Source organism: Sphingomonas sp., assembly GCF_026460985.1.
Lineage (GTDB): Bacteria > Pseudomonadota > Alphaproteobacteria > Sphingomonadales > Sphingomonadaceae > Sphingomonas.
Window position 1 is genome coordinate 1 of record NZ_JAPKNM010000115.1, and the last position, 40,888, is coordinate 40,888.

At 67.8% G+C, this 40,888-nt stretch carries 24 protein-coding genes; 16 read left to right on the top strand and 8 right to left on the bottom strand.

Annotated elements, in window-relative coordinates; genetic code table 11:
• From MT490_RS18675 to MT490_RS18735, 13 genes are all read left to right on the top strand, one after another.
• Positions 1-973 (top strand): MFS transporter (locus tag MT490_RS18675; RefSeq protein WP_297391059.1); only part of this gene is annotated, 973 nt, incomplete at its 5' end.
• A gap of 12 nt (positions 974-985) precedes the next feature.
• Entirely contained in the window at positions 986-1,990 is a 1,005-nt protein-coding gene (locus MT490_RS18680) for a protocatechuate 3,4-dioxygenase (RefSeq protein ID WP_297391061.1), read from the top strand.
• Positions 1,983-2,840 (top strand): aldolase/citrate lyase family protein, encoded by an 858-nt coding sequence (locus MT490_RS18685; RefSeq protein ID WP_297391063.1) that lies wholly within the window; start codon positions 1,983-1,985, stop codon positions 2,838-2,840. Before MT490_RS18680 ends, MT490_RS18685 begins: the two co-directional genes overlap by 8 nt.
• Before the next feature lie 114 nt (positions 2,841-2,954).
• Positions 2,955-4,502, top strand: coding sequence for an acetolactate synthase large subunit (locus MT490_RS18690; RefSeq protein ID WP_297391066.1), 1,548 nt, complete (start codon positions 2,955-2,957; stop codon positions 4,500-4,502).
• Between the two features lie 15 nt (positions 4,503-4,517).
• On the top strand, positions 4,518-5,411 hold the full coding sequence (locus MT490_RS18695) for a phosphate ABC transporter substrate-binding protein (RefSeq protein ID WP_297391067.1): 894 nt from the start codon (positions 4,518-4,520) through the stop codon (positions 5,409-5,411).
• A 2-nt stretch (positions 5,412-5,413) separates the two neighbouring features.
• A complete protein-coding gene (locus MT490_RS18700) occupies positions 5,414-6,751 on the top strand; it encodes a hypothetical protein (RefSeq protein ID WP_297391069.1) in 1,338 nt (445 codons plus the stop codon).
• Positions 6,751-7,677, top strand: coding sequence for an amidohydrolase family protein (locus MT490_RS18705; protein WP_297391071.1), 927 nt, complete (start codon positions 6,751-6,753; stop codon positions 7,675-7,677). The genes MT490_RS18700 and MT490_RS18705 overlap by 1 nt, the downstream gene beginning before the upstream one ends.
• Positions 7,678-7,721: 44 nt before the next feature.
• Positions 7,722-8,888 (top strand): lactonase family protein, encoded by a 1,167-nt coding sequence (locus MT490_RS18710; RefSeq protein ID WP_297391073.1) that lies wholly within the window; start codon positions 7,722-7,724, stop codon positions 8,886-8,888.
• A 221-nt stretch (positions 8,889-9,109) separates the two neighbouring features.
• Positions 9,110-11,941, top strand: coding sequence for a TonB-dependent receptor (locus tag MT490_RS18715; protein WP_297391075.1), 2,832 nt, complete (start codon positions 9,110-9,112; stop codon positions 11,939-11,941).
• 12 nt (positions 11,942-11,953) lie between these two features.
• Positions 11,954-12,217 carry a hypothetical protein gene (locus MT490_RS18720; protein ID WP_297391077.1) on the top strand — a complete coding sequence of 88 codons (264 nt, stop codon included), beginning with the start codon at positions 11,954-11,956 and terminating at the stop codon, positions 12,215-12,217.
• Positions 12,217-13,056, top strand: a complete 840-nt coding sequence (locus tag MT490_RS18725; RefSeq protein ID WP_297391079.1) for a class III extradiol dioxygenase family protein — start codon at positions 12,217-12,219, stop codon at positions 13,054-13,056. The genes MT490_RS18720 and MT490_RS18725 overlap by 1 nt, the downstream gene beginning before the upstream one ends.
• Positions 13,053-14,531, top strand: a complete 1,479-nt coding sequence (locus MT490_RS18730; protein ID WP_297391081.1) for an MFS transporter — start codon at positions 13,053-13,055, stop codon at positions 14,529-14,531. The genes MT490_RS18725 and MT490_RS18730 overlap by 4 nt, the downstream gene beginning before the upstream one ends.
• An 89-nt stretch (positions 14,532-14,620) precedes the next feature.
• Complete coding sequence (locus tag MT490_RS18735) at positions 14,621-15,943, top strand: neutral/alkaline non-lysosomal ceramidase N-terminal domain-containing protein (RefSeq protein ID WP_297391082.1); 1,323 nt, start codon at positions 14,621-14,623, stop codon at positions 15,941-15,943.
• Positions 15,944-15,956: 13 nt separating this feature from the next.
• Here MT490_RS18735 and MT490_RS18740 read toward each other — a convergent pair whose 3' ends face one another.
• From MT490_RS18740 to MT490_RS18770, 7 genes are read right to left on the bottom strand one after another with little or no spacing between them, the layout of a single operon-like run.
• The gene (locus MT490_RS18740) at positions 15,957-28,856 is read right to left on the bottom strand and encodes a LysM domain-containing protein (protein ID WP_297391085.1); all 12,900 of its coding nucleotides are present in this window, start codon (positions 28,854-28,856) and stop codon (positions 15,957-15,959) included.
• Between the two features lie 3 nt (positions 28,857-28,859).
• Entirely contained in the window at positions 28,860-32,387 is a 3,528-nt protein-coding gene (locus MT490_RS18745; RefSeq protein WP_297391087.1) for a hypothetical protein, read from the bottom strand.
• A complete protein-coding gene (locus MT490_RS18750; RefSeq protein WP_297391089.1) occupies positions 32,384-33,097 on the bottom strand; it encodes a hypothetical protein in 714 nt (237 codons plus the stop codon). Before MT490_RS18750 ends, MT490_RS18745 begins: the two co-directional genes overlap by 4 nt.
• Positions 33,091-33,969: a hypothetical protein gene (locus MT490_RS18755; protein WP_297391091.1), complete on the bottom strand. Its 879-nt coding sequence runs from the start codon at positions 33,967-33,969 to the stop codon at positions 33,091-33,093. The genes MT490_RS18750 and MT490_RS18755 overlap by 7 nt, the downstream gene beginning before the upstream one ends.
• Positions 33,969-35,264, bottom strand: a complete 1,296-nt coding sequence (locus tag MT490_RS18760) for a hypothetical protein (RefSeq protein WP_297391093.1) — start codon at positions 35,262-35,264, stop codon at positions 33,969-33,971. The genes MT490_RS18755 and MT490_RS18760 overlap by 1 nt, the downstream gene beginning before the upstream one ends.
• A complete protein-coding gene (locus MT490_RS18765; RefSeq protein ID WP_297391095.1) occupies positions 35,261-35,689 on the bottom strand; it encodes a hypothetical protein in 429 nt (142 codons plus the stop codon). Before MT490_RS18765 ends, MT490_RS18760 begins: the two co-directional genes overlap by 4 nt.
• Before the next feature lie 55 nt (positions 35,690-35,744).
• Positions 35,745-36,140: a hypothetical protein gene (locus tag MT490_RS18770; RefSeq protein WP_297391096.1), complete on the bottom strand. Its 396-nt coding sequence runs from the start codon at positions 36,138-36,140 to the stop codon at positions 35,745-35,747.
• 515 nt (positions 36,141-36,655) lie between these two features.
• Between MT490_RS18770 and MT490_RS18775 the strand changes: the two genes are divergently transcribed.
• A complete protein-coding gene (locus tag MT490_RS18775; protein ID WP_297391099.1) occupies positions 36,656-38,236 on the top strand; it encodes a Na+/H+ antiporter in 1,581 nt (526 codons plus the stop codon).
• Between the two features lie 60 nt (positions 38,237-38,296).
• Here MT490_RS18775 and MT490_RS18780 read toward each other — a convergent pair whose 3' ends face one another.
• On the bottom strand, positions 38,297-40,126 hold the full coding sequence (locus MT490_RS18780) for an EAL domain-containing protein (protein WP_297391101.1): 1,830 nt from the start codon (positions 40,124-40,126) through the stop codon (positions 38,297-38,299).
• A gap of 210 nt (positions 40,127-40,336) precedes the next feature.
• Between MT490_RS18780 and MT490_RS18785 the strand changes: the two genes are divergently transcribed.
• Both MT490_RS18785 and MT490_RS18790 read left to right on the top strand, forming a co-directional pair.
• The gene (locus MT490_RS18785) at positions 40,337-40,693 is read left to right on the top strand and encodes a metalloregulator ArsR/SmtB family transcription factor (RefSeq protein ID WP_297391103.1); all 357 of its coding nucleotides are present in this window, start codon (positions 40,337-40,339) and stop codon (positions 40,691-40,693) included.
• On the top strand, positions 40,677-40,888 hold a 212-nt coding region (locus tag MT490_RS18790; protein ID WP_297391105.1), incomplete at its 3' end, for an SRPBCC domain-containing protein. The genes MT490_RS18785 and MT490_RS18790, both read left to right, overlap by 17 nt.

The window sequence follows — 40,888 nt, forward strand, 5'->3', positions numbered from 1 at the left end:
GGCGACGGGCCTGATGTCGGTGGTGGCCGGGCTGTTCGTCATGCGGTTGATCGTCGGGCTGACCGAGGCGATCGTGACGCCGGCCAGCTATCGCTGGATTCGCCTGAACATGCCGGAGACGCATGCCGGAACGGCGGTCGGCATCTTTGCGATGGGGAACAAGATCGGCGTCGCGATCGGCGCGCCCATCGCCGCCTGGCTGATCGTGGCGTTCGACTGGCGGCTGATGTTCGTCATCTCGGGCTTTGCCGGGCTGGTCTGGCTCATCCCCTGGATGTTCGGCGTGAAGGGCGACTTCATGCGCAAGGGCGAGATCGCGGCGGCGCGGCGCAAGACCGGTGCCGTCACCTTTCGCAGCATCATCTCGTCCCCGGTGATCTGGGGCGCGATGATCGTGAACTTCTGCTACGGCTATTTTTCCTTCTACTGCATGACCTGGATGCCCGCTTATCTGGTCGAGGCACAGGGGCTCTCGCTCGAACGGTCGGGCCTCTACACCTTCTTCAGCTTCGCCGGGATCGCCATCGTTGCGGTCGTCGCCGGCTGGGCCGCCGATCGGATTATCGCGCGCGGTTACGATCCCATCGTCACACGCAAGGTGTTCATCGTCGCCGGGTTCTTCGGCGCCAGTACGGTGCTGCTGGGAGCCTATGCGCACAGCCTGCAATGGGCGTTGTTCTGGAACGTCTTCTCGCTCTCCTGCCTGGGGCTCGCCACTGCGAACAACCTCGCATTGTGCAAGATCACGCTGATCCCGCCTCCCGCGATCGGCCTCTCGGTGGGGGTCCAGCAGGTTGCCGGCACGCTCTCGGGCGGTGTCGCGGCCGGCCTGTCCGGCTGGCTGCTGCACGTGACCGGCAGCTACGACGCGCCGATGATGGTGATCGTGGCGTTCCTGATGCTGGGGGCTGCCGCCTGCATCGTCCTGCTGCGTCCCAAATGGTCGCCCAAAGTCACCCAGATCGCCGATTGAGGACGGAAATTCATGGCAAAGATCGTTTTCGGAATGGCGGTGCCGCACAGCGGCATGCTCGGGCAGGCGCCCGAGGACTGGCTCAACAACGGCGCGCGCGACCGCAACAATCCGGAGCTCTGGTACCGCAACCGGACCTGGACCTATCCCGAGCTCGAGAAGGAGCGGGGGGCGGCGTTCGAGCCGTTCCTGACGCTCGAGGAGCGCACCGCGCGCGCGACGCGCTGCCGGGCCGCGCTCGACGAGATGGCCGCCGCCTATGCCCAGGCCAAGGTCGATGTCGCGATCGTGCTGGGCAAGGACCAGAAGGAGATCTGGCCCGACCAGTCGCCTTCGATCACCATCTACACCGGCGAGGATGTGCACAACGGCCCGCCCCAGCGCCCTGTCTACGCGCCCGACCGCCATGTCGTGCACAAGGCTTATCCCGAGCTGGCGACCTATCTGATCAAGGCCTTCCAGAAGGAGGGGTTCGACCTCAACGACCTCCAAGCCTGGCCGGAGAATGTGTGGATGGCGGAACGGCAAGGGATGAGGCCTGACTATCCGGTCGTGCCGCATGCCTACAGCTTCGTCTATCACCAGATCATGGGCGACGCGCCGCCGCCGCACGTGCCTGTGCTGTTCAACCTCTTCTATCCGCCGACCCAACCTTCGATGCAGCGCTGCATCGCGTTCGGGCGGGTGCTGCGCGAGGCTATCGAGGCATGGCCGGAGGATGTCCGCGTCGCCGTCATCGCCTCGGGTGGTCTCTCGCACTTCGTCAACGACGAGGAGTTCGACCGCGACGTCATGGGGAAGCTGGCGGCCTATGACTATGAGGGCCTCGCCGCGATCCCGGACGGCTATTACCAGTCCGGCACCTCCGAGGTGAAGATCTACAGCATCGTGATGATGGCGCTGCAGCATACCGGCGCCGAGATGACCTTGGTCGATTACGTGCCGTGCTGGCGGACTCCCGCCGGCACCGGCGAGGGGATGGGTTTCATGTATTGGGATGCGAAAACGAATGGCTGAGCAGCGCCTCAACGGCATCATCCGCGCCTGGGAGGCGGGCAAGCCCGCCTTCACCTGTTTCTCCAAGGTCGACAAGCTGATGGCGCAGGAACTCACCGACGCGCCCTATGACGGCGTGGTCTATGAGATGGAGCATAATCCGTACGACGTGTCCGCGCTTGGGGACGCGCTCCAGTACATGCTCAACCGCAGGAAGATCGCCGAGAGCGGGTCGGTCGCCCCGGCGGTGACGCCGCTCGCGCGCATCCCGGCGAACGGCGTGGAGATGAACCAGGCCTTCGCCAAGCAGGTGCTCGATCGCGGCGTCTATGGCGTGATCTGGCCGCATGTCGCGACCGTCGAACAGGCGTACAATGCCGTCGCGTCGTGCCGCTACGCGCGACCCAAGGATGCGCCTTTGTATGAGCCCAAGGGCGTGCGCGGCGATGGTCCGGCGACGGCGGCGCGCTATTGGGGGCTCAGCCAGGCCGACTACTATGCCAGGGCCGATGTGTGGCCGCTCGCGCCGCAGGGCGAGATCCTGGTCGGGCTGATGTGCGAGAGCACGCAGGCGATCGAGAATCTCGACGATATCCTCGCCAACGTGCCGGGGATCGGCTTCATCCTGATCGGCGAGGGTGATCTGAGCCAGGAGCTGGGATATGCCCGCCAGTACGAGCATCCCGTGGTGGTCGATGCGATGCGCCGGATCGTCGCGACCTGCCACAAGCACAAGGTGCCGGTCGGCAACCCGCACACCAACGCCAAGAATCTCGAGCAGCTGCTCGGCGAGGGGTACAGGTTCCTGATGTCCGCTCCGACGCGCAGCTATGGCGTGGTCGGCAAGGGGCGGGAACTGGCGGGGTATTGATTCCCCGGCATCGTAAGCCTCGACGCCGGCCGGATTTGTTATCGCCCCCCAAGTCATTCCAATTGCAGCGCCCGGGCTCGGAAGTGCCACTCCCGACATATGACAGGAGTGACAATGAACGGCGCCCAAGCCCTAGTGAACACGCTGGCCGATCAGGGCGTCGAGATCTGTTTCGCTAATCCCGGTACGTCCGAGATGCACTTCCTCGCCGCGCTCGAAAATCCGCGGATGAAGAGCGTCTTGTGCCTGTTCGAGGGCGTGTGCACCGGCGCCGCCGACGGCTGGTACCGGATGAAGGACAAGCCGGCCTCGACCTTGCTGCATCTGGGCCCGGGGCTCGCCAACGGGCTCGCCAACATCCACAACGCCAAGCGCGCCAGCGTCGGCATGGTCAACATCGTCGGCGAGCATTCGGCGAGCCACCTCAAATATGATCCGCCGCTGACCTCGGACATCGAGGGGCTGGGGCGGCCGCTCAGCCACTGGGTGCGCCGCGCGGAATCGGCGCAGTCGATCGCCTGGGACGCTGCGACCGCGGTCGCCAAGGCCAGCGAGCATCCCGGGCAGATCGCCACCCTGATCCTCCCTGGCGACACCGCCTGGCAGGATGCCGGGGAGCGGGTGCTTCCCGCCGCCAGGCCGGCCACGCGCAAGGCGCCCGATCAGGTGCGGATCGACCAGATCGCGCAGGTGCTCCGCTCGGGCGAGCCGGCGCTGATCATCCTCGCCAACAAGGCTACCCGCGGCCATGCACTGGCGCTTGCGGGGCAGGTGGCCGCCGGCACGGGCTGCCGGCTCGGCTCGCAATTCTTCACAGCCCGGATCGAGCGCGGCGCGGGACGCGTGCCGCTCGAGCGCATCCCCTATGCGGTCGCCCAGGGGACGGCGTTCCTCCAGGGCTTCAAGCATCTGATCACGGTCGAGACCAGGGAGCCGGTGGCGTTCTTCAGCTATCCGGACAAGCCCAGCCTGCTCAAGGCGCCGGGCACGATCGTCCATCCGCTGGTCGAGGCGGACGAGGACAGCGAGGCGGCGTTCGAGATGCTGATCGACGCGCTCGGCCTGAAGGGCGTCGCGCCGAAGCTGCAGGCACGCATCGACACTCCGCCGCCCAGCGGCGCGCTCAATCCGCAGAGCATCGCCTATGCGCTCGCCGCGGCGCTGCCCGAGCATGCGATCCTCGTCGATGAATCGCTCACCACCGGGCGCGAGACGATGGGCTACACCATGGGCGCTCGTCCGCACGACCTGATCAACAACATGGGCGGCTCGATCGGCTACGGCACCCCGGTCGCGACCGGCGCGGCGCTCGCCTGTCCGGACCGGCGGACCTTCTGCATGGTCGGCGACGGCAGCGCGATGTACACGATCCAGTCGCTGTGGACGCAGGCGCGCGAAGGGCTGCCCGTCACCACGATCATCTTCGCCAACAACAGCTACGCCATCCTCAAGGCCGAATACGCCAATATGGGCGCCGGCACCCCGGGGCCGCAGGCGCTGGCGATGATCGACATCGACCGGCCGACGATCGACTGGGTCGCGATGGCGAAGAGCATGGGCGTGCCCGGCGTCAGCGTCGCCACTGCCGAGGATTTCCACGCCGCGATGGTCCGCTCGGTCGATGCCGAGGGGCCGGTGCTCATCGAAGTGAAGCTTTACTGAAAAGGGGAGGGGCAGATGGCGACCGCTGCCGTGACGACGCTCAAGACCAACCTGGCCGAATATCCGGTCACCAGGGCGATCCGCGACGGGCGCGTGACGTCCGGCCTGGTGAAGCTCGACATTTGCGGCCCCGAACAGGCACATAACGGCTTCAAGGCGATGCTGCGCGAGAACGCCTATGATTGCGGCGAGCTCGCGATCGTGACCTGCCTCCAGGCCAGGGCGTACGGCAAGCCGTTCGTTCTGCTGCCGGTGCCGGTGTCCGGCCGGTTCCAGCATCATTGCGCCGGGTTCAACCGCGAGCTGGGCCATCTCGACCCCAAGGACATCGAGGGCAAGCAGGTCGGCGTGCGCACCTATGCGCAGACCACCGGCCTGTGGGTGCGCGGTGTGCTCCAGCACGAATATGGCGTCGATCTCGACAAGGTAACCTGGATGACCGTGGGCGAGGGGCATCTGCTCGAATATAGCGACCCGCCCAATTGCGTGCGGCTGCCCAAGGGCTCGGACATCGCCCGGATGATGCTCGACGGCGAACTGGCCGCGACGCTCCAGGGCGTCGACCTGCCCAAGGACCCGCGCGTCGAGCGGCTGGTGCCCGATCCGATGAACGCCGCGCGCAAATGGTTCGCGCGCGAGGGCGTCGTTCCGATCAACCACATGTTCGTGGTGCACCAGGACCTCTCACGCGACCGGCCCGAGCTGGTGCGCGAGATCTACCGCATGCTGATCGAGAGCCGCGAGCTCACCGAGGGCGGCCTGCCCGATCCCTTCCCCCCGGTCGGGCTCGAGGCGAACCGCAAGGGCATCCAGATGGCGATCGACTGGGCGTTCGAGCAGAAGATCATCCCGCACAAGATGGTGGTCGACGATCTGTTCGACGACACCACCGCCAGCCTCGGCGCATGAGCGTGCGGCGGCGCCTCGCGCTTGCGCTCACGTTGCTGGTGGCCGGAGCGGGGACGGCGCTCCCGGCGCAGCAGGCCGCGCCGATCCAGCGCGTGCCCGCGGACCTCTCCGCCACCTATCTCGCCTTCGGCGCGCGCGAGGGCGACGGATTGCTGTACGAGGCCGCCGGCGGCGCCGCGAAGCCGCGCATCGCCTTGGTGTTCGCGCATCCCAGCAACAACAATCTCAACGATCCCGTCGCGCGCGAGATGGCCCGGCGCGGCTATCGCGTCCTGACGCTCAACCGCTCCGGCGGCGACGAGCGCCTCGACGCGATCGCGCCGCTGATCGCCCGCGGTGTGACGTGGCTGCGCACCTTGCCCGGCGTCGAGCGGGTGGTGCTGGTCGGGCATAGCGGCGGCGGGCCGCTGATGGCCTTCTACCAGAATGTCGCCGAGCAGGGTCCGGGGGCGTGCAGCGGACCCGAGAAGATCCTGCCGTGCCGTACCGAGGGGCTGAAGGACCTGGCCAGGGCGGACGGCATCGTCCTGCTCGATCCTACCCTGGGCGCATTCCACCAGATGACTTCGATCGATCCGGCGGTGACCGCCGATGGGCGCGATCCGTCGGTCGACATGTTCGATCCCGCCAACGGCTATGACGCCGCGACCGGCAAGGCCGCTTACGCGCCCGATTTTCGCCGGCGCTATCTGGCGGCGCAGGCGGCGCGCGGCGCTGTGCTGACGCGCTCCGCGCTCGACCGGCTTCGCGCGGTGGAAGCGGGGCAGGGGCAATTCAGCGACGACGAACCCATGATGGTGCGCGGTATCGGCGTCCATGCTTTCGGCGCCCGGCTCTACCAGCCCGACACGCGCCTGCTCGCGCGCACCCATCGCCCGCATCTGCTGCTCCGCGCCGACGGGAGCACGAGCGAGGGCGTGGTCCAATCGTTGCGCGCGCCGGGCGGGCAGGATGTGCGGGCGGCGCTCTCCACGCTGCGGCTGATGGGCAGCAACACCACCGTCCGTACCTTCCTCGCGCAGGCCGCGATCCGCACCGGGCCTGACTATGCAATCGACGCGGACTCGATCACCGGCGTCGACTGGCGCTCGGCCTTCTCGTCGGCGCCCGCGAACGCGCAGGGGATCACCGTGCCCGCGCTCGTGATGACAATGAGCTGCCATTATCTGCTGGTGTCCGGCGAGATCATCTTCGACAGCCTGGCGTCGCGCGACAAGTCGTTCGCGGCGGTCGAGGGCGCGACGCACGTCTTCACGCCGTGTCGTCCCGGCTATGGCGACACGGTCAAGCGCACCTTCGACCATGTCGACGCCTGGCTGTTGAAGCCGGGCCGCTTCTGATGCGCGCCGCTGCGCCGGTCCTCACCGCACTCGCACTCGCGGGATGCGCGCATTCCGGGGCGTCGCCTGCCGTCCGCTATGTCGACGCGCATTCGCATATCCTCGCCGAGATGCACGCCGAGGACGAGATCGCGATGATGCGCCGCGCGGGGCTGGCAGGCGTCGTGATCATGTCGCCCGATCCCGAGGCGCTCGCGCGGATCGTCGCTGTCGATCCCGGCTTCGTCACGCCCTTCGTCAGCATCGCGCGCACCCGCGACATGAAGGGGATACGCCTCGACGACGACAGCGCCGCGCGCTTCGCCGCGCTGCACGCCGCCGGTGCGATCTGCGGGTTCGGGGAGATCCCGACGCGGCTCGAACCCAATCCCGAGCCGAGCGATGCGGCCGCGATCGCCAACGCGTTCCGCACGCGCATCTATGCCGAGGCCGATCGGCTCCGCGTCCCGGTGAATGTCCATGTCAGCCTCGAGAACCCTGAAGTCGTCGCGGCGGTCGAGCGGGCGGTCGCGGCGTATCCGGGCATGAAGCTGATCCTCGCACATTCCGGCTGGTCGGCGGAGGCGGGGTTGATCGGCAGGCTGCTTGCGGCGCATCCGAACCTCTATGCCGATCTCTCGGTGCGGCTGGGTCCAGCGGAAGGCTGGCCCGCACCGGGCACCAGCGGTCCCGCGCTGCCCAACAGGATCTCGATCCTCGGGGCCGATGGCGCGCTGCTGCCCGAATGGCGGGCGCTGATCGAGCACTTCCCCGATCGGTTCCTGTTCGGGCTCGATATAACCTCGACCGGATCGGGACGCGCACACCATATCGACGAGCTGATGGCGGCGTCGCGGCACGCATTGGGGCAGTTGCCACGCGGCGTGGAGCATGCGGTAAGCCACGGCAATATCGAGCGGCTGCTCAAGGGCTGCCGTAGGGATTGAAGCGATCGTGCCCGAACGGCGCGGCGAAGCGGAGGAGGATCATCATGGCGGTCGATCGCAGGACTCTGCTGTGCCACGCCACGTTGCTCGCGGCGACGACGCTGGCGGCATGCGCGCCTCGGGCCGGTGTCGAGCAGTCGCGGAACGTCGGCGACCTGTTCTTCATCGGCACGCACGGCACCCAGGTCCACGCGACGCGGTTGGATCCGCGCTCGGGCGAGATGACGACGATCGGCCCGGTCGCCGACGTCCCGAACCCGACCTGGGCGGTGCGACACCCGGATCTGCCCGTCCTCTACGTCGCAAGCCAATTGGGGGGCGACGGCAAGTCCGAAGGCAGCGTAGTCGCGTTCCGTATCGATCCCGAGACGGGCGCGCTGGCACGGACGGGCGAAGCGAAGGCCGGCGGTGGCGGCACCACCCATCTCTGGTTCGACACGGCGTCGCGTACCCTGCTCGCCGCCAATTATGCGAGCGGTTCGGTTGCCAGCATCGCGGTCCATGCCGACGGCTCGCTCGGCGAGCGCGTGTCGCTGGTGCAGGCGACGGGGACGGGGCCGCATCGGCGGCAGGCGAGCCCGCACGCGCATGGAGTCGCCGTCGATCCGTCGGGCCGCTTCGCGTTGGTGGCCGACCTGGGCGCGGACAGGATTTTCGTCTATCCGCTCGCCCGGCGCACGCATGCGCTCGCGGACGGATCGGGCCCGGCGCGGCATCTCGCTCTTCCGCCGGGGACGGGGCCGCGCCACTTCGCCTTCCACCCCAATGGCCGCTTCGTCTATCTGCTGGGCGAACTCACCGCGGAGATCTTCACGCTGCGCTGGGACGCAGCCTCCGGCACGCTGAGCCAGGTGCAGGCGCTGTCGACCGACGCGCCGGGGTTCGCCGGCAATCGCAGCGTCGCGGAGGTCGCAGTGAGCCGGGACGGGCGCTTCGTCTATGCCTCCAACCGCGGGGATTCGGCGATCGTGGTGCACGCGATCGATCCGCGCACCGGGACGCTGCGCCAGATCCAGCGGATCCCGTCCGGCGGGGCGACTCCGTGGAGCTTCGCGATCCACCCCGGCGGGCGATGGATGATCGTCGCCAACGAGAAGAGCGACAGGCTCAACCTGTTCCGCATCGATCCGAGCACGGGGACGCTCAGTGACACCGGCAAGACGCTGCCCATCCCGAAGCCGGTCAGCGTCACCTTCGCCGGGACGCGCTGAATCCGGGGCGAAAGCGCCTTGCGGACGACAAAGCTATCGCGCGGCGCATCAAACCAATGCGAATGAGCGCACCCCTTCCTTGCATATAGAATTCACGCCCGAGGCAGCGATGCCGCTGGCGGCTGCGCGATAATCTAAGAAAAAATCAAGTTCCGTGCAGTTGAATTCCCATTGATAAATGGTCGATTCGGGGGAGGGTCATGAAAAAATCAAAACAAGTGATGATTTTTCTTGCGGGTGCTTCGATGCTTTCGCTCGGCAATCTCGCGCATGCGCAAGAAGTAGCGGATCCGGCGCAGGCCGATGCGGTGCCCGAGGAGGAGCGGACCATCGTGGTCACCGGCTCGCGCGTCATTCGCAACGGCGACAACAGCCCCTCTCCGGTGACGGTCGTGCAGACCGAGGACCTGCTCACCACGCAGCCGGGCGCCAACCTCGCCGACGCGCTCAACGCGCTACCGGTCTTCTCGGGCTCGCGTGGCGCAGGCAGCAACCCGTCGACCGGCGGCAGCGCCTCGGGCGGCAACGGCTCGGCGAACCAGCTCAACCTGCGCAACCTCGGCATCACCCGCACGCTCGTGCTGATGGACGGGCTGCGCATTCCGCCGACCTTGTTCAACGGCGCGGTCGACGTCGACCTGATCCCGCAGATGCTGGTCCAGCGCGTCGACGTCGTCACCGGCGGCGTCTCGGCGGTCTATGGCTCGGACGCGGTCTCGGGCGTCGTCAACTATGTCCTCGATCGCAACTTCAACGGCCTGAAGGCCGAGGCGAGCATGGGCGTCTCCGAATATGGCGATGCGCGCCAATTCGATGCCGGCGTGGCCTGGGGCACCAAGCTCGGCGAGAACGGGCATTTCGAGGCCAGCTACCAATATCATGACGGCACCGGCATCCTGCGCCGTTCCGACCGGCCGTGGATGGACCTGGTCGGCGTCGCCGGCGCAGGCACCGCCGCCAATCCCTTCACGCTCTATTCGAACCTTCGCCAGCGCGACTATCCCGCGGGCGGGGTGATCACCACGGGCCCGCTCGCCAATCAGGTCTTCCAAAGCAACGGCACTCTCGGCGCTTTCGTCAACGGCCAGGCCACCGGGACGGCGGCGCTGCAGGTCGGCGGCGGCGGCGGCGATTGGGATTCGTCGCTGCTCCAGCCGCTCGAATCGCACCAGCTTTTCGCCCGGGGCGATTACGACTTCTCGGATTCGGTGCGCGCCTATGTGCAGTTCTCGGGCACGTTCAAGCAGAACGAGAGCTATGCTGAGTATTTCCGTCTCAACAACGTCCAGCTCACCAGCACCAATCCCTTCCTGACCGCGGCGCAACGGACCGCGCTGCTGGCGGGAGGTGCGACCTTCCGCCTGCGCAAGACGATGAGCGAAGGCGAAGACCGCCGGCAGCACGCGACTTCCGATTCCGATCAGTGGATGATCAATGCCGGCCTGGCCGGCAAGCTGGGCGGGGGGCTCGACTGGCAGCTCGACTATATCCACGGCCGCGCGACGCTGGCGACTGAGGTCGCGAACAACATGAACCAGCAGCGGCTGGCCGCCGCGCTCGACGCGGTGGTCAACCCGGCCACGGGTCAGATCGTCTGCCAGGCGTCGATCGCCAATCCGGCCGCCTATGGCGATTGCGTGCCGCTCAATCCGTTCGGTCCTGCCTCGGAAAGCGCCGCCGCGCTCAACTATGTCTACGGCACGACCCATTATCGCGCCGTGACGGTGATGGACGACATCTCGGGCAGCGTCTCGGGATCGCCGCTCGACACCTGGGCTGGGCCGCTCAGCCTGGCGCTTTCGGCGGAGTGGCGGAAGGTCGCGTTCGAAGCGAGTTCGGATGCGACGTCCGAGGACCTCGTGAACTGCACCGGCATTCGGTACAATTGCGCCGCGACCCAGACCGAATATTTCCTTACGCTCCCCGCCAATCCGCCGGTCAGCCAGACGGTGTGGGAAGTCGCGGGCGAGATCGATATTCCGCTGCTCAAGGATTCAGCGATCGCCAGATCGCTCAACGTCAACGGCGCGGCCCGCTTCACCCGCTACAACACCAGCGGCGACTATTGGACGTGGAAGATCGGCGCCGACTGGCACGTGACCGACACGTTGCGCTTCCGCGGCAGCTGGTCGCGCGACATCCGCGCGCCGACATTGTACGAACTGTTCGCGGAGCGCTTCGTGGTCAACGTGGTCGGCACCGACCTGCTCACCGGCCAGAGCCCGACCATCCCGTCGATCAACGGCGGCAACCCGGACCTCAAGGCGGAGATCGGCAAGACGCTGACCGGCGGCGTGGTGTGGAAGCCGGCCCAGGGTCTGAGCATCGCGCTCGACGGCTATCAGATCCAGGTGACCGACGCGATCCTGGCGGTGAACGGCGGCGAGCCTTCGTTCCAGACCGCCTGCTACACCAGCGGCGGCACCTCGCCTTATTGCGACCTCCAGCGTCGGCCGGGCAGTTTCAGCGACACCTCGGCGGCGAATGCCTGGACGGCGGTGTACAACGGCCTGTTCAACATCTCCGAGATCAAGACCTGGGGTGCGGACCTCGAGATCAACTATGGCGGCCACCTGTTTGGACGCCCGCTCGCGGTGCGCCTGCTCGGCGCCTATCAGCCGCATCTCTGGTTCCGCCAGCCCAACGTCGCGAGCCGCGACCAAGCGGGGGCCGCGTTCGGCCCCGTCGGCTTCGCGGCGACGCCGACGGTGCGCCTGACCGGCTTCGTCCATTTCGAGCCGGTCGAGCATTTCTCGATCGACATCCTGCAGCGCTGGCGCAACGCGCTGAAGCTGCAGAACGAGGGGATCTTCGCCAAGGGCAGCAACCATATGGATGCGTTCGGGACGACGGGCATCAACCTGGCGTGGGACGCGCCGACGAAGTTCGGCGAGATGCAGTTCTACCTGAACGTCCAGAACGTCTTCGACGCCGATCCGCCGGTCGGCGCGTTCACCGGCAACGGCACGCGCGCGGGCCTGCGCGATGGCTATGCGGCCGGCGACGACGTGCGCGGGCGTTACTGGACCGCCGGTCTGAAGCTGAAGATGTAGTCGAGTGGGATGATGGACAGGGTCGAACCGGGAAAGTTCAATCTGGGCGCGGCGCTCAAGGGCTATGCGCTCAACAAGATGTGCCACACGCTGAACCGCGCGGAGAACCGCGCGGCCTTCGCGGCGGACGAGGCGGGCTATTGCGCTCGCTTCGGACTGAGCCAGGAGGAGGTGGAGGCCGTGGTCGCGCGCGACAAGCCGCGGCTCTTCGCGCTCGGCGGCAACATGTATTTCCTGGCGAAGCTCGACCGGGTGAAGAAGGCGGGGGCGAACTGATGGCGCGGATCGTCGGGGGCCTCGGCACGTCGCACGTGCCGATGATCGGGCGGACGATCGCCGCCAATCGTCAGCAGGAAGTGTCGTTCAGGCCCTTCTTCGATGCCTATGGCCCGGTCCATGACTGGCTGGAGCGGGTGAAGCCCGATGTCGCGATCGTCTTCTACAACGATCACGGCCTCAACTTCGCGCTCGACAACATGCCCACCTTCGCGATCGGCGCGGCGCACGAATATCGCAACGCCGACGAGGGCTGGGGCGAGCCCGAACCGCGCATTTTCCGCGGCGCGCCCGAACTTTCGTGGCACATGATCCAGTCGCTGATCACCGACGAGTTCGATGTCAGCACGTGCCGCGAGATGCTGTTCGACCATGCCGGCATCACTGCGCTCGACCTGCTCTTCCCCGGTCACGATGTGCCTGTCGCGACGATCCCGATCGTGATCAACGCCGTCCAGCCGCCATTGCCGACGCCTGCCCGGTGCTACAAGCTGGGCCAGGCGATCGGGCGGGCGATCGCTTCCTATGACGGCGACCGCAAGGTGCTCGTAGTCGGCAGCGGCGGCCTCTCGCACGAACTCGGCGAGTTCGGGAAGATCAACGAACCGTTCGACCGGATGACGATGGAGAAAATCGTCGCCGCGCCCGAGGATCTCACGCGCTACACCAATGACGAGATCGTCGACCTGGCCGGCGCGCAGGGGCTCGAGCTGATGACCTGGATCGCGATGCGCGGAGCGGTGGCGGGCGCGGTCGACGTGATCTCGAGCGTATACCACGCCCCCATCTCGCATACCGGCGGGGCGATGATGCTGATCGAGCCTGCCGCGTACGGATGACCGACGATCCGGCCAAGGTGATCGCCGGAGACATGGTCGACGAAGAGGCGGCGCAGGCGGCCAGCGATCTGGACGACCGGCGCGGCCGGCTGGTTCGTGGCTGGATCGTCCCGTCGATCGTCGGCACCGCTTTGCTCATGTCGAGCCTCAACTCGAGTTCGGTCACCACCGCGCTTCCGGCGATGGCCCGGGATCTGGCGGTCGAGCCGTTGCGGCTCAACATCGTCATCACCGCCTATCTGCTCGCTTTGGTCGTGTTCCTGCCGGTGTCGGGCTGGCTCGCCGACCGGTTCGGCGCCAAGCAGATCCTGATGACGGCGATCCTGCTGTTCGCCGTCGCCTCCGCCGCGTGCGGCCTGGCGCAGACGCTGCCGCAGCTCATCGCGGCGCGGCTGGTGCAGGGATGCGCGGGGGCGATGATCGCCCCGGTCGGACGGCTCATCCTGTTGCGCAGCACCCCGCGGCACGAACTGGTCGGTGCGCTCTCGGCGCTGACTATGCCCTCGCAATTCGGTCCCCTCGCCGGACCGTTGCTCGGCGGGGCGGTGGTGAGCTTCCTCAGCTGGCATTGGATCTTCTACCTCAACCTGCCGGTGGCGCTCGCCGCGATCCTGCTGGTGCGCGCCTTCGTGCCCGACGTGCCGGCGCGGGCGGTGACGCCGATCGACTGGCGCGGCATCCTGCTGACCGGCGGCGGCATGGGCGCGCTGATCTACGCGCTCGACAATCTGATGCGCGACGACGTTCCGGCGGGGCTTCTCACCGCCTGCCTCGTAGCGGCCACGATGTGCCTCGCGCTCTACTGGCGGCATGCGTGCGGGCGGAGCGACGCGGTGGTCGATCTCACATTGTTCCGTGTCCGGAGCTTTCGCGCGGCGGTGGTGGGTGGGGCCTTCTTTCGACTGATTCCGGGAGCGACGCCGTTCCTGCTCGCGATGCTGCTGCAGGTCGCGTTCGGCATGTCGGCGTTCCAGGCCGGACTCATGACCTTCATGACCGCGGTCGGATCGCTGATGATGAAGGCCGTCGCCCCGCCGATCCTGCGCCGCCTCGGGTTCCGCCGGGTGCTGCTGGTCAACGGCGCGGTGACCGCGGCGATCTTCATGGCCTATGCGCTGTTCACCCCGGCCACGCCGCACGGCCTGATCATGCTGGCGCTGGCGGTCGGCGGCTTCTTCCGCGCGCTGCAGTTCACCAGCACCTCCGGGCTCGCCTTTGCCGACATGACCGATGCCCAGATGGGGCGGGCGACCACCAGCTCGGCGATGGTCCAGCAACTCGTCCAGTCGGTGAGTACCGCGCTGGCCGCCGCCGTCCTCTATGTACTGATGACCGCGCGGGGCGTGGACGCGCTCGACGCCGCCACCGTCGCGCCGTCCTTCGCGATCGTCGGCGCGCTCTCGCTGGTGTCGCTGTTGTGGTTCGTGCGCCTGCCGGACGATGCGGGATCGAGCATGACCGGCGGCACCCGCTGACCCGGAAGTTATCGGCCGGGCCGCCCTTTCAATTCCGGCGGTTGGAACGTGCGACCTATCCCGAGGCGAACCGATCGAGGGGTAGGGCGATGAAGCGACGTTTCGGCCGAACCATATTGTCGCTGGTCGCGTTCGCGCTCACCGCGTCGGCTGTGCCGCCGCCCGCGTCCGGCCTCAGGGTCGGTGCCGCACGCATCGACATCACCCCGCCGCTCGACGAACTGCTCGCGCCGTTCACGTCGGTTGCGGATCGCGTCTATCTGCGCGCTGTGGTGATCGAAAGCGGCGGTAAGCGCGCGGTGCTGGTCATCGCCGATGTGCCGACGATCAGCGCGCCCGTCTCCGCGGACATCGTCGCCCGCATCGCCGCCGAGGCGAAGGTGCCGCGTACGCAGATCGTGCTGGGCACCACCCACACCCACAATGTGATGCGCGTCGATCCCAACACGGTGGGGATCATCCTCCCGGGTTCGCCGAAGTTCGTGGAGCAGGTGACCGAGGCCGCAGTGAAGGCGGTGCGGCAGGCGACCGCGCAGCTCCAGCCCGCGCGCGCAGGTACCGGCAGGGGCAGGACCCATCTGGTCGGCAATCGCAACATCTGGTCGCCGGCGCACGGCCGCTACATTTCGGGTGTCGATCGCACCGGCACGGAGCCGATCGACGAGCGGTTGGGCGTGGTGAAGTTCGAGGCGATGGACGGCAAGCCGATCGCCTATCTGCTCAACTACGCGATCGAACCCGTGATCGCGATGGCGATGAAGTCCGAGGTCAGCGGCGACGTTCCGGGCGCAGCTTCGCGCATCATCGAGGAACGCAGCGATGGTGCCGTCGCGCTGTTCACGATCGGCGCCGCGGGCGTGCCGCTCTATCGTGCCGAGGATACGCCCGAGCCGAGGCGCCGCGGCCATGCCGTCGAACTGATGCAGACCTATGGCAGCGTGCTGGCGGAAGAGGCGCTGGCGGTCGCCGGGGAGATGGAGACCAGCCCCGACGGCGTCTCGATCGGCGGCGCGGCCAGACCGCTGATTTGCCCGGGCAAGGCGACGACGCCGTTCAACTTGCCCGATCGCTGTGCCTATGCGCCCGACTCCAAATTGCCCATGTGCGATTTCAAGGAACGCGATGCCGATCCGGTGACGCTGAACATGGGCGTCGTGCGGATCGGCGATCTCGCCATCGTCCAGGCCGACGCCAACGTCGCCCCAGCGGTCGGCGCCAAGCTGCAACGGATGACGCCGGTGTCGAATACCTGGATCGTCGCGCTCACCTTCGGCCCGATGCGCTTCGTGGTCGACGATGCCGCCTATGCCCACAACACCTATGAGGCGACCGCCACCACTGCGAAGAAGGGTTGCGCGGAAGCGGGCTTTCTGAGGCGCACGCTGGAGCTGCTGTCCGCGACGGGAGCTTGAGCAGACGAGCCGATCATCCCCCTCCGGCGGCAACTGGGAAATAATGATTCGCGATGAACAATAGAGGCTGCTGGTCGTCGGCGCCGTCGCCGTAGATCAGCACGTCGATCACCCATTGGTCGCCCGGCGCGGCGACGATCCCGAGCGACGTCGCATTCTGCTGCATCGCCGTCGCGAGGTTCGTGCAGAAGCTGCCGGAGCCAGGCTGCCAATCGGTGGCGACGTCGAAGGCGTAGATCGGCACCAGCGCCAGCGGGTTGCGGTAGCTCAGCGGATCGGTGACCGGATCGCCTCCACTCGGCGAGCGCCAATAGCCCGCCTGGACGCGGATGTTGCGCGTGGTCGAACCGGCTATCGTCGGAAGCGGCACGCGCAGCGCCCGACCCTGGCTCTCGGCGGAGGTGAGCGCCGCCTGACCCGCGAACAGCTTCTCGAACAGCGTGCACAGCGCGGCTTCCAGCGAACTTCCCGTCAGCGCCACCGGGTCCGGGCGCTGGATATAGGGCGTGATCCGCGTGGGGAAGCGCGTGAGGGGCGTCTCGTAGACCAGGCCCTGGTTGACGTCGTCGACCAGGTTGGCGTTGCGCGAGATCCAGAAGCCGCCCCAGGCGTTCGACAGCGTCATCGCGTCGAGCCGGTAGAAGCAGAATTGCAGGTCGAGCGGCGCGCCCTCGGCGATTTCCTGCGCGGCGGTGAGCGAATAGGTCAGCCGCGTGCCCGCCTGGGCGCAGGGCAGCGCGACGGGGCCGGTGTTGGTCCCCAGCGACAATGCGGGCCAAAGCAGTTGCCGCCAGACCTGCAGCGTCGTCGTGGTGCCGTCGGCGAGCAGCAGCCGATAGGTCTGCGGCGCGATCGAAAGCTGGGGATCGCCATTGTCGACGATCATCCAGTCGCTGGTTGGCGTCGGCGAGAGCGTGACGGCCGCATTGCCGCTCAGCGTGAAGCCATGGGCCGCGAAGTCGGACGTCAGGCCCGCGGGGATCTGCTTCTGGGCGAGTTCGCTCGCATAGCTCGTATCGGTGAGGAACAGGAAGTCGTCCGGATCCTTGGAGAAATCGGTCGCCTGGTCGACACGGTCGAGCACCAGCGCGTCGACCTTGCCGTCGGCTGCGGTGCGCGTCGAGAGATCGTACTGGAATGCCGTCGGCAGCGATGGCGGGGGCGCGAAGAGGAGTTGGGCGTTCCATGCCAGCTGGACCTGACCCGCGACCCAGGCGAGCGCGGCGAGCGCGTTGCGCGCAGCGGTCTGCTCGTCGGGCGTGAACGAACCGAGCAGCAGCGGCACCGCCGCAAGGTCCTTCGATACCGCGGGCCAGATCGCGCTGAATCCGGCCAGCGCCGCGATCACCTGCGAGCGGTCCGTGCTGCCGCGCGGCGCGGGGGATATGGTGGTGGCTTCGTTGAAGGTGATCTCGAGCGTCATCTCGTCCTGCGCCGCGAAGGGGCGCTGGGCGTCGAACTGGTAGTTCCACTGGGTGAGCGTGCTGTCGGGCGCGCCGCCGGCACCGGGCGGCAGCGCCTGCTGCCCCGAGATCACGGCCGGCACCGGATAACCCCGCAGTGCGATCGGTACCGCGACCTGGCCGATATGGTTGGGTGCGGGATCGAGTGGCCGCACGAACGACAGCCAGGACGAGCCTTCATACCCGGCGACACCCGCGATCCCGTAGATGTCGAACTCGAGCTGGTTGGGCATGAAATCCAGGTCGAGGACGAGCTTGCTCTGCTCCGCGGGCCGATTGACCGTGAGCATCGTCGTGAGCGTCGAGCCCTGGCTCAGCGACGCCTTGCTGCTCTGCAGGCTGATCTGGGGCAGCGCCTGGAGCGCGCGCGGTGGCGCGGCGGAATTGAGTGTGTAGCTCCCCACGGTGCTTCCCGCATCGACCTCGGCCATGCCCTGCGCGAGCGCGGCCATCCCGCCGAACTTCGCCGCCACGTCGGTCAGCCTGTCCTGCGGTTGCGGCGTGTAGGAGATGTTGCCGATCGTCACCGCGCTCTGGGGCGCGAAGAAATCGGTACGGTCGGCATTGGCGTCGAGCAGGTCGATGACCGTGGTGCCGAGCCAGTCGGCGCCCGCGGTGATCCTGGTCAGGCTGGCGGGCACGGTCACCGCGGAGACGTTTACCGGCGTGACGGCGCGGAAGAGCGCGGGGCCGTCGCTTGCGATCGTGAGGCCCGTCGCGAGCAGCTCGGGCGCGACGGCGTAATATTGCGCGATCGTGGTGAGCGTGTCGCCCGCCAGCGTGGTCCGGGGATTGCCGCCCGCGTAATTGGTGACGACGCCCGCCTGGACGATGTCGGCTACATCCGCGATCGCCGCGGCGAGATATCCCGGCGCGACTGCGGCGATAGCGGCGAGCGCGGCGAAAGGATGGTCCGGGTCGACGGGCGCGTCGGCGCCCGGGGTGGTCACCACATTGGCCTTGAGCTTGCCCGCGAGCCGCGGCGGCGTTCCGGGCAGGTTCGCGCCGCTCCCGCCGACGTCCACGCCGAACTGGACGAGCGCCTGGGTCGAATAAAGGCTTCCCAACTCGACGAGCAGCCGCTGGGTCATCGTATCGATGGCGTCCTGCAGCCCTTCGGTCTGGTCGGCGACGACCGAGGCGACGAGCTTCGCCATTCCCTTGGCGATGTCTCCCTTGGCGGCGATGAGCGTGGCGAGGCTCGCGGCCGCCTGGACGTCGGTCTGCGCCGCTGCCGCATAAGCGGGGGACAGCACGAGATCGACCGCCTGGAGGAAGGCGAGGTTCCATTCCTCGGGATCGGCCCCGCGGAAGTTCATCGTCGTGGAGGCGCCCAGGCCCGAGCCGGTCGAATAGGTCGGGACGCTCACATTGTCGGCCGAGAAGGCATAGGTCGACAGCGGCTCGACCGCGAAGAAGCGCGCCTGCGCAGGATCGATCCGGTAGGTGATCCCCGTCGCGGACAGGTTGACCACCCAGAGCGCGCGCACGGATCCGCTTGAGGTCGCCCCCGAGCCGCCGCCTGCGGCTGCGCGCAGCGAGGGCTTTGAGAGCACCGGCGAGAAATGGGTGTGCTGCGGCCCGGTCGCGAGCTTGTGCCCTGGGAAGGCAGCCTCGAAATCGGCGGCGAACTGGTCGAGCGACTGGGGCTGGCCTTCAGTGGCGGCGAAAGGAGCCGCCGCGATCGGCGCGTTCGCCGAGACGACTCGCGCCGCGCCGGCGAAGGCGGGCGCGACGAGCGACGGATCGCGCGAGATCGCCAGGTCCACCGCGAGGCTGAGGATAGGCTGCGCGTCCGCCGGTGTGACCTCGGCGGCGATCGTCGCGGGCGCGGGGACGCCGAGGAGCGTCCGTGCGAGCAGCGGGACCGATGCGGCCGCGGTGCCGATCGCGCCGACGCTGACCGGCGGTAGCTTGGCGGCGGTCCGTGCGGCGTTCACGCGCGCGGCGATCAGCGCGAAGCTGTCGTTCGCATAGATGGTCACCGACGCGCCATCGAGCGGGAAGCTCGCGCCGGGCGTGAGCAGTCCCGGCAGCGTGGCGTTGGCAGCAGCCAACGACGCCGGATCGGTGCCGTAGCGCTGCGCCAGCACGCCGAGCGTCTCGCTCGCCAGCGACGCCCATGCCGGCGTGACGAACACGGCGCCCTGGCGGACGATGTTCGGAACCGTTCCCACCTGATTGGCGAAGTCGCCCGGCGAGAGGCTGAACGCGGCGGCGAGCGAGGCGAAGGTGTCGCCGAGCCCGGGCGTGACGGTGTGCGTGCCGATCGTGATCGGCGTGGCCGCGAACAGCCCGGGCCAGTTGAGGTTGCCATCGGCGAGCTGGGTGAGGCTCCACCCGGCGAACTGCTCGACGATGTCGGCGAGCAATGCGCCCGCGGGCGCCGCGTAGGTGCCGGCCGTGATGCCGGTCGCGTCGGCCGACCAGGGGATGACCAGTGCGGCGGAAGTCGCGAGCGGTGCCGGAGCGTTGTTCGACAGGATCAGCCCCGGCGCGGCGTTTGCGGTGCTCGCGATCGAAGCGATCGTGTCGCCCGCCACGATCGCATATTGGCTGTTCTCGACGAACAGCGCAGTCGATCCGGGCCAGATCCCCGGCACCTGCAGGTTCGCCTGGAGGAGCTCGGCCGGCGTGGGCGGGCCGAAGCTGGTGGCGAAGCTCGCGAGCGTGTCGCCGGCGACGGCCAGCGCGCTGGCGATGCTGAGCGAGGCGCCGCTTGCGAAGAGCGGCGCGACATAGGCGTTTGCCGCCGCCACGTCGGCCGGAGTGAGGGTGGTGCCGGCAAGCGTGCCCAGCGCCGTGGCGGCACTCTCTAGCGTGTCGGACGTGCCGGTCGTGTAGCTGTAGTTGCCGATCGTGAGTGTCGTCTGCTGGGCGAGCAGTGCCTTGGCGTTGGCGGTCGCGAGCCCCGGTACGCTGCCCGGGCCGTCGACGATCGAACAGACCAGCGCGTCGGCCATCGCCGCGAGCGACAGGACCGCATCGTCGGCGGAAATCGTGCGCGAGCTGGTGTTTAGGATCGCGCCCGGCATCAGCGCCACCTCGGCGTTCGCCGCGGCAAAGGCGTCGGTATCGGACACGCCGACGCGTGCGATATAGGCGGCTGGAGTCTCGCCCGCGAGCGTGGTCTTGAAGACCGGCACCTGGATCTCGACGTCGTCGCCGAAGATCAACGCGGCTTCGGCATTGGCGTTCACGGCTGCCAGGTCGTCGAACGAGGCGGGATAGCCAGCGCCCGTGGTCGTGGTCGAAGCCGTGGTCAGTGCCGTCAGGTTCGCGAAGCCCTGCGCCGGGCCGGCCGTGGTGAGCGCCAGCGCCTGCGCGTTGCCCATATAGACATAGGCCGATGCCGCGACGCCCCGCAAGGTGGCGAGGGTCGTGTCGGAGAGGCCGGTGGGGTCGGCGACGGGACCGAGCGTCGTGCTGAGCGCGCATTCTATGTCGGGCTGGAGGAGCTGGTAGTGGATCTGGGCATAGCGCGCCCGTGCCTGCCCCGCGCGGGTGGCGGCGGCGCTGTGCGCCGGGTCCGGCGCGCCCGCGATCATCGGCGCGGGCGTGGCGTCGGGCTGGAACTTCGTCGGCGAGACGCCCAGCGCCACGACGAGGTTCGGGTCCGCGGGCATGAAGCGATAGGAGGTCACCAGCGACGGCCAGGCCGCGAGCGATACGAGCTCGTCGGTATAGCCGACGGGGCCGGTGAGCGTCGGACCGCCAGTGCCCGAGAGCACCGAGCCCGAAGTGCGGTTGCCGAGCACGTCCTGGAAGGCGAGTTGGAGCGAGAGCGCGGCTCCCGCGGCGATGCCGGCATAGGGATCGTCGCTTGCCGCGGGTAGCGCCGCGGGCATCGCGACCGGCTGCGTCTGCGCGAAGGGATAGACGGCGAGCACCTGGCGGTAGCGCCACAAGGTGTCGTCGGTGTCGCCGTCCTGGTCGGCGGGTGTTGCGGGCAGGCCTTCGCCGCTGTCGTCGAAGCCGCCGCCCGCGACGATCTCGAAGCCGAGCATGTGGTAGAGCTGGCCGAGCGCCTGCTGCGGATCGTTCGCAGGGTTGACCGGTGGTGCGGCGGGGGCTTCCGCGGGTTCGGGGTTGGTACGCGTCAGCGCGAAGCCCGAGCGGCCCGGCGGCAGCGTCGCCACCGTGCGCAGCGTGTCGGCGGCGACGACGATCCCGGCGCCCGTCGCCAGGATCGGCGCGTCGGCGTTGGCCTCGCCCAGCACGGTCACCGGCAGGCCGGCGCTCGTCGCGATGCTTCCGAAAGTGTCGCCCTGCTGGATCGTGCGGTCCGCCTGGCCCGGCACGCTGATCGGCTGGCCGAAGGCCAGCAGGTTCTGCGTCGCGGCGTTGAGCGCGGCGAGCGACGCGGGGTCGAGATAGCTGTGGTCCTGGCAGATCGAGACCAACGTGTCGCCCTCGGCGATCGTCTGGATCGGCTCGCCGAGCAGCTGGAGCAGTGCGCCCGCACGCAGGCAGGTCACATCCTTGATCTGCGTCGCCAGCGCGGCGACGGTGATCTGCGCGCGTTCGGCGAGCGAGAGAAGGCTGTCGTCGGGCGTGGCGGTCTGCCCGGCGATCGACATGCCCGCGATCAGCGTGCCCGGGATGAGCTGGTTGACCGCCGCCAGCGCGCTCCAGTCGAACCCGCTCGGCAGCCCCGGATAGGCCTTCGCGATGTTGTCGGCGGCGGTCGATAGCGTGTCGCCGCCGGCCACCGTGTAGCAGACGGCCTCGAAGAAGAGCTTCTGGTGCGCCGGATCCTCGTTGTCGCCGACGATCAGCGCGTTGTTGAAGGCCATTGCGATCGGCACGTTTGCCGGCTGGTCGGCGGAGGCGACGACGAGCTTGATCTGCGCCGACTTGCCGTCCTTGAACAGGGTTCCCGGCAACCCCGGCTTGCCTGCCGTGCTGACGTAGCGGAGGTAGAAGCCGCCCGAGCGGACGGCGCTGCATTCCCACAGGAACTGGAGGAAGTTGCGACTGTCGGCCTCCGAGAAGCTTGCCACGCTCGCCTCGGCGACCGCGGTGTTGAGCGGCGCGACTGCCTCCGCGCCGAGCATCGCGGGCGGCGCGTTGGTCTCGGTCGAGAGGTTGGTCTTGAGGAGGAAGCTGTTGGCGCGGTCGAGCGCGTCGGAGACGAGTGTCCCGGACGGCGCGTTGGCGTCCTGGCTGGCATAGGCGATGGTGAGGTCGGCATCGATGCTCGCCGACTGGAGGTGCTCCCACAGCGCGATCAGCCGCTGGAGTCCGGCCTGGTCGGTGCCGACCATGTTGTACACCCCGGGCACCGTGCCCGGCACCTGCTCGATCGTGAGGTCGAGCACCGTCGCGAAGCGGCTCGCCGCCAGCGGGGCGTTCGAGACGGTGCCGTCGGCCGCGGTGGTGCCGAGATAGCCGGCGTAGGCGAGCATGCCCGAGGGGCTGGCCGCGAGCGCATCCGCCAGCGGCGCGGGCATCATCCAGATGCTCGGCTGCACCACCTGCGCGGGTGATTGCAGCGCCGGAAGGTCGGGCGTCTGCCACCAGAACAATGCCGCGGGCGGCTGCCGGTCGGGCACCGTCGCGAACTGAGTGAGCATCTGCGCCGCGCCTGCGGTGACGCCCGGATCGAACTCGATCGTCGTAAAGGCAGTGATCAGCGCGACTTCGTCGGTGTCGAGCGGGAAGGGAGCGGCGGGCGGGGCGACCCAGCTCGCGCCGCTGCCGGTGATGGTGATCTCGTAGCTGGTCGTCGCCGCCGGGTTGACCGGGAATTCCTGGCCGACCAGCGCGTAGAGCGGATAGGTCGCGCTCGCTGCCGTGGCTGCCGGGGACGCGACCACGCTCGCCGTGTCGGTGCCGGTCTGGAAGCTGGGCGCGGGCACGCGCAACCCGCCCGTCAGGAAACGCGAGGTCATGTTGAGCGCGTTGGTGAAGCCGCCGCTCGCCGCCAGCGCCGGCGCGAGAAGGTCGATCCGCATCCCCGGGATCGCCGGGATCTTGATCGTCGTCGCGGCGAAGAGATTCCCGACCGTGGCGAGCTGGTCGACGAGTTGCTCGATCGAGAGATCGTAATTCTGCGCTATCCCGCCGAGCGTGTCGGCGGCGGTGAGTGCATGACTGGTGCTGGCGATAGTGATCGGCGCGCGCGGCGCCAGGATCGACGATTGCGCCATCACCGCATTGCCCGCGAGCGCCGCGATGGTGACGCCATATTGACGCGTCAGGTTGGCGATCGAGCTGGCATAGGGGATCTTCACCGTGTCGCCGGGGCTCGGCTCGGTCGTGCCGTTCAGCTGCTGCAGGAGCAGCACCGCCGCGGCGGCGTCGTCGGCCGCGAAGAACGCCGCGGCGATCGTTTCATAGGTGTCGTTGGCGGTCGTTGTGTAAGCAAGCTGATAGCTCGTCGCGGTGGTGTGCACCACGCCAGGGAGCGTCACGGCCTGCGCCGGATCGAGCCGGATCGGGCCGTTATTGGCGATCAGCGCCTCGACCGTGAGGCCGCTATATTTGCCCAGGATCCCCGCGAAGGTGTCGCCGCCCTGGGTGGTATAGCTCTGGTCCGCATCCGAGCCGTTGGGGATAGCGAGCTTCTGCCCGGCCGTGACCGTCAGCGTGGGGTTGGCGGTCGAGAGCGCGGTCAGCGTGATCGTCTGCCCGCCATACCAATAGGCCCAGAGCCCATCGAGACTGTCCTCGGCGCGTGTCGTCGTCGCGAGCTGGCCGAGCGCGATCTGCTGGCCCGGATTGAGCAGCGCGACACTCTCGGTATTGGCGGTGAGGAAATCGGTCACCTGGATGCCGAACTGCTTCGCGAGCGAGCTCGGCGAATCCGTGCTCGCAGCGGTGAACTGGATGTTTGCGAGTGTGATCGTCGTCGCGGTATCGAGCAGCCCGGGCGTCCCGGCGTTGGCTGCGGCGACCGCGAGCGGAGTGAGCTGACGCGGGATGAGCAGCACCTGGCCGACGCTGAGCTTGGTGAGGTCCACGCCTGGATTGGCCGCGGCCAGCGCAGCGGGATCGACGGCGAAATCCATTGCGATCGACGTGGCGGTCTCGCCCGTGAGGACGCTGTGCAGCACGCGCATCGCGGGGATCGCGATAGCGGTCCCGGCTGCAAGCGTGCCGAAATCGACGCCGGGATTCGCCGCCTGGAGCGCGGAGGCGGTCACGCCGAAGCAGCTTGCGAGACCGGCGAGCGTGTCGTTCGCCTGGCTGGTGTAGCCGACCTGCTGCGCGGGCACGAAGATCGCATCGCCCACCGAGGGGCCAGCGGCCGGCAGGTCCGGGTTGGCGGCTGCGAGCACCGGTTCGGTGAGCCCGAACATCGGTGCGATGCTGGCGAGCGTGTCTCCTGGGCGGGTGGTGTAGTTGTTGTTGTAGAGGTTGGCGACCTCGGCGAGCGAGGCGGGAGCGGTCAGCGTGAGCGTCGAGCCGCCCAGAAGGTCGCGCGCGGCCTGCACGACCGATTTGGCGAGCATGTAGAACTGGTAGCGGAAAACGAAGGTCGCGAGGCTCTCGACCGTCGCGTCGTCGGCCGCCTGCGGAGGCGCGGCGTCCGATCCGAACTTCGCCGAGAGACTGGCGAAATAGTCGCGGATCGTCTGCTCATAATCGGAGCCGACGCGCCGGTCGGCGGTGAAGTCGATCGTGAAGTCGGGTGTGGACAGACGAAGCTCGGGGATCATCGCCAGCACCGCCGCGGGCAGCTCGTCCGATCCGCTCCCGGAATCCGGGCGCGGAGTCACCGTGAAGACCACGCCGTTGGTCTGGAACAGCGAGGTGAGCGTGCCGTAGCCGAAATAGGTGTCGCACGCCGACGCGTCCGACAGCGTCTGGAGGATCTCCTCGATCACCGCGGCCGAGGCGGTGTCGTGCTCGTGGCCGATCGCGTCGATCGCCCAGTCGAGCAGGAACGCCATCAGCGGGTTGGCGCCCTGCGTCGGGTCGTTCGAGGTCTGCAGCCCCAGCAGCACGCCGAGCACCGGCGTGGTCGTGCCCGAGGGAACGGTGGGTCCCGAGGGGAAGGCGAAGTCCTGGCTCAGCGCCTGGGTGACGATCGGGATCGCGAGCACCGGGATCGAGATGGTGGAGGCGGCGCTGCTTGCCAGCCGCGCGCGGCCGAGCTGCAACTGTCGTGCGGGGCGCCGGCGCAGCAGCGCATAAGGCGGCTGGCGGAGCAGCGGCCGTGCGCTGCGATAGGCCCGGCGTCCGCGCAGCGCTGCCGTATCGGTCGAGCCTCCGCCCGGCGCCGCGAGCGTCCAGGGCGGGGTGGAGTCCGAACCGATCGAGAAGCGCTCGGTGATCGTCGCGTTGAAGCTGAAATGGATCCGGATGAACAGGATCTTGATGCTGACCTTGACGCTGACGCCCGCGCTGACTTCGATCAGGATCGCCTTGTAGCTTTCGACGTCGAGGCTGATCGAGGCGTAGACGGTCAGGCTGACGCTCGCCTGGATGATCCCGAAGTCCACGGTGGCATAGACCTGGCCGATCAGCGCGACGGTGCCGGTGAGGTGGTAGTAGCGCTCCGACGGCAGGTTCGAATCGTTCGGCGTATACCAGCCGAGCACGCCCTGGACCGCGCCGCCCACGGTGATGCTGATCCCGCCGCTCAATATCCCGAGCGAGAGCGTCTTGCCGACGCCCACCTGGAGCGCGAAACCGAACTCGAGCACGGTGCCGAAATGTCCGCTGGTCACCTTGGGCACGTTGGTCGAGGTCTGGCCGTCGAGCACGGCGAAATAGAGCCCGCCGAAGCCCGTGAAGGGGAAGACCTGGACGCTGAACGAGCGCGAGAAATCGGTGAGGCTGGGCGGGTAGCCCAGGTCCACGCGGAAATTGCCGTTGGTGTAGATGTCGATCGTGACGATCGGCAGCGTGACCGAGACCTCGCCGAATTCGAGGTGGCGCATCTCGTCGGGAAGCGTCAGCTCGATATGGTAGACACCGATCGTGTCGGTGACCTTGCGGTAGAGGATCTCGAAGCGGAGACCGGCGAACAGCCCGGCCTTCTCGCCCGAGAGCTGGATCAGCACGCCGTAGACGACGGGATCGTTGAAGACGATGTCCATGCGCAGCGTGGACATCACCGTAAAGCGTGTGCCGATCAGCCAGTTGCTGCCCGCGGCATAGGCGATCTTGTCGAGCTGGGTGACCGGGTTCTTGTTGGGATCGGCGGGCGGCCGCATCGCCGCCTCGAGTGCGTCGACGATCTTGTCCATCTCGGTGGGGACCGATCCCGAGATGGCGACGCGCTGGCCGAGGCCGAGGAATTCGAGGTCGAGCACCTGCGTGCCGGTGCCGGGCACCGCGGGCGGCGGATCGTTGAGCGCGTCCCAGCGCAAGGGCGGGTTCCCGCCGGTGCCGTAAGGCTGGCCGAGGAAGGTGCCGCTGAGCTCGAGGTTGAAGCGCGGCGTGCCATAATCGCGGCTGTAGTTGAGCACGATCTTCTGGATGTCGATGAAGCCCAGATTGGCGACATGGTCGAGCTCGACGCGGATCGCCTTGGTGTTGAGGTTCACCGTCACCGAGATCTCGGGAAGCTCGATCTTCTCGAACGCGTCCCAGGGCGATCCGAGCGATACCGAGCGACCGGGATCGGCGAAGGAGAGGAGGAAGTCGAACAGGTCGCCGACGGTGCCGCGGCCCAGGCTGATCGTGACGGTCGGGCCGCTCGCATCCTTGTGATAGCTGATCGTCAGGCTGCGATAGGCGAAGCTGATGCCCATGCTGGTCGGCGAGAAGTCGTAGCGGACCTGGAGCACCAGGCCGTGGATGTCGACCTCGCCCTTCAGGAAGCCCGAATATTGGCCCGCGGTCCTGAGCAACTGGAGCTCGGCGGTGATCTCGGTGTCGATCTCGTCGATCTTCCAGTCGACCACCGTGTCGAAGCTGAACATGTCGCCGGCCGAATTGAACGCGACGTCGAGCGATTCGACGGTGATGTCGGGCGGGTCGAACGCGAAGGGGAGCAGCGCCTTGGTGATGCTCGAGAGATGCAGCGGAGTCAGCAGCGTGCCGGCGAACGCCCAGGCGTTGGTGCTGCTGTCGGTCGCGGCGGTGACCTGGAACTGCGCGTCGAACAATGTCGCGGTGGCGGCGATCGCCACCGTGCGGGACGAACTGGTCTGCGTGATCGCGAGCGAGACAGCGTCCATCCCGATCGCGGTCTCGCCCATCAGCTTGATCGACCAACTGTCGTCGAAGGTGACGTCGCCGGTGAAGCTCCAGGTCTTGGTCGGGATCGCCAAGGTCCCGGCGAGCACGTCGACATAGAGTCCCGTGTGCGGGGGATCGATGCCGAACACCGACAGCAGCTGGCCGACGTCGAACTTCGTGTCGTTCTGCGCGGAGAGGATCTGCTGCGGCAAAGTGAACGCGGCGGTGAATCCGAGCTGATCGTTGCCGCCCAGCTGGAAATCGCCGCCGAAGGTGATCGACACGTTGGTGCCGCCGAGCCAGCCGAAGGTCGCGGCGACCTGGGTCAAGTCGAGCAGGCCGCCCGGGAGCAGCGGCCAGTTGAGCGCATTGCCGGTATTTACCGTGACCTGCATCGTCTGGAGATTGGCCGCGCCGGGCGCGAGGCCGAGCTGGACGTCGCCGAGGAAGAGCGTGTTGCCCAGGCTGAACTGCGACGGGATCAGCGCCGCGAGTTGCTGGCCGAGGAAGAGCCCCGACAGCGTGCCGAGATCGGGAAGGCCGATATTGGTGAGCGGGCCGGTGTCGAGCACGGCGGGCACGCCCGCGGGCACCGGCAGCGCGCAGCTGGGCTGGAGGCCGTCGAGCTTGGTTCCCGGGCTGATGATCTTGCCCTGCAGCTGCCCGCCGGCGGTCGTACCCGCGGCGGCGAGGCTCATCTGTATCTGCAGCCCCAGGATGCCGGGATTCGCCGAAGCGTCGGCATAATCGGTCGCGAGCTGGAAGCTGGGCGCGGCGCTCCAGTCGGTGATCGTGCCGGCGAGCGACGGCGTCTTGCCCGACCAGAGCTTGGCATAGGCGGTCTGGCTGAGGTCGGGCGTGCCGCTGAACTGGAGCGTGGGCGGCGACCCTGAGCCGGCGGTGAAGCTTGCCGCGCTGAAGGCCTGATCGGCGGGCGCGGAGTCCGCGGGGAGCGAGGCGAAGGCCGTGGCGAGGACGGTGCCCGACGCCGTGGTGACGACGAGCGACAGCGCGGGCAGGCCGGTGCCGTCGATCGTGAAGGTCGCGACCGCCGCCGCGTTCGCCTGTCCGAGGAAGGCGTTGGCAAGCGTTCCCGTCAGCACGATCGAGCTGCCGGGCGGCTGCGTGCCCGTGAGGTTCATCGCCAGCGCCTTGCCGGGGAACAGTGTCGCGTCGCCGAGCAGCGCGTCGATCCCTGCCGAGCCCAGCGCGTTGGCCGCGGGCAGGTTGAGCGCGCTGCTGGTGTAATAGCCGTTGCTCTGGAGCGCCTGCCAGAGCTGGTCGATGCTCATCGCTGCCAGGTCGGTTGCCATGGCCTAGCTCCTGCCCGGAAGCGACGGCGGAGGCTTGGTGCCGCTCCCCGCGCCATTCTTGAGATAGGCGGCGAACCAGCCGAGCGCGCCGCTCGTCTGCTGCGCCGGATTGCCGAACAGCGTCATGTTCACCTGTCCGTTCGGCGGGAAGCTGACGCTCAGGAACTTGAGCGCGATGTTGCTCAGCTGGATGAGGTAGGTGGGCGGTGCGACGACGAAGCTGACGCCGCCGAACGCCAGGCTCAGCACGCCTTCGATCGAGATGGCACGCTGGCCGCCCGACACGCCGGGAAGCGACAGCCCCGCATAGACGCTCGCGCCCGAGGGATTGGGCGCCCAGGCGAGCAGCAGCCCCGCCGAGAAGCCGGTTGCGGCCGCCAATGCGCCGGGTGTGCCGAGGTCGAGATCGAAGCGCAGGCCGAACCAGGGCGGCGAGAGCTTGGCCCCCTGGATCGGCATGTCGACGGGCATGAAGCCCAGGCTGTCGGGCGTCACGCTGCCCAGCCCCTGGACGAGCCCGGTGAGCTTCATCGGGAAGTGGCTGACGAGGCTCGCCGAGCGTGCGAGGCTGGTCGCGGGATCGACCACCAGCGCCGCCGCGTCGAAGGCGAAGGTCCGGTAATAGGGCGTCGCCTCGTCGAAACGCATGTCGATCGAGAGCGCGCGGTAGGACAGGCCCTGCTCGATCGTCTGCGTCGCCTGCTCGGGGCCGTAGGAGAAGAGATCGAAGCCCTTTTGCGGAAGGAAGGCGATCGCGCCGTTGAGCAGGAAGGTGGCGTTGACGATCGGATTGTCGTCGGTGGTGCCTGGAAGCGTGACGAAGGTCGCGCCGGTGATCGCGACCTGGTCGAGCACCGCGCTCGACACGGCATAGGCAGTGGGGCCCGCGGTGACGAAGCGATAGGTGCCGACCTCCTTGCCCGAGCCGCTGGTGTCGCCGGTCTTCTGGTAATAGCCGTCGAAGCCGAGATTGTTGTCGGGCGCGCCGATCTGGGTGGCGGGCTCGCCGAACAGCTTGTTGACCAGCAGTTCGACATGGCTCGAGAAGCCCGCCACCTGCGAGTTGGCGATCAGCACCTTGAGCGTGTTGACCTTGAAGGCATAGGCGTCGCCGCTCGTCAGCGGCGCATTGTCCTCATAGTCGATCAGCCCGAAGATCGAGCTGGGCGCGGCGGTGAAGGTCGTTGCGCCCGGCGTGACCGGCGTCACCGAGACGCCGACATGGTGTGCCTGGAACGCCGCCGGATCGATGCCCGCCGCGAGCGCGCGCATCTGCTCGGGCAGGCCCGACAGCGGCACCAGCGCGTTGAGCGCGATGATGCCGCTCCACGACGGATCGTCGAGCACCGTCTGGACGAAGTAGTCGAGGTCGGAATCGGTCTTCTGCCGCGTGCGCGCATCGGCGATGATCTGGGCGATCTGCTGGACGGTGGCGTCGGGGCTGGCGTTGAAATCGCTCGCGCCGCTCCACTGGCTGGTGTCCGCGGCGGCCTGGGCGAATGTCTTGTTGCAGAATTTGAAGATCAGGATCGTCTGGTGCTCGGCCCAGCGCCATGGCGAGAGGTCGAACTCCCATGCGTCCTCGCCCGTCGCCCCGGCCGCGAACAGGCTGAAGTCGCCGGCATAGGTGCGCACCACGTCGAAATATTGCGCCATCGTCGGTGGCGCCTGGCTCGCCAGCACCGCCGCCTGCAGCGCGGCGAGGTTGGCGTAGGCGACCGCTCCGTTGACGACCAGCGATTGCAGCCATTGCTGGCACGCCGTGTCGGATATCTTGCTCGCGAGCAGGTCGACGCGTTCCTTCGACAGCTCGTACGCCATGTCGCTGTCGGCGAGCAGCATGTCGCCCGAGGAGATCACGAGGAAGAGCTCGTTGGTCTGGAGCGCCGTCTGGAGTGCGCCGGTGACGCTTTCCAGGATGAGTCCCGGCTGGCGCGGCGACGGCGGCGGCGGGGACGACATGGCGATCGTCAGGTCGGCCCAGTCTCCCTGATTGTCGAACTGGAGGAGCAGGCCCTGCCGCGTGGTGCCGAAGGGCGGATTGGGCACGTTGCCGGGCGGCGGCTGGGGCGCGTAGGCACCCGCCGCGGCTGCGGCCGAGCTTTGCGTGGGCTTGAGCGTCGCCAGCCGCATCGGCGACCAGGCCTGGCGCTCGAACTGGCCGAGATCGTCGAGCGAAAAGCCGGCGCCGCTCGCGACCGAGCCATAGGGAAGCAGCGGAAAGGCGGCGGTGGCGCCTTCGGGCAATGCCGAGATCTGGAGCGGCAGATAGGAAAGGAAGCTCGATTCGCTCGTGTCGCCCTGGTGGAGCACGGCCTGGTCGGGCTGCGAGTAATAGGCGGTTCCCTCGCTGGGCGCGACCAGCGAGGCCCAGGCGGTCGTCGCGGCGCTGGTGAGCGCGCCGAAGACGCGGCCCTGGTTCCCGTCGGCGGGGTGCAGCGTGGGTGCGAAGGCGGGCTGGTCGGGAACGAAGACGAGCGTGTTGGTCGACGCGCCGAAATATTCGACCGGGGAGAGCCCGCCCATCAGGGTCGGCGCGAGGTTGGCGGCGCTGCCCACCGCCGTGGCGCTGCCGGTCGGGAGCGACAGCGCGACCGTTCCGCTGGGCACGATCGTGTACACCGCGCCGCCGACCTGGACCGGGTTTCCGTTGGCGTCGACCCCGGTCAGCCGCGACGACAGCACCAGTTGGAAATCGGAACCGAAGCTCGCTTCGAAGGCGGGGCCGGCTGCGCTGCGGTAGAAGCTCGGCACGGCAGTCGCGCCGGGAAGCGTGAACAGGCTGCGCGCATGGTCGGCGGGCGCTAGCGGGTCGAGCGTCGCGGCGAGCGTGACGTTCCCCTGGCTGAAATCGAAGGGACGGTGCCGCGCGGTCTGGGCATAGCCCCCGGCCTGTGGCGCGCTGTAGGAGCGCAGCCCGACGTCGAGCGAGTCGAGCCCCGCCGCGTTGGTGGTGAAGCCGAAGGCCGCGCAGCCCGCGGTCGAGGCGTCGCCTGCCAGGTTGAGCGCAAGCGGCCCCGTGATCGGGAAGGTGACCGGCGTGCGGCCGCCAAAGGGAGTCACGGCGAGCGCGACCGGGCTCGTCGCAGCGGTGAAGGCGAGGGCGGTTCCGTCGGTGCTCGCGGCCAGCTGGGTCCTGCGTGGCAGGCTGATCGTGAAATTGCCGAACTGGATCGAGGCGGTGCCGGTCAGCGCCGTACGGCTTCCCGTGGGCCCTGCGAAGATCGTCCAGCCCGTGAGCCCGGTGCCCGGGCTGGCGGCGTTGGTGAACCAGCTGAGCACCGCGCCGGCCCGCGCCGGCGAGGCGAACCAGGTCTGCGCCGCGGCGACGAATGCGGGAACTCCCGTGTCCGCCACCGGCCCTGTGACGACGAACCAGCCCGTGGCCGCGAGCGCGTCGGAGAGGCTGATCGTCGGGGGCGGGGTGCTTCCCGAGGGGAAGAGGAAGCCGGTGACGACGCCGTCCGCGGGACGATCGGCCGGAACGTAGAGGAGGCTGCCGGCACCGAAGGGCTGCAGCGCCACGGTCACTGGGAGGCTTCCGGATGCGGGCGCGAGCGGCTTCCGATCACCGCGCTCGAGCCCTCGCCCTCTACCGCGCTCGCCACCGAGCTCGCGTCCGCTGGAAAGGAACCGTCGTAGAGATATTGATGGCCCGCATCGTAGACGGTGATGTTGTAGCCCTGGAAGTTCTGCTGGACGCAGTTAAGCGTGATCTTCCCGCTCGAATCCGCCTGCATCTCGAGCGGCGACGAGCCGACGAAATCGGGGATGAAGTCGACAAAGGCGTTGGGGACCGCGTCCTTCCCGGCCTTGTCCATGATCGTGACCACGAAGGTGCCGTAGATGGCCGTCTCGCGCCCGCTGGTGGCGCCCGGCGCCGGCAGCGGGACGATCAGCGAGGGCAGGCTCCTGTTGAGCTGAAGCAGCCGGTCGGAGGTGAGGAACGGGGTATAGGTGGTGATGATGTTGTAGGTGTCGGCGACAAAGGGAGATATGGAGATCCCCCAGCTGATCGGGTTCACGAACCTGAGCAGCACGAAGTTGGTGAACGTCGCCTCGCCCGACCCCTTGGCGATCACCACGACCGGATCGTCCCCTTCGTCCCCCGTCGCGGAGGTGCACTCCTTGGGAAGGACGAAGCTCTGCGCGGCCGCCGCCGCGCCCCATCCGAACTGGACGATGACTGCGGCGAGGCATGCCGTGCCGATCCGCAGCCCGCGGCGGGGGCGGCTCAGCACGTCAGGCTCACATTGCCGATCACGCCCATGTGGTCCGACACGCTCGTGCGCCACTGGGGCATGGTATAGGCTCCGGTATAGGTCCAGGTTCCGCCTGCCTGCGAGATCGTTATCGACGGCGCCGTCGTCTGGAAGGTGTTGATCGCATGGTCGTAGGCGCTGCTCGGCGCGCCCGTGGTGGTCAGGCTGGTGAGCACGTTGGGCTGGATGGTGGCCGTGTTGCCCGCAACCCAGCCGAAGCCGGTCGCGTCGTTGGCGGCTAGGTTCCAGTCGCCGGCCACGATCACGGCGTCGTTGGCGCGCCCCCTCAGGTTGAGATAGATCGCGCGCATCGCGGCCGCCTCGGCCTGGCGGCCGGCGAGCGTCTTGCCGAAGATCGAGTGAATGTCGACCACCCACACGTTGCACGATTTGGGCGTGCTGGTGCTCTTGTCGGTGACCTTGAAGAGTACGCCGTAGGGCGGGCGCATGAAGGTCGCGGTGGTGCTCAGATTGTCGTCTTCCTGGACCCGCTGGATCTCCATGTTGTTGCGCTGATTGGTGCGGTACAGGATGCCGTAATATTCCTTGTAGGACGACCGCCCCTTCGCCGCGGAAGTGAGATACTGGAAGTTCGGTGGGACGGGCGTGTTCACGCCCTTGTTGTTGTTGCCGGCCAGGCAGGGATAGCCGTTCGTCATCACTTCCTGCAGGACGATGATGTCGACGGTGGTCGATGCCGCGGTGATCGCGTTGCACTGGTTCTGCAACCGGCTGCCATGGCCGAAGCGGAGCACGTTCTGCGTGAGGATCGTGAAGGACTGCGCCGCCGCCGCCGCGGGGAGGAGCGCCCCCGCCAGCGCAAGCGCGAGACTGGCGCGCTTCGCGTTCATCAGGACACCCCCGGGAGACGGATCGAGAGGCAGTCGCCCTTGATGAGCGGTGTATCGAAGCCGTCGCCGAGCGGGCCCACCGCCGACGCGCCTTTGGAGAGGTCGATGGCGCCGATGTCGAACCCCGGCGTGTTCGGGTTCATCGGCGGCGCGTTGATCTGCGCCCAGCGCAGGATCGCGAGCTGCAGGTTGGTCGGCGCGAGGCTTCCCGCCTGCATCTGCAGCGGGGTCGGGTCCACGAAGCGCTGCACGAAGTTGCGCACCGTGGTGCCGAGCGGCACGCGGTGCGGCGTGCCGAGCATCCAGATCCATATCTCGGGCACCAGCGTCACGCGTCCGGTGAACGCGATGCTAACGATCGGATCGGCGCCGCTGCTCTGCGTGCCGCAGGCGCTCTGCCCGGCCACCACCGCGGCTGTGGCCGCCTCGATGTCGGCGAAGCTCGACGCGCCGAGCAGGATGCAGCTGAGCTGGCCGATCGTACCGCTGTTGTCGACGCTACCCGCGCCGGAGAAGCTCGTCGGCCAGACCAGCCGCAGGTGGCGACGGCCGTTGCCGGCGACCTGGAGGTCGAGCGGTCCGCCCGCGAGCAAGGGGCAGCCGGCGGGCGGCTGAAGCGTCACGCCCTGCGTAAACTGGGCGGAGAAGCCGTCGAAGGCGAGCGTGCCGTCGGGGCGTCGCACGATCTCGAGACGGCTCGTGCCCGTCGCGCCGAAGCCGTTGAGCCCCGCGCCCGGGCCGCCGGGACCGTCGCAATATTGATAGCCCGCCCAGTCGACCCGGAGCGACATGCCCGGCAGCAGGTCGATCGTCTGCGCGGTCGCGTCGAAGGCGTAATAATAAGCCAGTATCTCGTCGAAACGCAGCGGCAGCGCCGAAGCGAGGCGGTTGACGATGAGGTCGGAGCCGCCGGGCAGCAACAGCGGCGCGCTTCCGCCCTCGATCGCCTCGAGCTGCGCGCGAAGGACCTTGAACGCGGTCGCCATGCTGGCGCGCTGGGTGGAGTCGGCGCTCCACACGAGCGTCTTGTCGACGTCGATCTGCACCGCGGGCACCGGTGAATTGCCCATCGCGGCGACGATGCTGGCCGTGAAGGTCGATTGCGTCGAGGGCGTGGGGGAGGGGAGCGTGACGCTGGGAAGCGTGATCGCCCCCGCCTTCGCGCCCGGCGCGACCGGCCCCACCACATAGACGCTGACCGTGTTCCCCGAAGTGAGCCCCGCGGGGACGAGGAACGGCCCCACGCCGGTGGCGCCGCCGAAGCTGCTCGTCACGCCATATTGGCCGGCGCTCATCCGTGGTCTCCGGATTGCTCTCCGACGCCGCCGGGATCGGTGATCACATAGGTGACGGTCGGATGGAAGGTGGATACGCCTGAGACGGCGTAGGACAGGACGAGCGCACTGGTGCCGGCAGTGTTGCCATAGGCGATCAGCGGTTGGCCCGACGACCAGTTCCACGACATGCTGATCGAGCCGCCGCCGGCCGGAGTGAGGGTGATGTAACCCCCCGCGCCGCCCAACGCCGACTGGCTGACGTTGACGAAGCTGGTGGCGCCTGCCGGAAGCGTAATGCCCGGGACGGGCGGCTGCCCGCGCCAGGCACCAGCGGTCAGCTCTCCGTCGGCCAGCGTCAGCTGGGCGGAGGAGGAGTTGAGGATGGTGATGGTGATCGCCATGCTCTCGTCCGCCGCGAGCGTCTTCTCGTTCGGCTGAGTCACGATGCCGCTCCCCGGAAGCGGCGCGCCGCGCGGCGGCGCGCCAGCGGTTCAGTCGTTACTTTGCAGCGAACGCAGTGAGTGCGTTGGAGTCGACGATGTAGACCTGCATCTGCGGGTTCATGCTCTGCGTGTTGATCACCGTGGAGGCGACCGCGAGGCCGGTAAGCGAGTTGCCCGTGGTCGCGCCGGTCACGCCCGAGCCGCGCGGCCACGACCAGGTAAGCGTGATCGTCCCACCCGAAGCGGGGGTGAGCAGGATCGTCCCGCCGAGCGAGGTGAACGCGTCCTCGGCGCCGTTGACGAAGGTGTTCGATCCCGCGCTGATGACCGAGCCGGGAACGGGCTGCGTGCCGTTCTCCCAGCCGCCACCGGTGAGCTGGCCGTAGTTTACGGCGATCTGGGCGTCGCTGGCATTGTTGACGACGACGGTAAGCGAGCGGACGGCGGTCATCTCTAACATCTCCCTTGTTTCCGTAACGTTTATTAAATATAAAATAATGACGGAACGCGTTGTTGCGATGCGTTGCATCGACTATTTCGAGCGCCTGACATGGGCCAGGCGAATGTATGCGCTTCGGGCAGTCACATGACTGCCGAATGTTCCACACACTTAAAACATGCGTCCCGTTTTTTGTATGCGCAGCAAGGTGACACGATTCAATGGACTCTTCAAGCGCGCATGTATTGCGTATCCTTAAACCAATCTATTCATTGATAGGTGAGGATTTTTCGGCATCCGAGCGTGTTTTTGCGCCCATTGAGAGCTCTGCTGGGTCGAAAGCTTTTCCATTCGAGTCGCATTCATAGGAAGGCGCTGTTCTCGAAAGATGAGCGCCATGGTAATGTTGCGTATTCCTTGCTGTAATGTTTCAGACTCAACACGACGGGATGAATGATTGAACCCGGAGATGGGCCCGGGTTGCTGACCGATGCGCGATCGCGCATGCTCGCCCTGGGGGAGCCCGCATGCATCCTGTAGAGACGTTCGAGCTGGTCCTGGTCCTGTTGGCGACGGTGGTCGCGCTTCATTGGGCGGCGGCGCGGATCGGCTTCCCGCCATCCGCCGCGCTGCTGGTGGGTGGCGGCGCGCTCGCCTTCCTGCCCGGCATTCCCGAGATATCGCTCGATCCGGAGCTGGCGCTGGTGCTTTTCCTGCCGCCGCTTCTGATGGACGGCGCCTATTACACCGCTTTCGGCCGCTTCCGCCGCCATCTCCCGGGCATCCTGTCGCTCGCCGTGGGGGCGGTCCTGTTCACGACCCTGATCGTCGGCCTGGTCGTCCATCTGCTCGTTCCGGCGCTGCCCTGGGCGGCCTGCTTCGCCCTGGGCGCCATCGTCTCGCCGCCCGACGCCGTGGCGGCCCGATCGGTGCTCCAGCGCGTCACGCTGCCGCGGCGGCTCCACGCGCTGCTCGAAGGCGAGAGCCTGCTGAACGACGCCACCGGGCTGGTGCTCTTCCGCTTCGCCGTCGCGGCGACGCTCAGCGGTGCCTTCGACGCGGGCGCGGCAGTGGGCAGCTTCCTGCTCCTGGCCATCGGGGGAGTCGTGGTCGGTGCCGTCGTGGGGTTCGCGTGGATCGCCGTCATGCGGCGCATGACGGACGACACGCTGATCGTCGCGACCGCCACGCTTCTCGGCTGGGCGGCCTATCTGGCGGGAGAGATGCTGCACGTCTCCGGGGTGATCGCGACGGTCGCGGCCGGAATCATCTTCGGCTGGCACCAGCATGTCGTCCTTCCCGCCAAGGTGCGGATGCAGGGCACCGCCTTCTGGCGGACCCTCGTATTCGGCCTCGAGGCCCTGGTGTTCATCCTCATCGGCTTCTCGCTTCGCGGCGTCGTGGATCGCGTCGGCGCGGAGGCGATCCTCACCGACATGGCGGTGCCGGTGCTCGGTGTGTTGCTGACGGTGGCTCTCGCCCGCTTCGTCTGGGTGTTCGGCAGCGACGGGGTGCTCCTGGCCTTGCGCCGGGGCGGACTCCGGCGCGCCCGGCCGCTCGGGTGGCGGCAGGCGAGCGTTCTCGCCTGGACCGGCATGCGCGGCGTGGTCACGCTGGCGGTGGCGTTGACTCTGCCGGCGCAGATGCCTGGCCGTGACCTGATGCTGGTCGCGGCATTCGCGGTCATCCTGACCACCGTCGTCATCCAGGGATCGAGCCTGGGATGGCTCATCCGCATGGTCCGTCCGGCCGACGGTGATCCGCCGGCCGCGATGGACCTCGCCGCGGCCGAGGCCGCGATAGCGCGCGCGAAATACACCGAAGTCGAAGTGCGGGCCTATGGCGCCGACGGCGCGCTGGTCCACCCCAGGCTGCTCGAGGAATATCGCAAACGGGACGACGCCACCCAGCGCTACGCCGGAGACGTGGACGCCTTCACGCCCGACGTGCGTGCGCATTTCGGCGTGGTTCTGGCTGCGGTCGCAGCCGGCCGGACCGAGCTGGTTCGTCTCCACCGGCGAGGCATGATCGAGGATGAAGTCCTCCACGATCTCGAACGCGACCTCGATCTCGAGGAAATGGGCGCCCTGTTCCAGCGGGGCGACTGAGCGGCTGCCCTGGGAAGAACGGCGGAGCCCCGGGCCTGTCGGTCGGGCGGCGAGTCAGCTCTAGCCGGCGTATTTTCCAGTCGAGTTCGATCGTGCCTGGTCAACCAGCAGCGCCGTCGCGTTCTCGACGTTCACCGGCTGCGAAAGCAAATAGCCTTGGCCGAGCCTGCAGCCGGCTGCCGACAGCAGGTCCGCCTGCTCCTGCATCTCGATCCCTTCGGCGACCACCTGCACGTTCAGTTCCCGCGCGATATGGAGCAGACCCTCGACGATCGCGCGGCTGACGCCATCGCCGGTCAGGCGATCCACGAACGTCTTGTCGATCTTGAGAAAGTCGATGGGCACCGTCATCAGGTGCGTGAGGGACGCGAAGCCGGTGCCGAAGTCATCCAGCGCTATCCTGAGACCTTGCTCGCGAAGCGCGTGGATCTGCTGGGAAACGGCCTGATCCGCGCGGCCCATATAGACCGACTCGGTCACCTCGAGGATGATCATGCCGAGCGGAACCCGCGCGGCGGAAAAAATGGTGCGCAGCTGGTCGGCGAGCCGGCCGCCGTGCAGGTCCGCGGAGCAGAGATTGACGGCGACGTGGTCGATCTGGAGGCCGCTGTCGAGCCAGTTCCTGATGTCGGACGCCACGAGGCCGAGCATGCGTTCGGTGAGCGTCGTGGCGACCCCCAGGTCCGTCGTCGCTTCCTGGAACTGCCTGGTGGGCAGTATCCGATCGCCCTCGCGCATGCGGCACAGCGCTTCGAACCCGACGATCTCGCCCGTGTCGAGCCGGTAGATGGGCTGGTAGTGCGGCAGGAGCCGGTCTTCCCGCAGGGCGTCGTCGACGCGCCGGATCGTATCGAGGCGCTTGGTTATGCGCGAGCCGATCCCCGGCCAATAGCGCACGAACCCTCCGCGAGAGGTTTCCTTCGCATGGTAGAGCGCGAAGTCGGCGTGCTGCCGGACGCGCTCGGCCACGCCGTCGTCCGCAGCGAGCAGGGCGCCGCCGACCGTGGCGCGCGGCGCGGTGAAATGGCCGCCGCAGTCGGCAGGCAAGGCGAGCGCCGCCAGGATCGAGCCGGCGACGCGTTCCAGATCGCGCAGCGCCGCCGGGCTGCGCACCAGCACGGCGAACTCGTCGCCGCCCAGGCGATATGCCTTGTCGGGGGCGACGGTTCTCGCGACGCGCTCGGCGGTCACTTCGATGAGCCTGTCCCCGACATGGTGGCCGAAGGTGTCGTTGACGATCTTGAGGTTGTCCAGGTCGAGCATGAGCAGGCCCCATGACCCGGCAACGTCGCAGGACATGTGAGTCAGCGCTGCGTTGAATGCTGCGCGGTTGGGCAGACCGGTCAGCGTATCCTCGAGGGCGCGACGCGTCTGTTCCATCTGCCAGCGATGGTGCGAGATGGCGATGGCGCAGAGGTGGAGGCAGGTGTTCACGAGCGCCTGCTCGAGTGCGCTAGGGCCTCGGCTCTCGCGATAATAGAAGGCGAATGTCCCGATCACGGCGCCTTTGCCGTTCAGGATCGGGCTGGACCAGCAGGCGCGCAGCCCCAGTGGCAGCGCCAGCTGGGCAAATTCGCTCCAGCGCGGGTCGTTTGCGATGTCCGTCACCGCCACCGGTTCCGCTAGATACGCCGCCGAGCCGCACGACCCGACCATCGGGCCCGTCATGATGCCGTCTATCGCGGCGGAATAGTGCGCGGGGAGGCTCGGGCCCGCGATGGGATGCAGCAGTCCCGCTCCATCCACCTCGAGGATCGAGCATATCACCCCTGGCGCTAGGATCTCCACTTCCCGGCACAGCCGATCGCCCACTGCTACCAGCGTCTCGCCCCGAGCCACCATCTCGAGAATAGCGTTCTGCAGCTCCAGCAAAGTCAGGGCCTCCGACAATCGCGCCAGCTAGGCACAGGCTGCTTTCAAGAGCCTTAATTCCACCTTCCGGAAGATACCCAATGGAGGCGGTCAGCGCCGGCAACACGGGCGCGGACGAGCTGCGTCAAAGGCGAGTTGCGCTGCCGTTGGCATGCTCAGCGCGCCCTTGCGGGCGACAAGGCCATGACGCTTGCGCTTCCTGCGCGAGCAGGTTAGACACTGAACCATATGGTTCAGTATGCAAGCCCCCCCCTCGATCTCTCGTTCGCGGCGCTGTCCGATGCGACCCGCCGCGGGATCATCGATCAGCTTGGGCGAGGGGACGCGTCGATCACCAGTCTCGCGGACAAGTTCCAGATGACGCTGACCGGCATGAAGAAGCACGTCCAGGTTCTCGAGCGGGCGGGGCTCGTCGTCACACGGAAGGTCGGGCGGGTGAGAGCCTGCACGCTTGGGAAACGCGGCCTCGAGGCGGAGGCCGAGTGGATCGAGGCGCATCGCAAGCTCTTCGAGGCTCGCTTCGAAGCATTGGACGAAATCATCAGCGAAATGAAACAGGAGGAAAGCGATGGATCAGCAAGTTGACGGTGCAGGTGATGCGCAGAACCGCACGTCGGTCGAGCGCAGAGGCGATCGCGAACTCGTCGCAACGCGGACATTCGATGCGCCGCCGAGCATTGTTTACAGGGCGTGGAGCCAGCCCGAGCTGTTCCAGCGCTGGTGGATGCCAAAATCGGTAACCGGCGTTTCGCTCGTCTCGTGTGATATGGATGTCCGTAC

Bases quoted from the DNA above. Each gene is read 5' to 3' on its own strand.
- MT490_RS18680 (WP_297391061.1), top strand. From the start codon at position 986: ATGGCAAAGATCGTTTTCGGAATGGCGGTGCCGCACAGCGGCATGCTC.
- MT490_RS18685 (WP_297391063.1), top strand. From the start codon at position 1,983: ATGGCTGAGCAGCGCCTCAACGGCATCATCCGCGCCTGGGAGGCGGGC.
- MT490_RS18690 (WP_297391066.1), top strand. From the start codon at position 2,955: ATGAACGGCGCCCAAGCCCTAGTGAACACGCTGGCCGATCAGGGCGTC.
- MT490_RS18695 (WP_297391067.1), top strand. From the start codon at position 4,518: ATGGCGACCGCTGCCGTGACGACGCTCAAGACCAACCTGGCCGAATAT.
- MT490_RS18705 (WP_297391071.1), top strand. From the start codon at position 6,751: ATGCGCGCCGCTGCGCCGGTCCTCACCGCACTCGCACTCGCGGGATGC.
- MT490_RS18710 (WP_297391073.1), top strand. From the start codon at position 7,722: ATGGCGGTCGATCGCAGGACTCTGCTGTGCCACGCCACGTTGCTCGCG.
- MT490_RS18715 (WP_297391075.1), top strand. From the start codon at position 9,110: ATGATTTTTCTTGCGGGTGCTTCGATGCTTTCGCTCGGCAATCTCGCG.
- MT490_RS18720 (WP_297391077.1), top strand. From the start codon at position 11,954: ATGGACAGGGTCGAACCGGGAAAGTTCAATCTGGGCGCGGCGCTCAAG.
- MT490_RS18725 (WP_297391079.1), top strand. From the start codon at position 12,217: ATGGCGCGGATCGTCGGGGGCCTCGGCACGTCGCACGTGCCGATGATC.
- MT490_RS18730 (WP_297391081.1), top strand. From the start codon at position 13,053: ATGACCGACGATCCGGCCAAGGTGATCGCCGGAGACATGGTCGACGAA.
- MT490_RS18735 (WP_297391082.1), top strand. From the start codon at position 14,621: ATGAAGCGACGTTTCGGCCGAACCATATTGTCGCTGGTCGCGTTCGCG.
- MT490_RS18740 (WP_297391085.1), bottom strand. From the start codon at position 28,856: ATGGCAACCGACCTGGCAGCGATGAGCATCGACCAGCTCTGGCAGGCG.
- MT490_RS18755 (WP_297391091.1), bottom strand. From the start codon at position 33,969: ATGAACGCGAAGCGCGCCAGTCTCGCGCTTGCGCTGGCGGGGGCGCTC.
- MT490_RS18760 (WP_297391093.1), bottom strand. From the start codon at position 35,264: ATGAGCGCCGGCCAATATGGCGTGACGAGCAGCTTCGGCGGCGCCACC.
- MT490_RS18770 (WP_297391096.1), bottom strand. From the start codon at position 36,140: ATGACCGCCGTCCGCTCGCTTACCGTCGTCGTCAACAATGCCAGCGAC.
- MT490_RS18775 (WP_297391099.1), top strand. From the start codon at position 36,656: ATGCATCCTGTAGAGACGTTCGAGCTGGTCCTGGTCCTGTTGGCGACG.
- MT490_RS18785 (WP_297391103.1), top strand. From the start codon at position 40,337: ATGGTTCAGTATGCAAGCCCCCCCCTCGATCTCTCGTTCGCGGCGCTG.